Genomic DNA, 57671 nt, shown 5'->3' with positions numbered 1-57671 from the left:
CGATCGTTGCCCGGGTGTTCGAGATCACGGGTGCGGACGCCGTGTTTACCGTGCATGAGTCGCTTGACGCCGCCCTTGTCGAGTGACGTAGATCACTCCTGTTTCCGGCGTGTCATCGATGGGTCATCGGTGCGTTGCCCGCGTCACATCGGTGGGGCGGAAGTAGTGGGTGTTCTCACGCTTTGGCCGGGCAGGAGACAGGCTGAAACTGTTGAAGAGATCAGGTATCCCTTGTCCCTGAATCGGTGAATCGGTGAGGTGAAGCGCTGATGAGCACCACCCGGCCGTACCCGCCGGGCGACCGCGGCCCGGACCCGGACGGCCCCGCCGCTTCGGCCTCCCCACCGGCCCCCCCGACCGCCGGCCCCATCCGTCAGATCCGCAGGCTCCATCTGATCGGTGCCAGCGGCGCCGTGCCGCGCGCCCGCGATTTCACACGCGAGGCGCTGCGCGACTGGGGGTGGCTTCCGGCCGCGACCGCCGACCACCGGGCCGCCGCCGAGGATGTGCTGCTCGTCGTCTCCGAACTGGTCACCAACGCCTGTCTGCACGCCGACGGCCCCGAGGAACTGCGCGTCAGCTGCAACGCCAAAGTGCTCCGGCTCGAGGTCGTGGACCTCGGCACCGGTACGCCCGCGCCGCGCACCCCGCACCGCGCCGGACGGCCCGGCGGCCACGGCATGTTCATCGTCCAGCGGCTGTGCCTGGACTGGGGGGTCGTGCGGAACGTGGAGGGCACCGGCAAGACGGTCTGGGCCGAACTCGCCGCACCGGGCTGAAGAGCACGGCTCCGGCCCCACGATCCCGCTCTCGCGCACCCCTTCCCCCGTCACACGCCGATCCGGCGTGCTCTTTGTCTTCCCTTGACAAGGTCCCCGGCGTACCGTCAGCGCCCAATCTGATGTGCCGTCAGTTACATCACGGCTGCGGCGCTTGACGAGAGGGGAACTCGTGGTGTCCCACAACCAACGCCGTCCGGCCGGCCGTGGCGGCGCCTTTACGCTCGCGGCGGCCCTGGCCGGCTCCGTGGTACTCCTGACCGCCCCGGCCGCGCACGCCGACACCGTGGACGTCGACTACCAGTGCAAGACGCCGATCGGCGACAAGAGCGCCGTATCGCCCATCGACATCAAGAGCGTCGCGAGCGGCGGCTCCTACAAGCTCACGATGTCCTTCCAGAAGGGCGTCTCCTCCAGCCCCGTCGAGCTCGGCAAGGGCGCCATGCACCCCAGCGCGCTCATCAAACTGGGCGGAGCGGAGAGCGGCACGCTGTCGGTGTCGGGCCCCACCAACGACAAGGCCATCCCCGCCAACACCCCGATCAAGATCAGTGACCTGTCGGGCACCTACACCCCCAAGAAGAGCGGAAAGGTCACCTTCACCGCCTCCACGCTCACCATCAAGGCGCTGGGCACGACCACGACCTGCACCCCCGGCAACAACCCCAAGCCCTCGCTGACGCTGGACGTCAAGGCCGCGGGCGGCGGCGGAGACTCCGGCACCACCGGCGGTACGGGCGGTACGGGTGGCAGCAGTACGGGCGGCTACGGCGGTGCGCAGGGCGGCTCCGGCAACGACCAGCTGCCGCAGACCGGACCGACGGACTCCGCCGTCGCGCTCGGCACCCTCGGCGGCACGGTGCTGCTCGCCGGAGTGGCCGGGGCGCTCTGGCTGACGCGCCGTCAGCGTCCCACTCCCTGACACGCGCGGCAGCCGAGGAGCCGCCGATGCCGTCGCGTATCCGTGCAGCGATCCATGCCGCCATCCGCCCGGCCGTGCGGGCAGCCGTACGCCGGGCCGTGCGGGCAGTCGTCCGCCCGGCTGTCCGGGCAGCCGTGGGCCCGGCCGTCCGTGCGGCCGTCCGCCCAGTCGTGCGGGCAACCGTGAGCCCGGTCGCCCGCGCGGCCGTCCGCGCCTGTGCCGTGACCCTGCTGGCCGCCCCCCTGGTGAGCCCCGTGTCGTGGGCCTCCACGGCGGCCGCCGCCGGGCCCGACTGGTCGGCGGCCCCCGCCGCCGGGGGCGGCGGCGCACCGGGCGCCGGCGACCGGCCGTACATCTACCTCGAAGGCGGGCCCGGCGCCGTCCTCGAGGACAAGCTCTCGGTCACCAACCGGAGCGAGCACCCCCGCACCGTCCGGCTGCGCGGCGGCGACGGCGCCCGGATCGCGCTCGCCGAACGGCGGGTGACGGTGCCGCCCCGCACCCGCGCCGACATCCCCTTCACCGTCACCGTGCCCTCCGACGCGGTGCCCGGTGAGCGCCCCGGCGCGGTCATGGTCTCCTCCGGCGGCCGGGAGGTCGCGGTCCGGCTGCGGCTGCGGATCAGCGGCGCGACGCTGTCCGCCCTGACCGTCGAGGATGTGACGGTCCAGGAGCGCGGCGGCGGGGCGGCCATCCGCTACGCCCTCGTCAACCGCGGCAACACCGTGCTCACTCCACGGCTGGCCGTACGCGCCGACGGGCTCTTCGGCCAGGTGCTGCGCCGCGGCCTCCGCACCCTGCCGGTCGAACTGCCGCCGGGCAAACGGGTCCGGCTCACCGAGAGCTGGCCGGACCCGCCCGCCCTCGACTCGGTGGACGTGACGCTCACCGTCACCGCGGGCGGGGGCGCGCACGCCACGGCGACCGCCGGCTACACGGCCGTCCCCTGGTGGCTGCTCGCACCGGTGGCCACCGCCTTGGTGGGCGCCGGGGGAGGCGTCTGGCTGCTGCGCAGACGACGGCGCCGACCCGGCACACCGCGACCGCAGCCGCAGCCGGAACCGCAGCCGCAACCGCAGCGCACAGGGGCAGGAGCGACCACGTGAACGTACGCCGACACCCAGGCACCCCGGTCCGGCCCTCCGCCGTGGTCACCGTGCTCGCCCTGGTTCTCATCAGCCTCGGTGCGCCCCTTACGGGTGGCGCCGCGGCGGCCGATGGCCCGACCGCGAAGGTCTCCAAGACCGAGGCGGGCACGGGCGGCACGGTCACCGTGACCGGCGCCCGCTGGCGGCCGCGTGCCCTGCTCACCCTGCTCATCTGCGGGCAGAACATGATCGGCGGCACCAACTCCTGCGCCAACGGCGACGGCAGGGCGGTCACCGTCGGCAAGGACGGCACCTTCACCAAGAAGCTGCCGGTGTCCGAGCCGCCCAAACCCTGCCCCTGTGTCATCCATATAGCGACCGTCACCGGCGAGGCCGCCGCCGCGGACGTGCCGTTCAAGGTCGCCGGGCACCCGGTCGCGCCGCTGCCGAAGGAGCAGACCGGGGGCGAGCGGCTGAGCGTGCTCTCGGCCCGGCTCGACGGCTCCAGCGGGCTGCTGACCTGGTTCGGCGCACCACCCAGGCGAAAGCTCGTGGTCACCGTCGGCAACCTCGGCTCGACCCCGGCCCGCGACCCGGTCTTCGAGGTGGGCACCTCGCACGGCGTCTTCGCCCCCTCCTGGGAGGAGCAGCGCTGGCGGGGGACGATCCAGCCGGGGAAGAAGGCACAGGTCAAGCTGGACGTCGAATTGTCCGCCGGGGCCCATGGCGACTATATGGTCTCCCTGCGCTACGGCCACAAGCTGCTCGTCGAACAGCCGTGGGCGGTGGGTCGGCCCTGGGGCGTGACGCTCTTCTGGGTCCTGCTGTGCGTGGTGGTCTCGGCGACGCTCTTCCGGATCGGCATGGCCGTCGTGGACAAGGTACGGCCCCGTACGGCACGGACCGCGCCTCCACCGCCCCTGCCCCCGCTCCCGCCCTCGTCGCCGCCGTCCGGACCGGCCGCGGCGGACGGCGCACCGCCGGCGCTGCCCTGGTTCACCCCGGACACCGCGCCGGAGGCACGGCCGCACCACCAGATTTCCGCACCGACCGAGGAGATCCGACCGACCCCGAAAGGAACCACGTGAGATGCGACCAAGAGTGAGTGCGGCCGCCGTCGCGCTGCTGCTCGGCGGTGCGGGCGTGCTGCTCGGCGCGGGCAGCGCGGAGGGCGCCGAGGTCTCGTACCAGACCGAGTGCTTACCGCCCCCCATCTCCGGTCTGCCCCCGGTGGAGGGCACCACGACCGTGGCCGTGACGGCACCGGAGACGGCGAAGGTCGGGGACGAGGTCGAGGTGGTGTGGAAGACGGTGCAGGCCGCCTCCAAGAACCCGCCCATCCTCGACCTGGAGGCCGACACCGTGCTGCCGACCGGCACCATCACGGTGGGCGGCGCCCAGACCGGCGAACTGGCCATGGAGGGGCCGCGGGAGAACCCGGCGATCCCCAAGGGCGGTGAGATGAAGCTCTCCGACATGAAGGGGAAGCTGAAGCTCACCAAGGCGGGAGAGGTGACGCTGACGCCCGGCGGCTACAACATCAACGTCAGCAAGCCGCTGTCCACGGACACCAAGTGCTCGGCGAAGGAGGCCGTCAAGGCCGCCGCGACCATCAAGGTGACGGACGGCGGCAGCGGTCCGGGCGGCACGACGAGCGGCACGACGAGCGGGACGACGAGCGGCACGACGAGCGGGACGACGAGTGGCACCACGAGCGGGACGACCAGCGGTACCACGAGCGGCACCACCAGTGGAACGACGAGCGGGACGACCGGCGGCACCACAAGTGGCACCACGGGCGGCACGACCAGCGGCACCACCGGTGGCGGGGGCGGCGGAGGCGATTCCTACACCGGTAAGGAGGTTCAGGTCGCCTACGCCTGCAAGACCCCCATCGGCGACAAGAACGCGACCTCCCCGGTGCGGATCAACGCCACCAAGAGCGGCGGGAACTTCGAGCTGACCGTGAAGTTCGGCAAGTCCGTGATGGACAGCCCGGCCGACATCCCCGCCGGTTCGGTCAAGCCGTCGATGGCCGTCAAGGTCGGCGGCGCGGACAAGGGCACCGTCGCCGTGGCGGGGCCGACCAACAAGGGGCCCATCAAGTCCGGCGACCCGATCGAGATCCCCGACCTCACCGGCACCTACAAGCCGGGTGCGAGCGGCAAGTCGACGCTCACCCCCGGCGTGCTGACGGTCAAGGCGCTCGGTACGACCACCACCTGCACCCCGTCCAAGGACCCCGGCGCCTCGCTGGAACTGGACACCACCGGCCAGCCCGGCGGCACCACCGGCGGTGACTCGACCGGCGGCGGCACCTCGGGTGGCGGCACCTCCGGTGGCGGCGGTTCGGGCAGCGGCGGCGGTTCGGCCGCCAGCGGCGGGCTCGCCGAGACCGGTGCCAGTGACCACGGCGGGCTGAAGGCGCTCGCCCTGATCGCCGGTACCACCGTGCTGCTCGGCGGCGCCATCTTCACCCTCACCCCGTGGCGCAAGCTGCGCGGCACCACCCGCTGAACCGGCCGTAAGGAAGCCCACTCAAAGGACGAGGGGCCCGACGCGGATCTCCCCGCGCCGGGCCCCTCGTGAGCCTCTTAGGGCCTGTCTGGGGTTGTTCAGATCACAACCCCAGACAGGCCCTAAGGGCGTCCTCTCGGACCTCAGTGGACGTCGGCCATCAACGCCACGACCTTCTTCCGGTACATGAAGACCGCGAAGCCCGCGAGCGCCGCCATCGTCGCCTCCAGCGCGATCACCCCGACCCCGCTCAGGTCGACCCCGGCGATGGACAGCAGGCCCGTCACGCAGTCGCCCGCGGTCACGGCCAGGAACCACACGCCCATCATCTGGCTGGCGTACTTCGCCGGTGCCATCTTGGTGGTCACCGACAGGCCGACCGGCGACAGGCACAGCTCACCCATCGTCTGGATCATGTAGATCGACACCAGCCACAGCGGGCTGACCTTGGTCCCGTCCCCGGCCATCCCCATGGGCACGACGAAGACGAAGAACGAGGCGCCGACCAGGACCAGGGCCATCGCGAACTTCAGCGTGGTGTTCGGCTCCCGGTCACGGCGCGCCAGCCACAGCCACAGCCAGGCGAAGACCGGCGCCAGCGCCATGATCAGCAGCGGGTTCACCGACTGGAACCACGAGGACGGGAAGTGCAGCCCGAAGATCGTGTCCGCGGTCTTGGAGTCGGCGAAGGCCGACATCGTCGAACCGCCCTGGTCGTAGATCATCCAGAACACGGCGGCGGCCACGAAGAACCAGATGTAGCCGCTCACCTTGGTCTGCTCGACCGCCGAGAGCTCCCGGTCGCGCTTGATCCGGATCAGCACCCCGGTCGGGATGATCAGGCCGAGGACGGTGATCGGGATCAGCACCCAGTTGAGGGTCCAGCTGCCGCTGAGCACCACGCCGGTGTAGAAGACCGCGGCCACGATCAGCCAGATCATCGCCTTGCGCAGCCAGGAGCGGCGCTCCTCGGCCGCCAGCGGCGTCGGGACGACACTGCTCTCCGCGCTCAGGTGGCGGGTGCCGATCAGGAACTGGACCAGGCCCAGCGCCATGCCGAGGGCGGCGAGCGCGAAGCCCAGGTGCCAGTTGTACGACTGGCCGACGGTGCCGATCACCAGCGGAGCGGCGAAGGCGCCGAGGTTGATGCCGATGTAGAAGATGGTGAAGCCGCCGTCCCGGCGCGGGTCCTGCGGACCGTCGTAGAGCTGGCCCACCATCGTCGAGATATTGGCCTTGATCAGACCGGAGCCGAGCGCCACCAGGCCGAGGCCGGCGAAGAAGGTCGCCTGGCCGGGGACGGAGAGCGCCAGATGCCCGGCCATGACGACGCCGGACGCGATCACCACCGTCTTGCGAGGACCCCAGACCCGGTCGCCGAACCAGCCGCCCGGCATGGCCAGCAGATAGACCATGGCCAGGTACACCGAGTAGATGGCCACCGCGTTGCCCTCGGTCATCCCGAGTCCGCCGCCCTGCCCGCCGTCCTTGGCGTCGGGGCCACCGGAGATCAGATAGACCACGAGGAGGGCCCGCATGCCGTAGAAGCTGAACCGCTCCCACATCTCGATCATGAAGAGAGTGGCCAGGCCGCGGGGGTGGCCGAAGAAGGTTTTGCCGCCGGCAGGGGTCCCCTGCGCGGTGGCGCCCTTCGTCAGGCTGGACGCCATGGTGGTTTCCTTGCGTGCTCAGGGAGCGCTGCCGTCGGGCCAGCGCCCTGTGGGGGGTGGCTGAGCGACTGAGCGGCCGGGCGTGGCCGGGCCGGTTGTGGTGCCGACCTCGTCCCGCTCCGGACATGACAGAGACCTTTGGGTGCGTCGTCGCCACCAAAGGTCCCGGAGGAGTGCTGCAGACGTTGTTTCACCATACGACACGTTCTTGACACCTTTGGGGACGGTGAGAGATAGCTCACGGCGAGGCGTGCAACCGTCCGTGCTCCGTCCGTCACGCCCTACGCGCCCCGTGCCCCGACCTCAGCGGACTACCATCACCCCCATGACCCGAGTACTGCTCGCCGAGGATGACGCATCCATCTCGGAGCCGCTCGCCCGCGCCCTGCGCCGCGAGGGGTACGAGGTCGAGGTGCGTGAGGACGGACCCACCGCGCTCGACGCCGGTCTGCAAGGGGGCGTCGATCTGATCGTCCTCGACCTCGGCCTGCCCGGGATGGACGGGCTGGAGGTCTGCCGTCGGCTCCGTACGGAGGGCCATGGCTTTCCGGTGCTGGTGCTCACGGCCCGCGCGGACGAGGTGGACACGGTGGTCGGCCTGGACGCCGGCGCCGACGACTACGTGACCAAGCCGTTCCGGCTCGCCGAGCTGCTCGCCCGGGTCCGGGCGCTGCTGCGGCGCGGTGCCGTCGAGACGCAGCAACAGCAGCCGGCCACCCACGGGGTGCGGATCGACGTCGAGTCGCACCGCGCCTGGATGGGCGACGAGGAGCTGCAGCTGACCGCCAAGGAGTTCGATCTGCTGCGGGTCCTGGTGCGGGACGCCGGGCGGGTGGTCACCCGCGACCAGCTGATGCGCGAGGTGTGGGACACCACCTGGTGGTCCTCCACCAAGACTCTCGACATGCACATCTCCTGGCTGCGCAAGAAGCTCGGTGACGATGCGGCCAACCCCCGCTATATCGCCACCGTCCGCGGTGTCGGCTTCAGATTCGAGAAAAGCTGACCAGGGCTGACACGGTAGGGCCATGCGCCGTCGCTTGATCAACTCCACTCTGGCCGTGGTGCTCGTCGTCATCGCGGTCTTCGGCCTGTCGCTGGTCATCGTCGAGACGCGGACCATCGAGAACAGCGCCCAGGAGAGCGTGAGCTCCGACGCCGTGCGCCTGGTCAGCATCGTCGACAGCAGGCTGCTGGGCGGCGAGGGGGTCACCCCCCGGGTGCTGCGCGAGCAGATCGAGCCCGGGCGCTACGCGGTGATCAGGATGCCCGACCACCGCACGGTGGAGATCGGCAAGCGCCCCACGGGCAGTGTCATCTCCGCCGACGAGCCGGGGGAGCAGGGCGAGGTCGTCCGGGTCGAGGCGTCCCGCTCCACGGTGAGCCGCGAGATCGGCCGCACCATGCTGATCATCCTCGCGGTGGCGCTGCTCGCCGTGCTCGCCGCGGTGGCCCTCGCCGTACGCCAGGCGCACCGGCTCTCCGCCCCGCTCACCGATCTCGCGGAGACCGCCGAGCGGCTGGGCTCCGGAGACCCCAGGCCGCGCCACCGGCGCTACGGGGTGCCGGAGCTGGACCGGGTCGCCGACGTCCTGGACGCGAGCGCCGAGCGCATCGCCCGGATGCTCACCGCCGAGCGGCGGCTGGCCGCCGACGCCTCCCACCAGCTCCGTACGCCGCTGACCGCGCTGTCGATGCGGCTGGAGGAGATCACGCTCACCGACGACCCGGAGACGGTCAAGGAGGAGGCGACGATCGCGCTGGGCCAGGTGGAGCGGCTCACCGATGTCGTCCAGCGGCTGCTGACCAATTCGCGCGATCCGCGCAGCGGCTCCGCGGTCGCCTTCGACCTGGACGAGGTCGTCAAGCAGCAGATCGAGGAGTGGCGCCCGGCCTCGCGCAGCGAGGGCCGCGCCATCGTGCGCTCGGGTAAGAAGGGGCTGCGCGCGGTGGGCACCCCGGGCGCGGTCGCCCAGGTGCTGGCCACGCTGATCGAGAACTCGCTGATGCACGGTGACGGTACGGTCGCGCTGCGTACCCGCGTCACCGGCAACCAGGCCGTGGTGGAGGTCTCCGACGAGGGGCCCGGGGTGTCGCCGGACCTGGGGGCGCGTGTCTTCGAGCGCACGGTCAGCGGACGCAACTCCACGGGTCTCGGGCTCGCCGTGGCGCGGGACCTGGCGGAGGCGGACGGCGGCCGGCTGGAGCTGCTCCAGCAGCATCCGCCGGTGTTCGCGCTCTTCCTCAGCCGGGAGGCCGAGGACTCCTCGGACTCCTGAGCGGCCCTGCCCTGCCGCTGGGCGCTACTTCCTGACCGGCTGCTTCCGGGTGGCCTGGGCGGGCGGCGCCTCGGACAGGAAGGCCTCCGCGCGCTCGACGGCCTCCCGCGCGGGCAGCGTACGGAACACCCAGGTCCGGTAGGACCAGAAGCGGAAGAGGGTGCCCAGGCCGATGCCGAGGAACTTGAACACATTGCTCTGGAGTGAGCTGTCCCACCCGAAGCCGTACGTGGCGGTGTAGAGCACCCCGTTCTCGATGATCAGGCCGATGGCGCTGAACAGCAGAAAGAGGCTGAGCTCCTTGGTGCGGCCCTGCTTGTCGCGGTCCCGGTAGGTGAAGTACCGGTATCCCAGGTAGTTGAAGCCGGTGGCGACCACCGTGGCCACGATGCTGGCCCGCACCACGGGCAGTTCGGTGACCCCGCGCACCAGGTTGAACACCGCGAGATTGACGAAGACGCCGGCACCGCCGACCACCCCGAACTTCGCGATCTCGCGGGTCAGTTGCCCCATCCGGGCACGCAGCCCACCGAGTGTGCTCCGTTCACTCATGGTGATCGTTCAGCCCCGTCCCGTCGGCGTCATCAATCCCCCCATGCTAACCAGCGGCCGCGTCTCGCGCCCTTCAGGCCGAGAGGCTGGGCCCGGCGGAATGTCTGGAGGTTTCTCAGGCGCAGGTCAGGGCCGGTCGAAGGGGGAAGTTACCCTGGGAGGGTGACATTCCCGGTAGTCGGCATGGTCGGCGGCGGCCAGCTCGCCCGTATGACCCATGAGGCGGGCATCCCCCTCGGCATCAGGTTCAAGCTGCTCAGTGACACCCCCCAGGACTCGGCGGCCCAGGTGGTCAGCGATGTCGTCATCGGCGACTACCGCGACCTGGACACCCTTCGTGCTTTCGCACAGGGCTGTGATGTGGTCACCTTCGACCACGAGCATGTCCCGGCCGAGCATCTGCGCGCCCTGGAAGCGGACGGCGTGGTCATCCGCCCCGGAGTCGAGGCACTGCTGCACGCCCAGGACAAGGGTGTGATGCGCGAGCGGCTGCGCACGGCCGGTGTGCCGTGCCCCCGCCACCGCATCGTGGCCGACCCCGAGGACGTCGCGCGCTTCGCGGACGAGGGCGACGGCTTCCCGGTCGTCCTCAAGACGGTGCGCGGCGGCTACGACGGCAAGGGCGTCTGGGTCGTCCACGGCGTGGCGGAGGCGGCCGAGCCGTTCCGCGCGGGCGTGCCCGTCCTCGCCGAGGAGATGGTCGACTTCGCCCGCGAGCTCGCCGCCAATGTCGTGCGGTCCCCGCACGGCCAGGCCGTCGCGTACCCCGTCGTGGAGTCGATCCAGGTCAACGGGGTCTGCGACACCGTGATCGCCCCCGCCCCCGGTCTCTCCGAGGAGCTGTCCGGCCAGGCACAGGAGATGGCGCTGAAGATCGCGTCGGAACTCGGGGTGGTCGGCCATCTCGCGGTCGAGCTCTTCGAGACCCGCGACGGCCGGCTGCTGGTCAACGAGCTGGCGATGCGCCCCCACAACTCCGGCCACTGGACCCAGGACGGCGCCGTCACCTCCCAGTTCGCCAACCACGTACGGGCCGTGCTCGACCTCCCGCTGGGCGACCCGCGCCCGCGTGCCCAGTGGACCGTGATGACCAATGTGCTCGGCGGCGACTACCCCGACATGTACGCGGCGTACCTGCACTGCATGGCGCGCGACCCGGCGCTCAAGATCCATATGTACGGCAAGGACGTGAAGCCCGGGCGCAAGGTCGGCCACGTCAACACCTACGGCGACGACCTGGCCGATGTCCGCGAGCGCGGGCGCCACGCCGCCGACTACCTCCGAGGGACCATCACCGAATGAGCGCTCCTGTGATCGGCATCGTCATGGGCTCCGACTCCGACTGGCCCGTCATGGAAGAAGCGGCCAAGGCCCTCGACGAGTTCGAGGTCCCGTACGAGGTGGATGTCGTCTCGGCACACCGCATGCCGCGCGAGATGGTCGCCTACGGCGAGAACGCGGCGGACCGCGGCCTCAAGGCGATCATCGCCGGCGCGGGCGGCGCCGCCCACCTCCCGGGCATGCTCGCGTCCGTCACCCCCCTGCCGGTCATCGGGGTGCCCGTACCGCTGAAGTACCTCGACGGCATGGACTCCCTGCTGTCGATCGTCCAGATGCCCGCCGGGGTCCCGGTGGCCACGGTCTCCGTGGCCGGCGCCCGCAACGCGGGGCTGCTCGCCGCCCGGATCCTGGCCGCGCACGACGCCGGACTCCAGTCCCGGATGCGCGAGTTCCAGAACGAACTCAACGCCCAGGCCACGGAGAAGGGCAAGCGCCTGCGCGCGAAGGTGGACGGGGCGGGCTCGTTCGGCTTCGGCCACTGAGCCGCGTTTAAGCCCCTCCANCGTTCGGCTTCGGCCACTGAGCCGCGTTTAAGCCCCTCCAGGGGGGCACCTCCCAGCGGTAGCTGGGGGAGTTTGAGGAGCGGGGTCCGGGGCGGAGCCCCGGCGGGGGTCTGGGGGCGGAGCCCCCAGTTTCGGGAAGGGGCGGGGTGGGGAAAGCCCGCCGCAGGCGCCCCACCGCACGCGCCCCCACCCCCCCCACGCCCCCACAACACGTGACTTCCACCGCACCGCATACGAAACTACAAAGCATGACCGATCACCTCGCGCAAGCCCACGACCTGCTGGCCACCCACCCCATCGTGGACGGCCACAACGACTTCCCCTGGGCCCTGCGCGAGCAGGTCCGCTACGACCTCGACCAGCGCGACATGGCCGCCGACCTCACCGCGTACACCCACACCGACCTCCCCCGCCTCCGCGCCGGCGGCGTAGGCGCCCAGTTCTGGTCGGTGTTCGTCCGCTCCGACTTCCAGGGCGACACGGCGGTCAGCGCCACCCTCGAACAGATCGACGTCGTCCGCCGGTTCACCGACCGGTACGCGACCGACCTGCGCCCAGCGTTCACCGCCGACGACATGGAGGCGGCCCGGGCCGAGGGCCGGATCGCCTCCCTCATGGGCGCCGAGGGCGGCCACAGCATCAACTGCTCCCTGGCCACCCTGCGCACTCTCTACGACCTGGGCGTGCGCTACATGACGCTCACCCACAACGACAACGTCCCCTGGGCCGACTCGGCGACCGACGAGCCGAAGGCACACGGCCTCACCCGCTTCGGCGAGGAGGTGGTGCGCGAGATGAACCGCCTGGGCATGCTCGTCGACCTCTCCCATGTCTCGGCGGACACCATGCGGGACGCGCTCCGCGTGACCGAGGCGCCCGTGGTCTTCTCGCACTCCTCCGCACGCGCCGTCTGCGACCATCCGCGCAACATCCCGGACGATGTGCTGGAGTTGCTGCCCGCCAACGGGGGCGTGGCGATGGCCACCTTCGTGCCCAAGTTCGTGCTGCCCGAGGCGGTCGCCTGGACCCGGGAGGCGGACGAGAACATGCGCGCCCACGGGCTGCACCCCCTCGAGATGACGCCCGCCGCGATGAAGGTGCAGCGCGCCTTCGAGGAGGCCAACCCGCGCCCCATGGCCACCGTGTCGACCGTCGCCGACCACCTCGACCACATGCGCGAGGTGGCGGGCATCGACCACATCGGCATCGGCGGCGACTTCGATGGCACCGCCTTCACCCCGGAGGGCCTGGGCGATGTCGCGGGCTATCCGAACCTGGTGGCCGAACTCCTCGACCGCCGCTGGTCACCGGCCGACCTGGCCAAGCTGACCTGGCAGAACGCGGTCCGTACGCTGCGCGGCGCGGAAGACGCGGCCCGCGCGGCGCAGACCACACGCGGCCCGTCCATCGCGACGATCGACCAACTGGACGCGGCCGAGTAATGCGGATGGGTCAGGGATGGATCAGGCAGAAGGGGTGCCCCGCCGGGTCGGCGAAGACGCGGAAGTCCCGCTTGCCGCCGTCGTCGTCGAGGTCCAGCGCCCGGGCCCCCAGCGCCAGCACCCGCTCCTGCGCCTCCGCCATATCGGTCACCCGCAGATCGAAGTGCAGCTGCTGCGACTCCTTCGCCGACGGCCAGCTCGGCGCGACGAAGCCGGGCGCCTCCTGGAAGGCCAGTCGTGCCCCGTCGGGCAGGTGGAGATCGACCCAGGGCTTCCCCTCGTTCTCGATCTCACCGCCCAGCACCTGCTGGTAGAAGCGGGCGAGCGCGGTGGGGTCGGGGCAGTCGACGGCGGTGACGATCAGCTTGGCGATGGCCATGGCTCCTCCTCGGGTCCCGTCCCGGGTTGACCGAACGGGCCCCGTCAAACGGCGAGCCTCACACCGGACCGTCAAACGGCGAGCCTCACACCGGACCGTAAAACGGGGAGCGTCACACTGGCCCCGTCAAACGGCGAGCCTCACACCGCCCCGCCGAACGACGAGCCTTACACCAGACCCGCCGAACGGCGAGCCTCACACCCGCCCCGCCGAACGAAGAGCCTCGCAGCCTCACGCCATAGGGCGCCCAAGCGCCCGGTACGTCCACCCCGCGTCGCGCCAGACGTCGGGGTCCAGCGCGTTGCGCCCGTCGAGGATGCGGCGCTCGGCGACGACCGCGCCGAGGCTCGCCGGGTCCAGCTCCCGGAACTCGCGCCACTCGGTGAGGTGCAGCACCGCATGCGCGCCCTCCGCCGCCTCGGCCGCGGTCGCCGCGTAGGCGAGGGTCGGGAAGAGCGCCCGGGCGTTCTCCATGCCCTTGGGGTCGAAGACGGTCACCTGGGCGCCCTGAAGCTGTATCTGACCGGCCACATTGAGGGCGGGGGAGTCGCGGACGTCGTCGGAGTCCGGCTTGAAGGTCGCGCCCAGCACCGCGACCCGCTTGCCCAGGAAGGCGCCGCCGACGGCCTCGCGGGCCAGCTCGACCATATGGCCGCGGCGCCGCATGTTGATCGAGTCGACCTCGCGGAGGAAGGTCAGCGCCTGGTCGGCGCCGAGCTCACCGGCGCGCGCCATGAAGGCCCGGATGTCCTTCGGCAGGCAGCCGCCGCCGAAGCCGATCCCGGCCCGCAGGAACTTCTTGCCGATGCGCTCGTCGTAGCCGATGGCCTCGGCGAGCTTGACCACATCGCCGCCCGCGGCCTCGCAGACCTCGGCCATCGCGTTGATGAAGGAGATCTTGGTCGCCAGGAAGGAGTTGGCCGCGACCTTCACCAGCTCGGCGGTCGGGAAGTCGGTCACCACGAAGGGCGAGCCCTCGCCGATGGGCGTCTGGTACACCTCGCGGAGCAGCTTCTCGGCCCGGTCGCCCGCGACGCCGACCACGATCCGGTCCGGGTGCAGGGTGTCCTGGACGGCGAACCCCTCGCGCAGGAACTCGGGGTTCCAGGCGAGCTCCGCGTCCGCCCCCACCGGGGCCAGCTCGGCCAGCCGGGCCGCGAGCAGGTCGGCGCTGCCGACCGGCACCGTGGACTTGCCCACGACCAGGGCGGGGCGGTGCAGATGCGGGGCCAGCGACTCCACCGCGGAGTTCACATAGCTCATGTCACAGGCGTACTCGCCGTGCTTCTGCGGGGTGTTCACACAGATGAAGTGGATGTCGCCGAACTCCCCGGCCTCCTCGTAGGAGGTGGTGAAGCGCAGCCGCCCGCTGGCCCCCTCGATCCCCGCGGTGTGCCGCCGCAGCAGCTCCTCGAGCCCGGGCTCGTACATCGGCACCCGGCCCTCGGTGAGCATCGCGATCTTCTCGGGCACGACGTCGAGGCCCAGCACCTCGAAGCCCAGCTCCGCCATGGCCGCTGCGTGGGTGGCGCCGAGGTAGCCGGTGCCGATCACGGTGATCTTGAGGGCCATGCAGTGCTCCAGAACGGTCGATCGCAGATGCGGTGCCTGAGCATAGTCGGGACCGCGGTACGGGCTCAGCCGACTCTGTCAGGTAACTCACGTATACCTACCGAGGCGTCGCCCCTAGAATTCAGTTACTTAACGGTAGTTAGCGCTCTATGGGGAGTGAGAGGCTTGGCGTCCTCGGTGAACGACTTCGACCTGTACCGGCCGTCCGAAGAGCACGACATGCTCCGGGACGCCGTCCGCTCTCTCGCCGAAGCGAAGATAGCCCCTTATGCCGCCGAGGTTGACGAGGAGGCCCGCTTCCCCCAGGAGGCGCTGGACGCCCTGGTCGCGAACGATCTCCACGCGGTGCACGTCCCCGAGTCCTACGGCGGCTCGGGCGCGGACGCGCTGGCCACCGTGATCGTCATCGAGGAGGTCGCCCGGGTCTGCGCCTCCTCCTCCCTGATCCCCGCGGTCAACAAGCTGGGCTCGCTGCCGGTCATCCTCTCCGGCTCCGAGGAGCTGAAGAAGAAGTACCTGGCCCCGCTCGCCAAGGGCGACGCGATGTTCTCGTACTGCCTCTCCGAGCCGGACGCGGGCTCGGACGCGGCCGGGATGAAGACCAAGGCGGTCCGCGACGGCGACTTCTACGTGCTCAACGGCGTCAAGCGCTGGATCACCAACGCCGGGGTCTCCGAGTACTACACGGTGATGGCCGTCACCGACCCCGAGAAGCGCTCCAAGGGCATCTCCGCCTTCGTCGTGGAGAAGTCCGACCCGGGCGTCTCCTTCGGCGCCCCGGAGAAGAAGCTCGGCATCAAGGGCTCGCCGACCCGCGAGGTCTACCTCGACAACGTCCGCATCCCCGCCGACCGGATCATCGGCGCCGAGGGCACCGGCTTCGCCACCGCCATGAAGACCCTCGACCACACCCGGATCACCATCGCAGCCCAGGCCCTCGGCATCGCCCAGGGCGCGCTGGACTACGCCAAGGGGTACGTCCAGGAGCGCAAGCAGTTCGGCAAGCCGATCGGTGACTTCCAGGGCGTCCAGTTCATGCTCGCCGACATGGCGATGAAGCTGGAGGCCGCCCGGCAGCTCACGTACGCGGCGGCGGCCCGGTCCGAGCGGGTGGCCCTCGGCGGCGGCAAGGAGGACCTGACCTTCTTCGGCGCCGCGGCCAAGTGCTACGCCTCCGACGCCGCGATGGAGATCACCACGGACGCCGTCCAGCTGCTCGGCGGCTACGGCTACACCCGCGACTACCCGCTCGAGCGGATGATGCGTGACGCCAAGATCACGCAGATTTACGAGGGCACGAACCAGGTCCAGCGGATCGTGATGGCGCGCAACCTTCCGTAGTCCTCCCTTCCGTAGCCGTCGAAAGACCAAAGACCGCTGCCGGGCCCGTCGGGCCCGGCAGCGGTCTTCTGCGGTCCGGATCAGTTGCTGGAGACGGTGACCTTGTCGTCGTTCTTCAGCTCGCTCATCAGCTGCTTGACCTTCGCCATGTCCCACTGCACCGCGCTGCCCTTGGAGGTGGCCAGGCCGGGGTTGGAGATCGGCATGTTCATCTGCTTGCCGTCGCCGCCGGAGACGCTCTTCATCGCGAAGAACATGTCCTTCACGTCCCACAGGCTCATGTCCTTGTCGACGACCAGGTTGTCCAGGCCGGCGCCCATCGTCGGGTAGAGCTTGAACGGGTTCATGATCGTGCTCGGCGAGGCCGCCTTGTTGGCCAGCGCGGACAGGAACTTCTGCTGGTTCTTGGTGCGGTCCAGGTCGCCGCCCGCGAGGCCGTAGCGCTGCCGGACGAAGGCGAGCGCCTGCTGGCCGTTCAGCGTCTGCTTGCCCTTCTTCAGGTCATTGCCGGACTTCTTGTCCTTCATGTCCTGAGGGATGTCGATGTCGACGCCGCCGACGCCGTCCACCAGATTGGCGAAGCCGTCGAAGCCGATCTCCGCGTAGTGGTCGATCTTCAGACCGGTGTTGTACTCGATCGTGCGGACCAGCAGTCCGGGGCCCTCGGAGGAGTACGAGGCGTTCAGCTTGTTCTGGCTCTGCGGGATCCGATTGCCGCTCGTCGAGCCGGTGAAGGCCGGGATGGTGACCCAGGAGTCACGCGGGAGGCTGATCATGGTGTTGCCGTTCTCACCGACATGGAGAAGGATCATGGAGTCGGTGCGCCGACCGTCCGCCGAGCCGGTGTGCAGCTTCTTCTTGTCCGCGTCGGACATGCCCTCGCGGCTGTCCGAACCGACGATCAGGTAGTTGGTGCCCTTGCCGCCGCTCGGCCGGTCCTCGACCTTGCTGAGGTCGACCTCGCGGCGGAGCTTGGAGTCGGCCCAGAAGTAGGTGCCGATGCCGACGGCGAGCAGCAGGACGATCAGGGTGACCAGGCCGATGGTTATCCGGCGCTTCCAGTTCTTCGGCCTCACCGGACGCGGGCCGCGGCCGCCGGGGCCACCGGGGCCGTGGTCGCCGCCGCCCGGTCCGCCGTTGCCGCGGCCGTAGACCTGACCGGTGTTGTAACCGTCGTCGTAGTCGTCATAGCCCTGGGACGCCTGCTGCCGCGGAACGGTGCCGCGGGGCGAGAGGTCGGGCGGCAGCGGGGGCTCGTCATACGGCGGCGGACCGCCCGCTCCGGGCGTGTTGCGCCTCACCTGCGGCATGGCGCGAGCCCCTTCCGGCTCGGCGCTGCCGCTACCACGTCCGTACCGGCCGCTACCGTCGCCGGACCATCCCTGGGGCCATTCGCTCATGCAAGGCAGTGTGCCTGGTCGGGTGGGTCGCATTACAGGCCGGGGGCAGGATCGCGGCATGGCTGTTGCAGACCTGATAAGAATCTGGTCCGCATAAGGTGGACGACATGACCAAACAGGCCCAGGGTGCGGAACCGGAGCTTCCGGGTAAGCCCACCTCCGCCTCTCGTACCACGCTGTCACACATCATGACCGGCAGTGACACCAATCTCCTCGGTACCGTCCACGGCGGCGTGATCATGAAGCTGGTGGACGACGCCGCCGGAGCGGTCGCCGGACGCCACTCCGAGGGGCCCGCGGTCACCGCGTCGATGGACGAGATGGCCTTCCTCGAACCGGTCAGAGTCGGCGACCTCGTCCATGTGAAGGCCCAGGTCAACTGGACCGGCCGGTCCTCCATGGAGATCGGGGTGCGGGTGCTGGCCGAGCGGTGGAACGAGTCCACGCCCGCCACCCAGGTCGGCAGCGCCTATCTGGTCTTCGCCGCCGTCGACGCCGACGGCAAGCCCCGGCCCGTGCCTCCGGTCATCCCGGAGACCGAGCGGGACAAGCGGCGCTACCAGGAGGCCGAGATCCGCCGGACCCACCGGCTGGCCCGCCGCCGGGCGATCAAGGAACTCCGCGCCCAGCGAAACACCGCCGGGCGCGCCGACGACACCACTGAGGGCGCCGACCGGCCGTGACCGGCCGTGGCCAGCGGTGACCGGCCGTGGCTTCCGGGGTCAGAGGGAGCGGGTGGCGCCGCCCTCGGGGCAGGCGACCTCGTCGCCGGTGACGGCCCCGAACCCGGCGGTGTCGGTCTTCGGCGCCTCGACCCGCACCGGCCGTACGCCCTTGTAGTCCGCGCCGACCGTGACCTGCATCACCGCGCCCTGCCCGGCCACCGGCCTCAGCCGGGCCCCGGGCAGCGCGGCCGCCAGCGAGCGCACCGAGCGGTCCCAGACGGGGTCGTACGCGATCTCCGTGTGCCGGACGTCGGGCGTCGCGGCGTCGGCGGGGGAGCCGGTGGTGGCGAAGCCGGTGGCGTGCAGCGCGCGGTCCGCGCGGCGGGCGAGCCCCGTCGTATTGGTGCCGTTGAGCACATGGACCCGGACCTGGGCCGGGTCCACGTCCACCGGGGTGGCCCGGGCACGCTTCGGGCGGTGGGCGACGAGCGGCCGGTCCTCGCGGAGGGTGGTGAAGAGCCGCTCGGCCTTGGCCCGGTCCCAGCGGAGCGTGGAACCGGCCCCCTTCACCGGCACACCGGGCAGGATGACCGGGACCGAGGCGAACTCCGAGGACGCGGGGGTGATGCCGCTCATCGCCCGCCCCAGGGCGACCATGTCCACAGCGCTGAAGCCGTGGTCGGCGCGGACCGAGCCCAGCAGGGCCCCGGCCACCCGGTTGAACCGCACCGGGTTGAGCAGGATGCCCCCGGCCGTGGCCTGGTGGACCACGGCGGCCAGGAAGCGCTGCTGCCGCTGGATCCGGCCCAGGTCGGAGGTGCCGTCCACATGCCGGGAGCGGACGTACTGCAGCGCCTGGCCGCCGCCCAGGACATGGGTGCCGGCCGGCAGGTCGAGACCGGTGTGGTCGTCCTTGAGCGGGCGCGCGGTGCAGATCTTCACCCCGCCGAGCACATCGACCGTCTTCATGAAGCTGGTGAAGTCCACCTCGAGGTAGTGGTCGACGTGGACGCCGGTGAGATGCTCCACGGTGCGCACGGTCAGGTTCGGCCCGCCCTCGGCGTACGCGGCGTTGAGCTTCCGCGGATGGCTCGGATGGCGCTTGCCGGCGGCGTCGGTGTACGCGGGGATCTCGGCGTAGGAGTCGCGGGGCAGGCTGACCGCGCTGACCCGGCGGTGGTCGCCCGACAGATGCATCAGCATGATCGTGTCGGTGCAGCGGCAGGGGGCTCCGCCCAGCCGGTACAGCGCCTTCTCCCGAGGCGTGATCTTCTCCCGTCCGTCCGTGCCGACCACGAGGAAGTTGACGCCTCCGCCGGTGCTCTTCGGCCGGTTGTCCAGGCCGCCGAAGGCATCCACCCGGTGGATCCCGGATTCCAGCTCCCTGACCAGCAGATGCCCGATGCCGCTGACCGCCAGCACCAGACAGGCGCCGCCCGTGGCCAGCCGCAGCCCCCAGCGGGGGCGGCGGGCGCGGGGGCGCGACGGGCGCGGCGATCGGGCCGGTGCACTCACTGAAGGGGACCTCCGCGAACGTCGGCGGGCTGGGCGGAACCGCCTCACCGTAGGCCCATACGACGATCGCCTTGATGGCCCCACGCCGCCCGTACGGGGCGCTGCCACCCGGGCGGCGCGTTCCGGTGTCCCCCGTTCGCGGTAACGTGGCCCGGAAACCGCAGTCTTTTGGGGCCCCCGCCCCCAGTCTCCTGGGGCCCGGCCCCCGAACCCCGAGGTGCCATGCCCCCGCATCAGCTCCCGGCCGTCTCCGTGATCATGCCGGTGCTCAATGAGGAACGCCATCTGCGCAATGCCGTGCGGCACATCCTGGAGCAGGAGTACGACGGTGAGATGGAGGTGGTGATCGCGCTCGGCCCGTCCACGGACCGCACCGACGAGATCGCCGCCGAACTGGTGGCGGAGGACCCCCGGGTGCATACGGTCCCCAACCCCACGGGCCGCACCCCCGCCGCGCTGAACGCGGCGATCAAGGCGTCCCGCCATCCGGTGGTGGTCCGGGTCGACGGCCACGGCATGCTCTCGCCCGACTACATCGCGACCGCCGTACGGCTCCTGGAGGAGACCGGTGCGCAGAACGTCGGCGGGCTGATGCACGCCGAGGGCGAGAACGACTGGGAGAAGGCCGTCGCCGCCGCCATGACCTCCAAGATCGGTGTGGGCAACGCGGCCTTCCACACGGGCGGTGAGGCGGCCCCGGCCGAGACCGTCTATCTGGGCGTCTTCCGGCGCGAGGCGCTGGAGCAGCAGGGCGGGTACAATGAGGAGTTCATCCGCGCCCAGGACTGGGAGCTGAACTTCCGGATCCGCGAGGCCGGCGGGCTGATCTGGTTCTCGCCCGAGCTGAAGGTCTCCTACCGGCCGCGGCCGAGCGTGCGGGCCCTGGCCAAGCAGTACAAGGACTACGGCCGCTGGCGCCATGTCGTGGCCCGCTTCCACCAGGGCTCGATCAATCTGCGCTATCTCGCGCCGCCGACCGCCGTCGTCGCCATCGCGGCGGGCATCGTGGTGGGCGCGGCCGTCACCCCGTGGGGCTTCGTGATCCCCGGCGGCTATCTGGCCGCGATCGTCGCGGGCTCGCTCCCCGCGGGCAAGGGGCTGCCGGTGAAGGCCCGGCTGCGGATTCCGGTGGCGCTGGCGACCATGCACATGTCGTGGGGCTGGGGCTTTCTGACCAGCCCGCGGTCGCTCGCCAAGAAGGTCATCGCCAGCCGCCGCCCGGCGGTCATGGCGCGGTAGCCGCGCCCGTACGCCACGTACGCCGCGCTCGTACGCCACGTACGCCGGAGGGGCCGGACCCGCATCGGGTCCGGCCCCTCCGCATGCCGTGCCGGGGGCGTCAGAAGGCGTAGCTCGGGTTGACCTTCATACAGCCCTTCTCCTCGCCGTTGAGCGCGTCCGCGCTCTTGGGCGTCTTGTCGCCGTCGTCCGCCGCCGCCTTCGGATAGGCGGTGCCCTCGCGCCAGTCGTTGCCGACCACCAGGGTGACCTCCTGCACCGACTTCGACGACTTCACCGCGGACTTCGGCAGCTTCAGCGCCTTGGCCACGGCCAGGGCGTCGCCCTGCCGGGGCTCGTCCGGGTAGAGGACGGTGGTGTCGGCCTGCGAGATGAGCACCGTGTTCGCGGTGGCCCTGGCGTAGCCCAGCCGCACCAGTTCGGAGGTGATGACCGCGGCCCGGCCGGAGACCGGCCCCAGGACGGTGCTGGCGGTGCCGTTCTGCACCACCACCGGGATCTGCTCCTTGGGCGCGGTGGGCGCCGGGGTGGCGTCCGGCTTCTTCTTGTCCTTGCCGTCCAGGCTTATGTCGTTGCGCAGCAGCGAGAAGGTCTGCTCGGCGTCGCCCGGCTTGGGCAGTACGTACTCCCCGCCGCCGCCGTACTCCCAGGGCATGGTGATCATGGTGGTGCGCTTGGTCGGCACCCGCTTGAGGTCATTGCCCAGGTCGTACAGCTTCTTGACGGTGCCGAGGCCGTGGTCGACGGTCAGCGCGTCGGTGGCGGCCTCCGCGAGGTCCATCAGCTTGCCCGGGTCGCTGAGCTTGGTGCCCGACTTCAGCTGGCGGATCATCGACGTCATATACATGTGCTGGGCCTTGGCCCGGCCGATGTCGCTGTTGTCCTCGAAGCCGTAGCGGGTGCGCAGCCACTGGAGGGCCTGGACGCCCTTGACGTTGTGGGTGCCCTTGGTCAGCTTCAGACCGGAGCCATGGCCCTTGCTGTCATGGGAGTAGACGTTGCCGTCCACGCACACCGGGACGCCGCCGATGGCGTCCGCCATGGAGACCACCCCGGAGAAGTCGATCATCATGAAGTGATCGATGTAGACGCCGGTGAGCTCCTTCCAGGTGGCGACCGTGCAGCCCGGGCCGCCGTGCTGGAGCGACTGGTTGATGGCCCCCTCGGTCTTCGGATACACCGTGCCGTCGTGCGGGTCGGTGCACTGGGGGATGGTCACCCGGGTGTCGCGCGGGATGCTGACCACCGACATGTTGCTGCGGTCGGCCGAGACGTGCACCAGCATCTGCACATCGCCCAGCGGCTTGCGGTCCGCGTCCTGCTTGGCGCCGCCCAGCTTGACGTTCTCCGCGCTGTTCCGGCTGTCGGAGCCGATGAGCAGGATGTTGAGGGGGGTCTGTCCGGCGGCGTTGGGCTCGGGCTTGCCGATCTTGCTGTCGCCGAGGTCCAGATCCTCCTTCTTCAGATTGCCGTTCAGGTGTTCGTAGTAGAAATATCCGGCGCCGGCCGCGCCGAGCACCAGCACGGCCAGCGTCAGGGCGGTCCAGCGCAGGATCCGCACCCCGCGGCTCCGCTTCGGCCGCCCCTGACCATCCGGCCGTCCCTGACCACCCGGCCCGCGCCCCGCGCCGTGCGGCGCGGGGCCCTTCCCTTTCGGCGGGCTGTCGTCCTCACCGTGCTCACGGGGTTCGGGAACGGTGGCCCGCCGCCCTCTTTCCCCCCGCACACCGCTCTGCCGCATCGGGCCCTCCCCGCAGTCTCTCGGTCGTCCGGCCCGATGGACGAGGGTGGATCCGCTGGCCGGCGACGGTCACTTGGCGCAGACGTCCTTGTCGTCGGCCTCAACCCTCTGAATGTCCTTCGGTGCCTTCGACGGGGCGGAGATCGGTGTGCCGGCGCCCTTGAAGTCCGCGCCCAGCGTCAGGGTCATCTCCGCCATCGGCTCGGCGTCCTTCGTGCCTTCCTTCATGGCGGAGGCGGGCAGCCCCATGCTGTCGGCCAGCCGACGCGCCTGGTCGGCCTGGTTGGGAGCGTACTCCAGCGTCGACTTCTTCAGCTCTGACGGAGCGTTTCCGCCGTTGCTGGTGCGGAGCATCCCCTCGGTGTTCTGCATCCAGTCGACGGTCTCCTGGGCGGCGCCGAACTGCCCGCTGCCGTTGAGCACCTTGACCCGGACGTCGGCGGGGTCGGCCTTCGGCCCCTTCAGCCGCTGCGCCTGCTCGTCCTTGGCCGCCTTCTCCTTCTTCTTGACTTCGGTCAGCGAGACGTCCTGCCGGACCATGGAGAACAGCGGCTCGGCCTTGGTCTTGTCGAGCAGCACGGTCGCACCGTCGGTGTTGTCGACGACCGGAACCGTCGCGAAGGTGACGTTCTTGAGATCGACCTTGCTCAGGTTCTTCCCCAGCGAGGCCAGCTTGGAGACGGTGCCGATACCGGTGTCCACGGTGAGCGCCTTGGTGGCGGTCTGGGCCAGGTCCCACATCTTCCCCGGGCTGGTGAGCGTCCCGCTGGCCTTCATCTTGCGCATCAGCGAGCTCAGGAACTGCTGCTGGAGCTTGATCCGGTCCAGGTCGCCGCCGAAGCCGACGGCGTGCCGGGTCCGGACGAACGCCAGGGCCTGCTCGCCCTTGACCGTGTGCCGCCCCTTCTTCAGGTTCAGGTGCGACTTGGGGTCGTTGATGTCCTTGCCGAGGCAGATGTCCACCCCGCCGACCGCCGTGGACATCTCCTTGACCGCGTTGAAGTCGGCCATCATGAAGTGGTTGATGTTCAGACCGGTGATCTTCTCCACCGTCTGCCAGGTGCAGCCGGGGTTGCGGCCCTCCTGCCCCAGACTGGTGTTGAACCGCACCTCCTCCTCACCCGGGATCGTCTTCTCCTTGCCGTCTTCCTTCACGGTGCAGTCCGGGATGTCGGTGATCATGTCGCGCGGGAAGCTCAGCACCGTCGCGTTCGACCGGTCCGCGGAGACGTGGAACAGCAGGGTGGTGTCGGCGTGGCCGACGCTGCCCGCGTCGCCGTAGCCCTCGTTCCCCTTGCCGTCCCGGCGGTCGGTGCCGATCAGCAGGATGTTCATCGGGCCGTCGGTGACCGCGGCGTTGTTCTCGCCGACGTCCACCTTGCTGATGTTGTTGTTCAGGTGCTGATAGACGAAGTACGCCGCGGCCGAACCGCCCACCAGCAGGAAGGCCAGGGTGCCGCTGCCCCAGTAGAGCGCCTTCTTCGTCTTCGACTTCTTCGGCTTCGGCTTGCGGCGGCTGACCGGGCCGGCCGCCTTCTCCTGCTCCGCCTCCCGTTTGGCCGCGCGGCGGCGCCCTCTGGGCTCGGAGCCGGTGGCGTCGTCATCGCTCGATGATCTGGAGACCCGTCGCAGCTCCGTGGTGTCGTCCGCCGATGTCTCGGCGGGATTCAGCCGCAGCTCGTAGTTGCCCGTATTCGGGTCGAACACCCACTGATCGGCTGGGTCGAAGTCACCCGCCCCGCCAGGGCCTTGCGCGTCCACGGTCGCCTGTGTCCTCCGTCGGTGCCACGCGGCGCCTCCCCCTCAAGGCGCTCCATCCGTCTTCATGCAGTGCGCGGCCACCTCGTAGAGCGCACCGGATCGCTCACACTATCCGTCCAGATCAGCGTCAAGCGACGTCGGTGACAAATTCCACTTCCCTACAACTGGGCAATCTGCCCAATCCTTATCTGATCCTTCACGAATCATGGGCCGCCCTTATGGTCCTTTTACTCGCAGATGCCGCGTGCGGCGGTCGTCCCCTGGTACCCGCTGAGGTCGGCGGCCTTGGGGACGCCGCCCGTCGACGCCGTGACGGTGTGGGACACCGGCACCGGCCGATCCAGCCGCAACTGCCGGAACAGGCGGTCGGCATCGGGTTGGACGAGCTCATCGCGGTTCTTGTTGTACGTGTAGGGCTGCCGCGGAATCGTGAGGAAGCGGATCTTGTCCCGGGGGATGTCCCGCACCCCGCGCACCAGAGCGTACAGATCTTTGAGCGAATCCAGGCCCGGATCCGTGGTCAGCGCGGACGTCGCGGCATTGAGCACCGGATACAGCTTCGCGGGATTGAGCAGCACACCATTGCTCTGCACTTTCTTCACAAGCGAGCTCATGAACTCCTGCTGCCGCCCGATGCGCTCCGTGTCGCTGCCGTCGCCGATGCTGTACCGGGCGCGCACATAGCCCAGGGCCTGCTCGCCGTGGAGGACCTGACGGCCCGCGGGCAGCTTCAGATGCGCCTCGGCGTCGTCCACGGGCTCCTTCAGGCACATCTCGACCCCGCCGACCGCGTTCACCAGCCGCTTGAAGCCGCTGAAGTCCACGATCATGTGGTGGTCGACGCGGATGCCGGTCAGCTTCTCCACGGTGCGGATCGAACAGGCCGCGCCACCGGCTTCGAACGCCCAGTTGAACTGGGCGAATCGGGCCTGGACGCGCTTTCCGTCCGGCCCCTCGCAGGCCGGGATGTCCACCATCAGATCGCGCGGGATGGAGACGGCGGTGGCGCCTTTCCCGCCCGCCTGGAGATGCAGCAGGATCGTGGTGTCCGAGCGCTGGGTGCCGGTGTCCTTGCCGTATTTGCCGTTGCCCCTGCCGCCCCGGTTGTCGGAGCCGATCAGCAGGATGTTCTGCGCGTCCCGCACCGCCGACACCGGCCGTTCGGCCTCGTACTTCTTCAGCTCGTGCGCGGTCCGGGTATCGGTGCGGATATTGCCGTCGAGGCGCTCGTAGAACCACCACCCCACCCCGGCCACCGACAGCACCAGCACGGCCACGCCCAGCGCGAGGACGCGCGGCCAGCGGCGCCTGCGTCTCGGCGCAGGCTCAGAGCTGTCGGTCGTCACGTCCGCGTCCTCCCACCCGTCTTCCGCCCGGGGGCGGAGCGGCATCGCATGCCGGATACCGATTAACGGAACAGACATGCGAAGCCCGCACATGGTTGTACGTATCCGTAGATCATCGCGCGGGGTGGGCGGCGCGGCCCGTGGGCTCGGCCCTCGGTCCGCCGGACGGGTCAGGGGAGAGGTGGTCGGGCTTTTGGGGCGGGTCGGGGTGTGGGTGCGGCGGTGGCTGTGGGCGTGGGCGTGGTGGCGGCGTGGCCTCAGGGCGTGGTGGGTGTGGGTGTGGGCGTGGCCTCAGGGTGCGGTGGCGGCCGTGGTTTCAGGGCGTGGTGGCGGTGACGCGCTCGCTCTCCTTGCGCCCGGCCAGCGCCTTCTCGTCCAGCCGGTCCAGATGGCGGCAGAGCACCACCGAACCGCCACTGGCCAGCGGCGCGTACAGCCCGTACGACAGCCCCTCCCAGGTGCCGTACGAAAGACCCGACAGGATCCGCGAACCGGGCCCGAGCCCCCGCCCGGCGGCGTCGGCGCGCGCCCGCTCCACCACCTCGGCGCTCGTCAGCTCCACACCGCCGACGGCCAGCGCGGGCGTGTCCGGGTCCACGGGGGAGTACGGGGCGAAGCGGTCGCCCTGGCTGGGCACCTCCACGGCGTAGTCCGCGAACCCCTCCGGTAGCTGGGGGAAGCGGCCGCCCAGCGGCTGAAGCGACAGCGCCACCCGCTCCCCGGAGCACTCCCGCGCCTCCTTGAGGCTGTCCGGGCCGCTGACGACGAGGTCGGCGGAGGCCGGGTCGCCCCCGATGTCCACGAGGACCCCGACCGAGGAACAGGCCACCAGCCACACGGCGGTCTGCCAGTGGGCGGGGAGCAGCAGTGCGCATCTGTCGCCGGGCGCGGCGGCGAGATCGTCCTGGAGGAGATTGGCGGTCTTCGCCACCCAATTGGCGAAGGTGGCCACGGAGAGTTCGACGCGTTCGCCCGTGGCGTCGTCGTAGAAGGTCACGAGCGGGCGGGAGGGATCCGCGTCGAGCGCGGATCCCAGCAGGTCGGCGGGGGTGCGATCGGTGGCGTTCACGCGCGCAAGACTACGCGCCGAAATTGCGGCGCGGACGGGGTCGGTGGGGTCCGGGTCACCGGACCGTCCGCGACGTGTCCGCTCTTCCGAATGGACAGGTTTGTCCCCTTATGGGGACGATTCCAATCATGCGTGCATACCTGGCATCCTCGATCGGCGTCGCGTGCACCGCCGCCCTCGCCCTTCCCCTCGCCCTGTACCCCGGACCCGCCCACGCCCGGGCCGAGCGGACCGTCGCCGCCGGCTCCACGCAGTCGCTGCCACTGCGCCCGCTGGGCTCGCGGGGCTCGCCCGTAGGTGGCGGGCTGGACCGGGGCGTGGCCGCCGGGCGCGGAGACGCCGCGGTCGAGCGGGGCGTCACCGCGTCGGGCGTGCGGCCGTTCTCGCTCGTCGGCGTCGTCTGGGACCGGCCCGCCGCGGAGCTCCGCGGCCGGGCGCAGGTGCGTACTCGCGCGGTCGGCGGCGCGTGGTCGCCGTGGCGCGAGCTGCTGCCGTACGGGGACGAGGCCCCCGACCCGGACTCGCCCGAACTGCGCGGCGCACGGGCCCACGGCGGCACCGCGCCGCTGTGGGTCGGCCCCTCGGACGCCGTCCAGGCGCGGGTGCGGCCGGAACGGTCGGCGACGGCGGACGCGGACGCGGCTAAGGCGGGCGCGGACGCGGCTAAGGCGGACGTGGACGAGGACGCGGCTAAGGCGGACGTGGGGTCGGCGACGGACGCGGATGCGGGGTCGGCGGATGCGGGCTCGGCGACGGCGGACGCGGGGTCGGCGACGGCGGACGCGGGGGCGGGGGACGCGGGGGCGGGGGATGCGGGGGCGGCGGACACGGGGACGGCTGCCCTGCCGTCCGGGCTGCGGCTGGAGCTGATCGACCCGGGTGAGCCCCCGGCGCGGCCGGGGTCGGAGCGGGCCGCGCTCCGCGCGCTTCCGGAGCATCCGGTGCCGACGGCGGGGGGTGAGGTGTCTGCGGCAGGGGGCGGCGCGCCGGGCGCGAAGCCGACGGCGGTGGGTTCGCCGGGAAGGCCGTCCTGGGGAGCCTCCGAACCGTCGGGGCCGTCCGCCCAACCGGCCTTGCCCCCCGCGCCGTCCGCGAAGCCGACCCCCAGACCCTCCGCGTCGTCCACCGAGCCGCTGCCGTACCCCCACCCCCACACCTCCACCCAGCAGCCCAACCCCACCAGCCCCACCAACCCCACCACCGCGCCGCCCAGCGCGCTCGACGCCGACGCCAACGCCGATGCCAACGCGGATGCCGACGCCGAGGCGGCCAAGGTGGCCGCCGCCCGCTACCGCGCGCCCCGGCCCAGGATCGTCACGCGCGCGGGCTGGGGCGCCGACGAGAAGATCCGCGAAGCGGGCCACGTCTACAGCAAGACCGTGAAGGTCGCCTTCATCCACCACACCGTGACGGGCAACAACTACCGCTGCTCACAGGCGCCCTCCGTTATCCGCAGTATCTACCGCTATCACGTGAAGAGCCTTGGATGGCGTGACTACGGCTACAACTTCACCATCGACAAGTGCGGAATAATCTACGAAGGCCGCTCCGGCGGTGTGACCAAAGCCGTACGCGGGGCCCACACGCTGGGCTTCAACACCAACAGCATGGGCGTCGCCGTCCTCGGCACTTTCACCTCCAAGAAGCCCTCGGCCAAGGCCGTGAAGGCCGTCGCCAAGCTCACCGCGTGGAAACTGGGCCTCTTCAAGCGGAATCCGCGCGGTACGACGCATCTGGTGTCGGGCGGCGGCAACAAGTACAAAAAAGGCGCCAAGGTCAAGCTCCATGTGATCGCAGGTCACCGCGATGGCTTTGCCACCGAGTGCCCCGGCAAGCGTCTCTACATGAAGCTCGGTTCGGTACGGAAGACCGCCGCCCGCCTCCAGGGGCGCTGATCAGGCGCGGTCCGGGGATCTGCATACACTGGCCGCCGACCGGCGAGCCCCAGCAGGAAGCAGAGACGATACGTGACCAATGCGCCAGCAACGCCATCGCCAGAGGCGATCCTCCTGGTCGGCGGCAAGGGAACCCGGTTGCGCCCGATGACGGTGCACACTCCCAAGCCGATGGTCCCGGCGGCCGGCGTTCCGTTTCTGACCCACCAACTCGCCCGCGCCCGCGCCGCCGGGGTCGAGCACATCGTGCTCGCCACGTCCTATCTGGCGGAGGTCTTCGAGCCGTACTTCGGTGACGGCTCCTCGCTCGGCCTGCACCTGGAGTACGTCACGGAGGAGGAACCGCTCGGCACCGGCGGCGCCATCCGCAACGTCGCCTCCCGGCTGCGCTCGGGCCCCGACGACCCGGTGCTCATCTTCAACGGCGACATCCTCACCGGCCTCGACATCCGCGCCCTCGTCGACAACCACCGCACGACGGGCGCCGATGTCTCCCTGCACCTCACCCGGGTCCCGGACCCGCGCGCGTACGGGCTGGTGCCCACGGACGAACGGGGCAGGGTCACCGCCTTCCTGGAGAAGCCGCAGACCCCCGAGGAGATCGTCACCGACCAGATCAACGCGGGCGCGTACGTCTTCAACCGTTCGGTGATCGACACCATCCCCGCCGACCGCCCCGTCTCCGTGGAACGCGAGACCTTCCCCGGTCTGCTCGCGGAGGGCGCTCACCTCCAGGGCATGGTCGACTCCACGTACTGGCTCGACCTGGGCACCCCCCAGGCGTTCGTCCGCGGCTCCGCGGACCTGGTGCTGGGCCGGGCCCCCTCCCCGGCCGTGCCGGGCCGCTGCGGCGACCGCCTCGTCCTGGACAGCGCCTCGGTCGCGGTCGACGCCAAACTGACCGGCGGCACGGTGATCGGCCCCCAGGCCCGCGTGGGCGCGGGCGCGCGCATCGACGGCAGCACGGTGCTTGAGGGCGCCATCGTGGAGGAGGGCGCCCAGGTCCACGACTCCCTCGTCGGCGCCGGCGCCCGCATCGGCGCCCGCACGGTCCTCCAGGGCGCGGTAGTCGGCGACGGCGCATTGGTCGGCCCCGACAACGAGCTACGAGACGGCGTCCGCGTGTGGTGCGGAGCCGACATCCCGGCTGGCGCGGTCCGCTTCTCCTCCGACCAGTAACGGCCCCGCCGCCCCAGCCTCCCCGGCACCCCTCAGCCGCCTACGACGGAATCCCAGCCCTCCGGCGAAACCCCGACCCGCACGGCCGAAAACCCACCCCTCCGGCGTCAGAGGCCCCGCCGAACCCGGCTGCGCAACCAACGCCTCCGGCGTTTGAGGGGCGGCTGGGCCCGGGGTGGAGCCGGGTAGGGGTGGAGTTCCGTCGCTGTGCGACCCAGCCCCTCCGGCGTTTGAGGGACCGCCGGGCCTGGGGCGGGGCCGGGCAGGGGCGGAGCCCCGTTGCTGCGCGACCCAGCCCCTCCGGCGTTTGAGGAGCGGGGTCCGGGGCGGAGCCCCGGCGGGGGCCGAGGGGGCGGAGCCCCATCGTTTCGGGAAGGGGCGGGGTGGGGGCTCACCGCCGGAGGCACCCACGCCCCGCACTCAGCAACGGCACCCCCGCCCCTACATCCCCCGAAAGTCCCGCACCGCCAAGCGAGGCGCCCGCCGAGGCGGCGTACGCCCGGACAACAAAATCAGCCGAGCCGCGCGATACCGCTGCCCCGCATATGGCGCCAAAAGCTCAAGCATCGCCTCATCATCCGCCCCCCGCACCCCCGCAAGCGCATACCCGACAATCCCGGGCAAATGCAGATCGCCAACCGTAACCGCATCCGGCGTCCCATTGCTCCGCTGCAACGTCTCCGCCGCCGTCCAAGGCCCAATACCCGGAATCAACCGCAGCCGAGCCGAGGCAGCGGCAAGGTCCATGGACGCGGCCTCCTCCAGCCGCCGGGCAACCCGGACCGCCCGCAGAATCGTCGAGGAGCGCTTGGCGTCCACGCCCGCCCGATGCCACTCCCACGACGGGATCAGCGCCCAGCCCCGCGGATCGGGCATGACCCGCATCCGCATCCCCTCCGCAGGACCGGGCGCGGGCTCGCCATGGCGCTGGAGCAGCAGCCGCCAGGCGCGGTACGCCTCGATGCCGGTGACCTTCTGCTCAAGGATCGAGGGGATCAGGGACTCGAGGACCAGCCCGGTCCGGATGAGCCGGAGGCCAGGATGGCGCCGGTGCGCCTCGTGAACGAGCCGATGGCGGGGCACGAACGCCGACGGGTCGTCGTCCGCCCCGAGGAGGGCGGGCAGACCGTCCAGCAGCCACTCCGCCCCCGGCCCCCAGGCCCGCCCCTCGATCTCGGCACCCTTGCGCGCGATCCGTAGGGTCCCGGGCCCGGCCGGCGTCCGGCTCGCCCGCCAGAACGCGCCGTCCGCGCCGACCTGGAACGCGGGATCCCCGGGCCCTCGCTGCAGCACGCCGAGGTTACGCGCGAGGTCACAGGGGCCCGGGGGACTCCAGGTACGTCTCACACACACGCGGCCACCCTACGACCCACCGCCGCCCCACCGGGCCGGCACCCACCACACCACCGACCGCGCACCCCGCCCCACGGCGCCCGACACACCCGGCCACCCCCAAGGCGCACCCCAGCAACCACCCCCGCACCCGCGCTCCCACTCCGCACAACGCGCGCCCCCAACCCCCGCGCACGCGACCTCACCGCGCAACCGGTCCGCACAACCCCGGCACCAGACAACCCAGCCCCAAAGCCCCGACCGCACACACCTACCGCACCACCACGAACCCCTCGACCCCCCGCTCCGGCCGTGCCGCCGGCGGCACCGCGGCCTGGCCGACCGCGACCGTGCCCATCGGGTCCCAGTCGTCCGGCAGACCCAGGACCTCGCGCACCACCGGGCGGCAGAACATCGTGGACGACACCCACGCCGAGCCCAGCCCCTCACCCGCCAGCGCGACCAGCAGGTTCTGCACCCCGGCCCCCGCCGCGACCACGAACATCTCGCGCTCCGCCGTGTTCCGCCGCGGGTCGGGATAGGTGTGGGCGCCGTCGGCGACCAGGCACGGGACGACCAGGTACGGCGCCTTGCGCAGCACATCCCCGCGCCGCACCCGCTTGGCGATGCTCTCCTCCGAGAAGCCGTCCCCGCGCAGATCGGCGATCCAGGCGTCCCGCATCGCGTCCAGCAGCCGCGTCCGCGAGTCCTCCGACTCCAGCAGGACGAACCGCCACGGCGTCGTATGGTGCGGCGCCGGTGCGGTGACGGCGGCGGCGACCGCGCGCCGCACCGCCGCGCCGTCCACCGGCTCGTCGGTGAACTCCCGCACCGTACGACGTAGCGTCACCGCCTCCCGTACGGCCTCGGAGGTGCCCAGCCGGAACATGTCGTCCGCGGCCCCGCGCACCAACGCACGCGCGCCCGCATCCTCAGCACCGCCTTGCCCGTCAGCTCCCTCCGCTCCCTCAGCCCCCTCCACGCCCTCCGCGCCCTCAGCCCCCTCCGCTCCCTCAGCCCCGCCCAGCCCCTCGAACGCCACCACCTGCGGAAGCCCCCGCAACACGGCCACCGGCAGCCCCTCGGCCTTGCCCTTGACCAGGTCACCCGCGGCGGCCAACTCGTCAGCGGTGGCGACGATGGTCGCGCTCAGCGCGTTCCCGTACGCATCGACTCCGCCGCGCAGATCGTCCAGCACCCGCACCCCGGCCGCGCCGATGGCGACATCGGTGACCCCGGTCCGCCACGGCCGCCCGAACGTGTCGGTGACGATGACGCCGACCTCCACGCCGAGCACCTCCCGCAGCCCGGCCCGGATCGCCCGCGCCGAGGCGTCGGGGTCCTCGGGGAGCAACAGGACCGTCCCGGAAGGGGTGTTGGAGGCATCGACCCCGGCGGCGGCCATGACCAGGCCGTGGCGGGTCTCGACGATCCGCGTACGGCCGCGCCGCGCCACGACCCGCACCGTCTCGGCGTCTATGGCCGCCTCGCGGTCGGTCGCCTCGACGACGCGCCCCTCCGCCTTGCTGACGATCTTGGAGGTGACCAGCAGCACATCGCCGTGCGCGAGCCCCGGCAGACCACCCGAGGTCGCGGCGTCGGCGATCAGCTTGGCGAGGTCGTCACCGGGCCGCACCTCCGGCATCCCGGGCAGGGCCCACACCTGATACGACGGCAGCTCCCCCGACGATCCCCCCGATGCGCGCCTCGACGCGTTCCCCGGCGATCCCCCCGACGCGTCCCCCGGCCCGCCCCGCACCGCGCTCATCCCCGCACCTCTTCCGCCAGCGCCAGCGCCTCGGCCGCCATCGCCGCCGTGGCCTTCAGGTCCGCCATCATCAGCGGGATCGCCCGGCAGCGGATCCCGGCGGCCTCGACCTCCTCGACCGCGCTCGCGTCGACGGTGTCGACGAGCCAGCCGTCCAGCAGCCCGGAGCCGTAGTGCTTGGCGACGGCGGCGGCGGTGGACTCGACGCCGACGGCGGCGAGCACCTTGTCGGCCATGCCGCGCACGGGCGCGTCGCCCACGATGGGGGACAGGCCCACGACCGGGACCCCGGCGTCGGCGATGGCCTCGCGCACCCCGGGCACGGCGAGGATCGTGCCGACGCTGACCACCGGGTTGGACGGCGGGAAGAGGACGACATCGGCGTCGGCGATGGCCTCCAGGACGCCGGGCGCCGGTTTGGCCTGGTCGGCGCCGACGGGAACGACGGCGTGAGCGGGCACGGAGGCGCGCAGCCGCACCCAGTACTCCTGGAAGTGGACGGCCTTACGGCCTTCACCATCGGGGTCGTCGATCAGGACGTGGGTCTCCACGCGGTCGTCCGTCATGGGCAGCAGCCGCACCCCCGGCTGCCACCGGGCGCACAGCGCCTCGGTGACGGCGCTCAGCGGATAGCCCGCGCTGATCATCTGCGTACGGACTATGTGCGTGGCGAAGTCGCGGTCGCCGAGGCCGAACCACTCGGGCCCCACTCCGTACGCCGCCAGCTCCTCCTTGACGGTGAAGGTCTCGTCGGCCCGGCCCCAGCCCTGCTCCTCGTGGATGCCACCGCCGAGGGTGTACATCACGGTGTCGAGGTCGGGGCAGACCTTGAGGCCGAAGAGGTGGATGTCGTCGCCGGTGTTCCCGATGACGGTGATGTCGGCGTCCGGAGCCGCCGACATCAGACCGCGAAGGAAACGGGCGCCGCCGATACCGCCTGCCAGAACCACAATGCGCATGGAGCACAGTGTTGCAGCAGCCTCGGACATCGGGGGCGTTCGGGGCGGCTCATCCGCCGAGGGCGCCCAGCGCGTCCGCCCCGGCCCCGGCGGGCAACTCGGCGCTCTGGGTGGGGTGCAGCGGCATCTCGGTCAGCCCGGGGAAGTAGATGTGCAGACTGACGGCCGGTTCGAGGGCGTCGTTGACGACGTCGTGCGCATAACCGGGCGCGAAGACGCGCTGTGCGCCGGCGCGCAGAGTGTGCCGCGCGCCGCGCGTCCCCACCCGCTCGGTGAGCTCGCCCTGGAGCAGGGTCAGCACCCCGGAGGACCGGCCGTGGTCATGGGCGCCGCTGCCCTGTCCGGGCACCCAGCTGAGCAGCCACACCTCATAGCCGGGGCCGGTGCGCAGCCGGTGGTACCAGCGGCTGGTGGCGTCGTACTGGACGAGGTGCGCCCAGCCGTCGCGGTCGGCCGCGATGGTGCGGGCCAGGCCCGCGAAGGCGGAGACGGTGGAGGGGTGCGCGGGTACGGGCGGCAGCAGATGCGGGATGGCGAGCGGGTCACCGGCGATCTGGACGTCGCTGTTCATGCGGTGGTGTTCCTCGGCGGGAAGGGCGCGGAGAGAGCGCCGTAAGGACGCGGTGGGGCGGTAGGGGCGCGGTAAGGGCGCGAGGTGCGATCTGACGCGGGGTGCGGTCTCAGTACGAGACGCCGCGTGCGGAACGCGGAGAAAGCTGGAGCTCAGGAGGCATCAACAGCTCGAACAGCGACAGCGAGCCCGCACAGCGCAGCGGAACCCGTGGTCACGGGTCGGCAGGGGCGCGTGGGTCACTGACATGCGACCAAGGAGACCCGGATCGCCGCGCCGCTGTCAACTTCGTCTCACGTTTCAGGTCAAGGTTCACCTCATCCGGTCGCTGTGGAGGCAGAAAGGTTTGTGTGCGCGTTGTACGGGTGACACGGCGCATCAACGCGCACCACTCCCGCACCACCCCGCCCACTCCGCACCATCTCCCGCGTGATGCAACGGGACCGGCGCCGATGGCGTCCTCCTCAGTGAGTGAGAGGAGGGACCCAGGCAACGGATGGGGAAGGTGCCGCGTTTAGGCCGATTTGAACACTTTCCGCGCAGCCTTGGTTCCCCAGAGTGAATAAGAGGCCCAATAGCAGATCTCGGCTTGACTGGCCCGGATCGGCACACTTGTAATTTCACTCGTGTCGTTCTGCCGCTTCACCGACGGCATCAGGCACGGGGACGCAAAGACAGACGAGGGGCGCACATGACCGAGTTGTTCCAGCAACTGCTGGTCGAAGAGGCGGACGAGGAGCTCGGTTGGCAGGAGCGCGCACTGTGCGCCCAGACCGATCCCGAGTCGTTCTTCCCGGAAAAGGGCGGATCCACCCGTGAGGCGAAGAAGGTCTGCCTCGCCTGCGAGGTCCGTTCCGAGTGCCTCGAGTACGCCCTCGCCAACGACGAGCGCTTCGGCATCTGGGGCGGTCTCTCCGAGCGCGAGCGCCGCCGCCTGAAGAAGGCCGCCGTCTGACCCACGGCGTCCAAGGCCCGCCGTCTGACCCACGGCGTCTGACCCACGGCGTCCGAGATCCGCCAGATCCGCCGGACCCCTCTCAGGGCCGCCGGACCCGCCGGACCTGGCAGAACCGCATGACCCGCGCTGACATATCCGCACAGTTCACGGCGGAGTGAGCCACCGCGACCGGTCCGCCCCCGAGCCCATGGCGACGGGAGGCGGACCGGTCGCTTACACAGCCGTTAGTGTGGGGCCCCGTCCGAGACGCTCCAACGCCCTCATGGGGCGCACGCGTCCACCGCAGTCCAGCGAACCGGGGCCCGTACCTCGATGTCCGTGCACAGCCACCCGGCGGCCCAACACCCGGCCGCCACCGCCGCGTTTGCGCCCGCTCACGAACCGGTTCAGACACCGGCCTATCCGCGTCATGTCGTCACCGCCGTACTGGTCGCCCACGACGGCGCCCGCTGGCTGCCCGACGCGCTGTCCGGTCTGCTCGGCCAGGAGCGCCCGGTCCAGAGCGTCATCGCGGCCGACACCGGCAGCGCCGACGACTCCGCCCGGCTGCTCACCGAGACCCTCGGCGAGGAGCGGGTGCTGCACATGGCGCGCCGCAGCGGCTTCGGCACGGCCGTCGCCGAAGCGGTCCGTACGGCCCCGGTGCTGGGCCCCGAGGAGCTCACGTACCTCAAGCGCCCCAGCGGCTGGGACCCCGTCAACCGTGCCTGGCGCGACGACGCCTACGACATGCCGGAGCTGCCGCACGGCGAGCCCGTCCAGTGGCTGTGGCTGCTGCACGACGACTGCGCGCCCGAGCCCGACGCGCTGGCCGAGCTGCTGCGGGTGGTCGACGCCGAGTTCACCGCCAACCGCGAGCCCGCGATCGTCGGACCCAAGCTGCGCGGCTGGTACGACCGCCGGCAGCTGCTCGAGGTCGGCGTCAGCATCGCCCGCAGCGGCCGCCGCTGGACCGGCCTGGAGCGGCGCGAGCAGGACCAGGGCCAGCACGACCAGGTGCGCCCGGTGCTGTCGGTGTCCAGCGCGGGCATGCTGGTGCGCCGCGATGTGTGGGAGCAGCTGGGCGGTTTCGACTCGCGGCTGCCCCTGATGCGCGACGACGTCGACCTGTGCTGGCGCGCCCAGGCGGCCGGGCACCAGGTGCTGGTGGCCCCGGACGCCGTGCTGCGGCACGCGGAGGCGTCCGCGCGCGAGCGGCGGCCCATCGACTGCGTGGGGCGCTCGGTAGCGAACCCCCATCGCGTGGACAAGGCGGGCGCCGTCTACACCCTGCTGGTCAACACCCGGGGCGCGCTGCTGCCCTATGTGATGCTGCGGCTCCTGTTCGGCACGCTGCTGCGCACCCTGGCCTATCTCGTGGGCAAGGTGCCGGGGCAGGCCCTGGACGAGGTCGCCGGTCTCTTCGGCGTGCTGCTGCGGCCGGGGCGGATCCTCGCCGCCCGTAAGCGCAGAGGGCGCCCCGCGACGGAGCCGAGCGAGCTGCGGCCGCTCTTCCCGCCGCCCGGCGCAACCGTAAGGGCGACGGTCGAGCAAGTCGCCAGCAATATTGGCGGCCGTTCCGAGCCCGAGCTGTCCTCCGGGGGGCGGCACGGCGCGGTCGAGTCCGGGCCCGGCGGCGACGACGCCGACTTCCTGGAGATCGAGCAGTTCGCCCGGCTCAAGCGGATCGCGCGCAAGCCCGGCCCGATGCTCTTCCTCGTGCTGCTGGTGGTCTCACTGGTCGCCTGCCGGGATCTGCTGGGCGCCGGCGCGCTCGCGGGTGGCGCCCTGCTGCCCGCGCCCGCCCATGTCTCCGAGCTGTGGTCGAGCTATGTGGACGGCTGGCATCCGGTCGGCACCGGCGGAACGCAGTCCGCGCCGCCGTACCTGGCCGCCCTCGCCTCGCTGGCCACGGTCTTCCTGGGCTCCACGGGCTTCACGCTGACCCTGTTGCTGGTGTGTTCGGTGCCGCTGGCCGGGTTCACCGCGTACTTCGCCTCCCGGCCGCTGGTGGAGTCCCGGCTGCTGCGCGCCTGGGGAAGCGTCGCGTACGCCTTCCTCCCGGCCGCGACCGGGGCGCTCGCGGGCGGGCGGCTCGGCACCGCCGTGCTCGCCGTACTGCTGCCACTGATGGCCCGGGCGGCGGCCGCCGCGACCGGCTTCACCGGCAACGGGACGCGGCTGCCGAGCTGGCGGGCGACGTGGGCGTACGCGCTGCTGCTGACGTTCACCATGGCCTTCACCCCGGTCGTCTGGCCGATGGCGCTCCTCCTGGGCGCCGGTGTGCTCGTGCTGCGCCACCGGCAGAGCGGCACCGAGCAGCTCATGGGGTACGGGCTGCGGTTCCTGAGCCTCGTCGTCACCCCGCTCGTCGTGCTCGCCCCCTGGTCGCTGGAGCTCGTCACCGACCCGGCCCGCTTCCTGAAGGAGGCCGGGCTGGACCGCGGCGCCGACTCCGCCTCCGCCCTGGACCTGCTCGCGCTCAGCCCCGGCGGCCCCAACGGCGGCGGCACGCTGCTGCTGCTCGGCTTCGTCCTGGCCGCGCTCGCCGCACTGATGCGCCGGGAGCGGCAGACGGTGGTGCGCGCCGCGTGGGCCGTGGCGCTCACCGGCTTCCTCTTCGCGGCGCTCACGAGCGGCTCCGGCTGGGCCGGGCCCGCGACCCTCGTCTACGGCCTGGCGCTGCTGACCGCCGCCGTGGTCGGCGCCGAGGACGCGCGGGAGCGGGTGGCGGCGCAGAGCTTCGGCTGGCGCCAGCCGGTGGCGCTGCTGATCGCGGTCGCCACGGTCGCCGCGCCGCTGTACGCCGCCGTCACCTGGATGACGGGCGGCGCGGACGGCCCGGTGGGGCGGCGCGACCCCTCGCAGGTCCCGGCGTTCGTGGCGGCCGAGAGCGCCACCGAGGACCAGGCCCGCACCCTGGTGCTCGGCGGCGACAGCAGCGCCGCCCGCGCCGACTACGCCCTGGTGCGCGGCTCCGGCGCCCGGCTCGGCGACGGCGAACTCGCGGCGGCGGGAGGCTCCGACACCCGGCTCGACGGCGTCGTGGCCAATCTGATCGCGGGCTCCGGCGCCGACCAGACCCGTCAGCTCGGCGGCTACGCGGTGCGCTATGTGTACGTCCAGAAGGGCGCGCCGCCGGAGATGGAGCGGGTGCTGAACGCGACCCCGGGCCTCACCCAGCTCAGCCGGGAGCACGGCGGGGTGCTGTGGCGGGTCGACCAGCGGGTCTCGCGGGTCTCCATCGTCCCGGCCGAGTCCTCGGGCCGCCCGGCGGGCGGGGCGGCGGCCAAGCCGGTGCACGTGGCGTCCGGCCCCGTCGAGGCACACACCACGGTCCCGGACGGCACGGCCGGGCGGGTGCTGCGGATCGCCGACCGGTCCGCGCCCGACTGGCAGGCCACGCTCGACGGCAAGCCGCTGAAGCCGACGACGGTCGACGGCTGGGCGCAGGGCTTCGAACTCCCGGCGAGCGGCGGCCGGTTGGACCTCACCTACGACACGCCCATCACGCACACCGCATGGGTGTGGGCGCAGGGGCTGCTCGCGGTCGTGCTGCTGGTGCTCGCACTGCCGGGCCGCCGCCGGAACGTCGACGACGACCTGCCGGACGCGGAGGGCGCGGCCGCCGCCGTCACCGCCGAGGACCTGGCGGGCGACGGCCGCCGGGCGCGGCGGCTGCGGGCCGCCGCGGAGGCGCAGGCGGCGCAGGCCGCGCAGGACGGGGGCGCCAAGGGGCGGCCGGAGACGGACCCGGCCGCCGCGGACGCGATGGCCGGGCAGCCGGGCGAGATTCCCCCGCCGGGCCGGATTCCCCCGCAGCCGGGTGAGCCGCCGATGCCGGGTGAGCCGCCCATGCCGGGTGAGCCGCCGCTGCGGCCGGCCGCCGAGCCGGCCGCCATGGGCGACCCTTACGGCGACAACGCGATGGCGAACGCCCCTTACGGCGACCAGACGGCCGCCGGTGACCCGTACGCGGCGGTGCCGCACCAGCAGCAGTACGGGCAGCAGTGGGACGCGCAGACGTACGCCGACGCCGGATACGGCCAGTACCCGGCCGGTCAGTACCAGGGCGAGCAGTACGCGGGGGATCAGCACCAGGGCGAGCAGTACCAGGGCGAGGGCTACGCGGGCCAGTACTCCGGCGGCCAGTACCCGGCCGGTGCCTACCAGGGCGGCTATCAGGACACCGGCTACCCGGCCGGCTACCAGGAGGGCCAGTACCCGGCGGACCCGTCGTACGCGGGCGGCCAGTACGCCGACCCTTACGGCTACGACCAGCAGCAGCCCTATGCCGACGGCGGCTACCCCCAGCAGGGCGACACGACGTACGGCGGCGCCGACCCCGAGGACCGCCGCGACGGGAGCGATCAGCAGCGATGAACCGCACCACCCTGTCCCTGATCGGCGCCGCCACGGCGCTGGCCGCCGTCACCGGCGTCGCGGCCCTCACGGGGGGCTCCTCCGACGACGCGGACGCTTCCGCGAAGGCCGCCACCCGGCTGCCCGTGCAGCGCTCGACGCTGCTGTGCCCGACGCCCTCCTCCTCGGATGTGAGCAGCACCACCTACACGGCGTACACGCCCAAGCGGGACGGCGTGGACGCCAAGGACGGCACCGCCGGACTGCTGCCCGCCCAGAACCCCTCTGACGACACGACGGACCCCGGCGGCGACGGCGGTAAGGACGACGGCAAGAACGGTAAGGACGGTAAGGACGGCGGGAAGGGCGGCCAGGCGGCCCCGGGCGGCGACAAGCCCGTGCTGCCCCTGAAGGAGCCCGGCAAGCCCGTCACCACCGAGGAGAGCAGCGCGGACGCGCCCGCGCTCATCGGCACCGCCGACGGCCGCTTCGCGCCCGGCTGGACCGTCCAGCAGACCACCACGATCGACGCGGGCAGCGGGCGCGGCCTCCTGGGCACCGCGTGCACCGCGCCCGACACGGACTTCTGGTTCCCCGGCGTCAGCACCGACCGGAACCGCCAGGACTTCGTCCATCTGACGAACCCGGACGACGCCGCGGCCGAGGTGGACCTGAAGCTCTACGGCCCGAGCGGCAGGCTGAAGCCCTCCACCGACGAAGCGATCACCGTCCCGCCCCGCTCCACGGTCCCGATCCTGCTCTCGACCCTCACCGACCAGCGGGCGGCCGGGGCCTCGCTCCATGTGACGACCCGCACCGGCCGGATCGGGGCAGCCGTGCAGGCCGTGGACCAGAAGGCGGGCAGCGACTGGCTCCCGGCCTCCGCCGTGCCCTCGACGAGCGTCGCGATCCCCGGCATCCCCAAGGACGCCACCTCGGCCCGCCTGATCGTCTTCGCGCCCGGGTCCGACGACGCGGACCTCAAGGTGCGGCTGGCCGGGCCGAACAACGCGATCACCCCGGCCGGACATGAGTCGCTGCACGTCAAGAGCGGGATGACGACCGCGATCGACCTCGGCGACGTGACCAAGGGCGAGCCCGGCTCGCTGCTGCTCACCCCCGAGGGCGGCGAGGGCCCGGCCACACCGGTCGTGGCCGCGCTCCAGGTGACCCGGGGCAAGGGGAGCGACCAGGAGACGGCTTTCATCCCCGCGACCGCCGCGATCGAGCGCAGCGCCACCGCGGCCGACAACCGCTCCAAGGGCTCCACGCTCTCCCTGGTGGCGCCGCGCGCGTCCGCCAAGGTGCGCATCACGGCCTCGGCGGGCGCGGAGGGCGGCAGCCCGGTCAGCAAGACCTACGAGATCAAGGGCGGCACCACCAAGGCCCTGGAGCCACCCCGCCCGGCCTCGGGCAAGGGCCCGTACGCGGTCACGGTCGAGCGGCTCTCCGGCGGCCCGGTGCACGCCTCACGGATGCTGGCGCTGGCGGAGGGCGGCGTGCCGATGTTCACGATCCAGTCGCTGCCGGACGACCGGGGCACGGTCGCGGTGCCGGAGGCGGGCCAGGACCTGTCCCTGCTCAACGACGACTAGGGCGGGGCTGGAGCCCCGGCCGCCCACCGCTCCCGCCCGTAGGGCTCGTCCGCTGGAGGGTGTCCGGCGCGTGACAGTGGCCTCGCCCTCCGGACCTCGGGGTCTGGGGCGGAGCCCCAGTTGTGGGAAGGGGCGGGGAGGGGAGCAGCCCGCCGCAGGCGTACGCGTACCGCCGGACGCCTCCTGCCCCTGCCCGTACGGCGTGCCCGCCGCTCCCACCCGTACTGCGGCTACTCCTGCCCGTACCGCGGGTCCACGGACTCCGGGGCCAGCCCCAGCAGCTCCGCCACCTGCTCGACCACGACCTCATGCACCAGCAGCGCCCGCTCGTCGCGGTTCTTCGCCCGGATCTCGACCGGGCGGCGGTAGATCACGATCCGGTCCGGCGCGTCCCCGCGGGCCGCGATGAAGCGCCCGAGCGGCACGGACTCGCCGTCCCAGCCGTCCGTCCCGCCGTGCCCGTCCGGGCCACCGCCCGACCCCGGGCCGCCCAGCCCCGACGTGGGCACCTCGAGCACCGTGAAGTCGACCCCGGACAGCTGTGGCCAGCGCCTCTCCAGCCGCTCCGCCGAGTCCTGCACAAGATCGACGAAGGACTCCGCGCGGCTGACCGAGAGCGGCACCTGGGGAGGCGCGATGGGGCCGCGCATACCTCGTCCGTGGCGATCGCGACGACGGGGGCGCGGCTCGGACTGATGGGGGTGTACGGGCCTGGTCATCACTCCGAGGGTAGCCGTCGCCGACCCGCCGTCATGCGCTTACCGGACAGCCGTGCCGGATGTCGCCAAATGAGCATTCCAGCCATGCTTGGGTCCAAAAACGGACGTCTCTTGAGCCGCTTCCCCGACCCAGGATGATCTCTCTCGGTTCGAGTGCTGACCGGATTCGTTGTGGGCGGTTCTGGCCGCGTCGAAGGTCCACGCTGGTCAGCCAGTAAGTTCACGTTTCGGGTACACGGTGCGAACCAGGACGACACGGCGGAGTGAGCTGGTGGAGAGTCGTCGCGGCCCGCTCAAGAGTGCGGTACCGTCCAACGTCGTGAGCCCTGTACGTCGCTGTTCGCGCACCGCCTGCGGCCGCCCCGCCGTCGCGACGCTGACGTACGTCTACGCGGATTCGACCGCCGTTCTCGGGCCGCTCGCCACCTACGCCGAGCCGCACTGCTACGACCTCTGCTCGGAGCACTCCGAGCGGCTGACCGCGCCGCGCGGCTGGGAGGTCGTCCGGCTCGCCGTCGACAGCGGTCCGCCCCGGCCCAGCGGTGACGATCTGGAGGCACTGGCCAACGCGGTCCGCGAGGCCGCCCGCCCGCATGAGCGCGCGGCGGGGGCGGCGGCCGGTTCCGGGGGCTCCGGGGGCGGGCACGGCGGCCGGGAGGGCGACCCGCGTGAGGTCGCGCGCCGCGGCCATCTGCGCGTGCTGCGGTCGCCCGAGCCCTGATCGGCTTTCAACGGCCCGCCGCGGGCCTCACCGGCCTTCGCGCGTACCCTGACCCGCTTTCTCCGCGATCTCCCCGCGTTCCGCGATCTCCCCGCGTTCCGCGGCATTCGGCGGCATCGGCGGCGATCCCCGGGATCACTTCCCGACGGAGCATTGACTGTGACTTGGCGCGGACACGACCATGCCTGCACCCCAGGGTCCTCCGTTTCCGCATCACGGATGTGACCTTCCAGGGATGGCCCACGCCGGGAGGCCCGTGTGTTCGTGCAGCAGTTGGACCCCGTCGCCGATTCACTCTCCCTGTCCGCCCTCGTCGCCACCCTCCCCCTCGTCACCGTCCTCGTCCTGCTCGGCGGGGTGCGGATGCGTGCCCACTACGCGGGCCCCATAGGGCTCGTCGTCGCCGCCCTCGTCGCCTGGCTCCCGTACGGCATGCCCGTCGGCCAGACCGTCTCCAGCGCCGCCCAAGGGGCGCTCTTCGGCCTCTTCCCCATCCTGTGGATCGTCGTCAACGCCCTGTGGGTGTACCGGATGACCGTCCGCACCGACCACTTCGACGTGCTGCGCCGCTCCTTCGGCCGGCTCTCGGACGACCCCCGCGTCCAGGCCCTCGTCATCGCCTTCTGCTTCGGTGCGCTCCTGGAGGCGCTCGCCGGGTTCGGCGCACCGGTGGCGATCTGCTCGGTCATGCTCGTGGCGCTCGGCTTCGACCCGGTGCGCGCCGCCGTCGTCGCGCTCGTCGCCAACACCGCGCCGGTCGCCTTCGGCGCCATGGCCACCCCGGTGGTGACGCTCGCTCAGGTCACCGGGCTGCCGCTGGACTCCGTGGCCGCCGTCGTGGGCCGGCAGACCCCGCTGCTCGCCCTCGTGGTGCCGCTGCTGCTGGTCGCGCTCGTCGACGGGCGGCGCGGGCTGCGCGAGACCTGGGCGCCCGCGCTCGCCTGTGGGGTCGCCTTCGCCATCGCCCAGTTCGCCGTCTCCAACTACCTCTCCGTCCAGCTCGCCGACATCGCGGCGGCGCTGCTCGGCGCGGCCGTGCTGGTGGCCGTGCCCGCCGCCCGGCGCCCCGCCGAGGAGCCGGTGCGCGCCGCCGTGCTCACCGGCGTACGCAGCGATGACCTGGACCGCGACGACCCGCGCCGGGAGGTGGTGCGCGCCTACGCCCCGTACGCGCTCATCGTCGCGATCTTCTCCATCGCCCAGATCGGCCCGGTCAAGGACCTCCTGGCCAAGACCACCCGCACCTTCGACTGGCCCTTCCTGGACGTCGCCGACCCCGACGGAAAGGCGGTGGGCGCCAACGTCTTCTCGATGCCGCTGATCGCCACCGGCGGCACCCTGGTGCTGGTGGCCGGGGTGGCCACCGCCGCCGTGCTGAAGGTGACCGCGGGCGACGCCCTGCGGGAGTGGGCGGCCACGGTGCGCGAGCTGCGTCATGCGATCCTTACGGTCACCTCGGTGCTCGCGCTCGCCTATGTCATGAATCTCTCGGGGCAGGCCGCCACCATCGGCCACTTCGTCGCGGCCGCCGGGGCCGGGCTGGCCTTCCTCTCCCCGGTGCTCGGCTGGTTCGGCGTCGCCGTCTCCGGCTCGGACACCTCCGCGAACGCCCTCTTCGGCGCCCTCCAGGTGACCGCCGCCCGCGAGTCCGGGCTCTCCCCGGACCTGCTGGCCGCCGCCAACAGCTCGGGCGGGGTGCTGGGCAAGATGATCTCCCCGCAGAACCTCACCATCGCGTGCGCGGCGGTCGGGCTGAAGGGGCGTGAGGGTGACTTGCTCCGTAAGGTGCTGCCGTGGAGCCTCGCGCTGCTGCTGGTGATGTGCCTGATCGTCGTCGCGCAGTCGTCGTTCCTGCTGGGCTGGATGCTGCCGTGATCCGGCCGGGGACGGTCCGCGGCGGGCCGCCCGGGTTGGCCGACAGCACGCCGCGCGACGGGGCTCACAGTTCCGGCCCAGGTCCTGCGGGTAGGTTTTGAGGTCCGCAGGGACGTACGCGGAGACGTCCGCAGGGACGTACGCGAGACGTCCGTAGAGACATCTCCACCAGGACCTCCAGAAGGGGTTGGCTGTGCCCGACTTGTCGCAGATCGTGAAGGCGTACGACGTGCGCGGTGTGGTCCCGGACCAGTGGGACGAGTCGCTCGCCGAACTCTTCGGCGCCGCTTTCGCCCGGGTGACCGACGCGGACGCGATCGTCGTCGGCCATGACATGCGCCCCTCCTCGCCCGGTCTGGCGCGGGCCTTCGCGCGCGGCGCCGCCTCGCTCGGGGTGGATGTGACCGAGATCGGACTGTGCTCGACCGATCAGCTCTACTTCGCGAGCGGATATCTCAACCTGCCCGGCGCGATGTTCACCGCCAGCCACAACCCCGCGCGGTACAACGGCATCAAGATGTGCCGCGCGGGCGCCGCCCCCATCGGCCAGGACAGCGGGCTCGCCGAGATCCGCGCCCTGGTGGAGGGGTGGGCGGACAGCGGCGCGCCCGAGCTCGCCGCCCAGCCCGGCACCCTCACCCAGCGGGACGTCCTCGCCGACTACGCCGCCCACCTGCGCTCGCTGGTGGACCTGACCGCCATCCGGCCGCTGAAGGTCGTCGTGGACGCGGGCAACGGCATGGGCGGCCACACCGTCCCGACCGTCTTCGAGGGGCTCCCGCTCGAGCTCGACGCCCTCTACTTCGAGCTGGACGGCACCTTCCCCCACCACGAGGCCAACCCGCTCGACCCGAAGAACATCGTCGACCTCCAGGCGCGGGTCCGGGAGACCGGTGCCGACATCGGGCTCGCCTTCGACGGCGACGCCGACCGCTGCTTCGTCGTGGACGGGCGCGGCGAGCCGGTGTCCCCCTCCGCCATCACCGCCCTGGTCGCCTCCCGCGAGCTGGCCAAGCACCCGGGCGGGACGGTCATCCACAACTGCATCACCTCCTGGTCGGTCCCCGAGGTCGTCAAGGAGAACGGCGGCACCCCCGTCCGCACCCGCGTGGGCCACTCCTTCATCAAGGCCGAGATGGCCCGCACCGGCGCGATCTTCGGCGGCGAGCACTCGGCGCACTACTACTTCCGCGACTTCTGGAACGCCGACACCGGCATGCTGGCCGCCCTGCACGTCCTGGCCGCGCTCGGCGGCCAGAAGGGCCCGCTGTCGGACCTGGTCGCCCAGTACGACCGGTACGCGGCCTCCGGCGAGATCAACAGCACCGTCGACGACCAGGCCGGGCGCATGGAGGCCGTCAAGGCGGCGTACGAGCGCCGCGAGGGCGCCGAACTCGACGAACTCGACGGCCTTACGGTCACCACCGCCAACTGGTGGTTCAACCTGCGCCCCTCCAACACCGAGCCGCTCCTCCGCCTGAACGTCGAGGCCCGAGACCAGGAGACGGCGGCCGAGGTCCGCGACGAGGTCCTCTCCATCGTCCGCGCCTAGCCCTTACGGCGGCCGACGCGGGGCCCGTCCGCCTCCTCGGGGAGCCGGACGGGCCCCGAAGGAAGCGCACCATGGGGGGCGTGGTGCCGCGTGCCCGTCAGGCGCCGAAGCGGTCGCGCGCGTCCTCGATGTGACCGAGGTACTGGTGGGTCCAGCCGCAGATGGCGTCGACCGTGGTGCGCAGGGCCCGCCCCGGCTCGGTGAGGGTGTACTCGACCCGTGGCGGCACGGTGGGGTGCACCCTCCGGTCGACCAGGCCGTTGCGCTCCAGCATGCGCAGGTTCTGGGTGAGCATCTTGTGGCTGACGCCCTCGACCTCGTTCCGCAGCTCGCTGAAGCGCAGGGTGCGATCACCGAGCGCCTCGATGATCAGGAGCGCCCACTTGTTGGCGACGTCCGAGAAGATCTCCCGCGCCAGCGAGTCCGCGCGCCTGAGGTCCGCGTCCTCGGGCAGGCCCTTGAGCTGCTGCTTGGTCACCATAGGGTTCCCCAGTCACGGAAAGGTGCGTTCTTCCAGGTCGGCTGTCACTCTCCTACGGTTTCCGAGTAACCGCAAGAGAGCGAACCGCGGCCCGGCTTGGCCGACCTCCGGAGGGGGAAGGCCCCCGGGCGAGCGCCGCGACGTCCTTACGAGGCCCGCGGCGCCCCATCGACGTCACTACGGGCGCCGCAGGAGGTTCGCGGCGCCCTTACGGTCGTCAGCGCGCGGCCCCCCGCAGCCGCGCGCGGCCTCACGGATACGGGCGTCCGCGGCGCCTTACGGAAGCCCTCGCGCCCCTTGCGGAAGCCCTCGTGTCCTTACGGAGGCCCGCGCGCGGTACCCACAGCGTTTCCGGAGACCGGGGGAGCCCCGGGCTCCGGGTACACCGGCCGCGCCCCGCGCCCGCCCGGCGGTACGCTGACCTCGCCGGACCGATATCCGGCTGGACCCATACCCGAAGGGACGACCCCATGCCGCTCGAAGCCGGTCTTCTGGAGATCCTCGCCTGTCCGGCGTGCCACGCCCCGCTGCGCGAGGAGCAGTCCCCGGAGACCCTCGAGCTGGTGTGCACGGGCGAGGGGTGCGGTCTCGCGTACCCCGTGCGGGACGGCATCCCCGTGCTGCTCGTCGACGAGGCGCGCCGCCCGGGCTGACCCGGCGGCCCGCCCGGGGCCCCAGCCCCGCGCGGTCCCACGCGTAAGCCCCGCGCGATCCCACGCGTACCGCCCGCCACGGCGATCGGAGGCCGAAGCACGATGCTCGACGAATCCCTCCTCGACGCCCCAGAGGCCCTCGCCCGCGCCGATACCCGCGGGCTGCTGCGCGGAGCCGCCGAGGCCGGAGCCCGCGTCCGCACCGCCGCCCGGCACGCCGCCGAGGCCGGGATAGGCGACCTCAAGCCGGACGGGCGCCCGCGCGCCGTCATGGTCGCGGGCCCGGGGGCGGCCGGAAGCTGCACCGCCGACCTCCTCGGCGCGCTCAGCGGAGGCAACTGCCCGGTCAGCCTGATCATGCCCACTGGCGTGGCCCCCGCGCCGGGCGCCCTGCGCTGGACGCTGCCCGGCTGGGCGGGCCCGCTCGACCTGCTGGTCATCGCGACCCCGGACGGCACGGAACCGGGCCTTCCGCGCCTGGTCGAGCAGGCGTACCGCCGCGGCTGCGCCATCGTCTCGGTCGCCCCGGGCCAGTCCCCGCTGGCCGACGCGGTCATCCAGGCCCGCGGCCTGATGGTGCCGCTGGCCACGGCGTCGTACGGCTCGGCCCCGTACGCCACCGGCGGGTACGGCACCGACCCGTACCGTGGGGAATCGCACGCGCCCGGCGCGCCCGGCGCCGAGGACGCCGCCCTCGCCGAGGGCGCCCTCGGCGGCGCCCCCGCCATGTACGGGACGCCCTCCGCCCCGCAGCCCGTCGAGCCGCCCGGCACCGCCCCCGACGAGATGACCGGCCCCGCGCTGCCGGGCACGCTGTGGGCCCTGCTCACCCCGCTGCTCCTGCTGGTCGACCGGATCGGCCTGGTGTCCGCGCCGCCCACCGCGCTGCAGCAGGTGGCCGACCGGCTCGACCAGGTCGCCGAGCGCTGCGGCCCGGCCATCGCCACCTACACCAACCCCGCCAAGACGCTCGCGGCCGAGCTCGCCGGGGCGCTTCCGCTGCTGTGGACCGAGGGCCCGGTCGCCGCCGCGACCGGACGGCGCTTCTCGGGGCTGCTCGCGGCGCTCGCCGGGCACCCCGCGCTCGTCGCCGAGCTCCCCGGGGCGCTCGCCGCGCACGGCGCGCTGCTGACCGGGGCGTTCGCGGGCGGTGCCGACCCGGACGACTTCTTCCGCGACCGGGTGGAGGAGCCCGAGGCGCTCCGCGCCCGGATCGTGCTGCTCCACGACGAGCCGGTGGGCCCCATCTCGGCCGTGCCGACCGCCCGGGAGCTCGCGCTGGCGCACGAGACCGCGTTCAGCGAGCTGGAACCGGCCGAGGGCACCCCACTGGAGAGCGCCGCGGAACTTCTCGCCATCACCGATTTCGCCGCCGTTTACCTCACGCTCGCTTCGCCGGATAGAACTTGAGGCCGTCATAGGCCTTGAGCACGACCGTAAGGCCGTACTCAAGGCCGTGTAAGGCACGCACCACCCGCCATACCGCCCCTCACTGCACAGTCAGGAACCGCACCGCATGGACCGCCTCGTCAACACCGTGCGCCCCTACGCCTGGGGCTCCACCACCGCCATCCCGGAGCTGCTGGGCGTCCGGCCGACCGGGGAGCCGCAGGCCGAGATGTGGATGGGTGCGCACCCAGGGGCGCCGTCCCGGATCGACCGGGGCGCGGGCTCCGTCGCGCTCTCCGAGGTGATCGCCGCGGATCCGGAGGGCGAGCTCGGCGCGGACGCCGTAAGGCTCTTCGGGCCCCGGCTGCCGTACCTGCTGAAGGTGCTGGCCGCCGCCTCGCCGCTGTCGCTCCAGGTCCACCCCGACCTCGCGCAGGCCAAGGAGGGCTTCGCGGACGAGGAGGAGCGCGGCGTCCCGGCCGACGCCCCGCACCGCAACTACAAGGACGCCAACCACAAGCCCGAGCTGATATGCGCGCTCACGCCGTTCAACGGGCTGTGCGGCTTCCGCGACCCGAACGAGGCGGCCGAGCTGCTGGCCGCCCTCGAGGTCGACTCGCTCAAGCCGTACGTCGACATCCTGCACGCCCACCCGGAGTCGCACGCCCTGCGCGAGGTGCTGACCGCCGTCCTTACGGCCGACCCCGAGGCGATGGCGGAGACCGTAAGGCAGGCCGCTGCCGCCGCCGAGCGGCTCGGCGCGCGGAACGGACCGCACGCCCCGGCGTACGCGGCGTACGCCTCCATCGCCCGGCACTTCCCGGGCGACCCCGGCGTGATCGCCGCGATGCTGCTCAACTTCGTGACCCTCCAGCCCGGCGAGGCCCTCTTCCTCGGCGCCGGCGTACCGCACGCCTATCTCGACGGCCTCGGCGTCGAGATCATGGCCAACTCCGACAATGTGCTGCGCTGCGGACTCACGCCCAAGCACGTGGACGTCCCCGAGCTGCTGCGCGTCGTCCGCTTCGAGAGCGCCGCCCCCGCCGTGCTGCGGCCCGAGGCGGACCCCTCCGGCGAGGAGCTCTACACCACCCCGATCGAGGAGTTCCGGCTCTCCCGCCACGTCCTGGCCGACGGCGCCGCTCCCCGCCCGCTGCCGGCGACCGGCCCGCAGATCCTGCTGTGCGCCTCGGGCGAGGTCTCCCTGCGCGGCGCGGACGGCGAACTCCCGCTGAAGCGCGGGGAGTCCGCCTTCGTACCGGCCGGCGAGGAAGCCGCCCTGAGCGGCGACGGCACTGTGTTCAGGGCCACAGTGGCCGCCTGAGGTACGGCCCGTTCGAGGGGCTGGAACAATGGCCCGCCGTGAGGCGGTAAAGCACTGGCAAAGCCGCCATGAGCTGCCATGTAAGCGGAAGGGAAATTCGGCACATATGAGTGCATCAGGCGGAACCAAGGCGATTGTTGCCGCGCTCGGCGCGAACCTGGCCATCGCCGCAGCCAAGTTCGTGGCGTTCGCTTTCAGCGGCTCGTCGTCGATGCTCGCCGAAGGCGTGCACTCGATCGCCGACTCGGGCAACCAGGGGCTGCTGCTCCTCGGCGGGAAGAAGGCCAAGCGCGAGGCCACCCCCGAGCACCCCTTCGGCTACGGCCGCGAGCGCTACATCTATGGCTTCCTCGTCTCCATCGTGCTGTTCACCATCGGCGGTGTCTTCGCGCTGTACGAGGGCTACGAGAAGATCCAGCACCCCCATGAGCTGGAGCACTGGTACTGGCCGGTCGGGGTGCTCCTCTTCGCGATCATCGCCGAGGGCTTCTCCTTCCGTACGGCCATAAAGGAGTCCAACGAAATCCGCGGCAAGCTGAGCTGGTCCCAGTTCGTCCGCCGCGCCAAGGCCCCCGAGCTCCCCGTCGTCCTCCTGGAGGACTTCGGCGCCCTCGTCGGCCTGATCCTCGCCCTCGGCGGCGTCGGCCTCACCCTGCTGACCGGCGACGGCGTCTGGGACGGCATCGGCACCCTCTGCATCGGCATCCTGCTGGTGCTGATCGCCCTGGTGCTCGCGGCCGAGACCAAGTCGCTGCTGCTGGGCGAGGCGGCCGACGCCACGGAGGTCGCCAAGATCCGCGAAGCCGTCGTGGACGGCGACACCGTCACCAGCGTGATCCACATGCGCACCCTCCACCTCGGCCCCGAGGAACTGCTGGTCGCCGCCAAGATCGCGGTCCAGCACGACGACACGGCCGCGGAAGTCGCCCGCGCGATCGACGCCGCGGAAGCCCGCATCCGGGAAGCAGTCCCCATCGCCCGCGTCATCTACCTGGAACCCGACATCCTCCGAACCTCAACCTCCGCCTGAGCGAGCCACGGCCAGCCGGAGCCCCTGGGTGGGCTGGGGAGAGGAGTCCCCTGCCTGGCCCCGGAGCGGCCGCCAGGCAGGGGCGGAGCCTCGCATCGGGGCCAGGGCCAGAGCGTCTAAGTGGAGCCCGGGAGCGGAACCCCGAGGCCGGGCCCAGGCGTGCTCCCTGAGCCCCAGGAGCCGGGGCGGAGCACTCGGGCTGGGGCCCGGGCACAGGCCCGAGCTGGGGTCCGGTGCGGAGCACTCGGGCTGGGATACAGGGGGAGCCCCGAACCGGGGTCTGGGGCGGAATGCCCGGGCCGGGGTCCGGGCGGAGCCCCGAACCGGGGTCTGGGGCGGAGCACTCGGGCTGGGGCCCGGGCGGAGCCCCGAACCGGGGTCCGGTGCGGAGCACTCGGGCTGGTGGGGTCCAGGCGGAGCCCCGAACCGGGGTCCGGTGCGGAGCACTCGGGCTGGTGGGGTCCAGGCGGAGCCCCGAACCGGGGTCCGGTGCGGAGCACTCGGGCTGGGCCCGGGCACAGGCCCGAACCGGGGCCCGGTACGGAGTGCCTGAGCTGGGGTCCGGGGCGGAGCCCCGGTGGGGGTCCGGGGGCTTGCCCCCGGTTTCGGGAAGGGGCGGGGTGGGGGAGAAACCCACCCCCAACCCCCCGCCCTACCCAATCTCCCCAAGCACCCCCAATATCGCCCCCACATCCCCCGCCCCCAACAACCGCTCCCGAAACTCCACACCCATCAACTTCCGCGACAGCAACGCCAAAATCCGCAGATGCTCATCCCCCGCATCCGCCTCCGGCACCGCGATCATGAAGACCAACCGAGCCTTCGTCCCATCCGGCGCACCCCACTCGATCCCCTCGGGGGACCGCGCGAAACCGACGACCGGAGCGGTCACCGCGTCCGTCTTGGCGTGCGGAATAGCAATCTCCTCGCCGAGCCCGGTCGTGCCCTGGTCCTCCCGGGCAAACGCGGCCCGCACCAGCTCCGCCGTATCCGCGACCTTGCCGGTCACGGCCAGCAGCTCAGCCATCTCACGGATCGCGGCGTCCTTACCGTCAGCCGCCAACCGCTCCTTCACGGTCTGCTCAGTGAGATACCCGGACAGCACCTGACCCGCAGGAACGGCCTCGACCTCGCCGGTCTCGGCCGCCACCCCCTGAGGAGCGACCGCCTTACGGGCACCCGCGGCCCCACCCGCGGCCCCACCCGCAGCCTCACCCGCGGCCCCACTCGCCTCCCCGGCACGGCCACCGCCGCCCACCTCGGCAAGGACGGGCTCACCCACGACCGACGGCGCCCCGGAGTCACCACCCTCAGCACCCACAACACCGGCGCCACCCACAACCCCGGCGCCACCCGCGGTCGCGGCCCCACCCGCGGTCGCGCTGGCACCCACAGCACCCCCACCCACCGACATCAACGCAATCGTCACCAACGCCGTCACCGCCGTACCCACCACCACCGCGACAAAGAACATCGGCACCCCACCAACCGCACCGAGCACCGCCACAATCGGCCCCCCATGCGGCACGTTGTCCTCGACCGACGCCACCCCGGCTATCGCCCCGGCGACCGCACCGCCCACCATGTTCGCCGGAATGACCCGCGCGGGACGCGCCGCCGCGAACGGAATCGCGCCCTCCGTGATGCCGAAGAAGCCCATGAAGAGCGCCGCGAGCCCGGTCTCCCGCTCCTGGTCGTCGAACATCCGGCGACGCAGCAGCGTGGCCAGCCCCTGGCCCAGCGGCGGCACCGGAATGGCCGCCGCACACGCCCCCATGACCTCGGGGTTCTTGGACACCAGCCCGGCACCGAAAAGGAACGCCGTCTTATTGACGGGCCCACCCATGTCGAACGCGATCATCAGCCCGAGAATGATGCCGAGCACCGCCGCACTCGTGCCGGTCAGCCCGCCGAGCCAGTCGGTGAGCTGCTCGAAGACCCAGGAGATCGGCTCGCCGAGGACATAGATGAAGAAGAGGCCGAGCGCCGAGGTCGCCACGATCGGGATCACAATGATCGGCATGATCGGCTGGACGAACTTCGGGACCTTGACCCGCTTGATCCACAGCACCAGATAACCGGCCAGGAAGCCGGTGACGATCGCCCCGATGAAGCCGGCGCCCGCCTCGCTGTCGTACAGCTCGCCGTGCGCCGCGATCCAGCCGCCCACCATGCCGGGCACCAACGCGGGCCGGTCCGCGATGGCGTAGGCGATATAGCCGGACAGGGCCGGGATCATCAGCTCGAAGCCGACGCTCCCGATGTCGTTGACCGTCTTCCAGAAGGAGTCGTCGGGGATGACGATGCCCTTGGAGGTCGTATCACCGCCCAGGGCGAGCGAGACGGCGATCAGCAGTCCGCCGACCACCACGAACGGGATCATGTACGAGACACCGTTCATGAGCGCCTTATAGGTGACGCTGCGCCCCTTACTGCCGCCACCGCCACCACCCCCGGAAGCCGCCGCCCCCGAGGCACCACCGCGCCCGGCACCAGAGCCGTCGCCCTCGTACACCGGCGCGTCCAGCACCTGCTCGATCAGCCGCTGCGGCCGGTGAATGCCATCGGCGACCCCGACGACAAGCACTCTCTTACCGACGAAACGACTGCGGTCGACGTCTTTGTCGGCGGCGATGATGATGCCGTCAGCCTGACTGACATCGTTGTCAGACAGTACGTTCTCGGCCCCGATCGAGCCTTGGGTCTCCACCTTCATGCTGTGGCCGAGCGACTCCGCCGCCTGGGCCAGCTTCTCAGCAGCCATATAGGTATGGGCGATACCCGTGGGACATGCTGTCACCGCGAGCAGCTTGAGCCCTGGTCCGCTGGCCCCCGCACCGTTGGGGGGATCGGCTGGACTGGTCACGTGGTTCTCCTTAACGCGTTGAGCGGGCGCGGGAAGCTGCCAGCGTCCCCGCGCTCGCGGCATCGTGCAATACATCCGGCCGGGATCTAAGCGACGGGCTGAACCCCCGACTCCGGAAACGACGCGACCACCGGCCCCCGAGCGACGCGACCGCCGACCCCGAAGCGACATGCCCGCGCGCCCTCGAACGACGCGACCACCGGCCCCGAAGCAGCGCGGCCGACGCCCTCGGAGAAGCACACCCGTCGCCCCCGGAGCTGCGCACCCGTCGCCCCTGGTCATAGCCGTACGGCCGAAGATGACCGATGGGGGCTGGGGTTCGCTCCGCCGATCGGTGTAGATTCGTGACCGAGCCAGACGTCGCTGCTGATGGCGGTCGGGCGGTCCGCACCCCGGACCGGCCGAGGGAGAGAGGGCCTCCGACGGACTGCGCACTGTGAGGTAGAAGGGGACAGGTGTGTCCGCTCTCGCGGGGGCCTGCCCAACGCCTCGCATGCCCAGCCGAACCACTCTCGCTCGCAACACGATCGAGGAGGAGCAGCACTCATGACGACAGCCGTCTCCGGTCAGGACTTCAAGGTCGCGGACCTCTCCCTGGCTGCCTTCGGCCGTAAGGAGATCACCCTCGCCGAGCATGAGATGCCCGGCCTGATGGCGATCCGTAAGGAGTACGCCGAGCAGCAGCCGCTGGCCGGCGCCCGTATCACCGGCTCCCTGCACATGACGGTGCAGACCGCCGTGCTGATCGAGACCCTGGCCGCCCTCGGCGCCCAGGTCCGGTGGGCCTCCTGCAACATCTTCTCCACTCAGGACCACGCCGCGGCCGCGGTCGCAGTCGGCCCCGAGGGCACCCCGGAGAACCCGCAGGGCATCCCGGTCTTCGCCTGGAAGGGCGAGACCCTGGAGGAGTACTGGTGGTGCACGGAGCAGGCCCTGACCTGGCCCGGCACCCCCACCGGCGGGCCCAACATGATCCTGGACGACGGTGGCGACGCCACCCTCCTCGTCCACAAGGGCGTCGAGTACGAGAAGGCCGGTGCCGCCCCTGACGTCGCCACCGCCGAGAACGACGAGCACCGCGTCATCCTCGAGCTGCTGAACCGCACCATCGCGGAGAGCCCGCAGAAGTGGACGCAGCTGGCCTCCGAGATCCGCGGGGTCACCGAGGAGACCACCACCGGCGTTCACCGCCTCTACGAGATGCAGCGGGACGGCACGCTGCTCTTCCCGGCGATCAACGTGAACGACGCGGTCACCAAGTCCAAGTTCGACAACAAGTACGGCTGCCGCCACTCCCTGGTCGACGGCATCAACCGCGCCACCGACGTGCTGATCGGCGGCAAGGTCGCGGTCGTCTGCGGCTACGGCGACGTCGGTAAGGGCTGCGCCGAGTCGCTGCGCGGCCAGGGCGCCCGGGTGATCATCACCGAGATCGACCCGATCTGCGCGCTCCAGGCCGCGATGGACGGCTACCAGGTCGCCACCCTGGAGGACGTGGTGGAGACCGCCGACATCTTCATCACCACGACCGGCAACAAGGACATCATCCTGGCCTCGGACATGGCCAAGATGAAGCACCAGGCGATCGTCGGAAACATCGGCCACTTCGACAACGAGATCGACATGGCCGGGCTCGCCGCCCTCCCGGGCATCGTGAAGGACGAGGTCAAGCCGCAGGTCCACACCTGGACCTTCCCCGACGGCAAGAAGATCATCGTGCTCTCCGAGGGCCGCCTGCTGAACCTCGGCAACGCGACCGGTCACCCGTCGTTCGTGATGTCCAACTCCTTCGCGAACCAGACCATCGCCCAGATCGAGCTCTTCACCAAGCCCGAGTCGTACCCGACCGACGTCTATGTGCTCCCCAAGCACCTGGACGAGAAGGTCGCCCGCCTCCACCTGGACGCGCTCGGGGCGAAGCTGACCACGCTCCGGCCCGAGCAGGCCGCCTACATCGGCGTCCCGGTCGAGGGCCCGTACAAGCCCGACCACTACCGCTACTGATCGCATCCGCTGATCGCACCGGCGCCGTCGACTCACACCGTCGGCGGCCGCTGACCCGGCCCCGCCCCGGCGGGGTCCCAGGGCCCGTCCGCGCCATCCGGCCGGGCGGGCCCGACGCTCGTCAAGGACCTCACATGCCCCGCGGCCGCTACTCCCTCCACGACCCGCACGATCACACGCCCCTGGGCGAGGAGCACTTCCAGTGCGCTCCCGGTCCCAGCGGTTGGCGCTACGTCGCCCAGCGGACCTCACCCTCCGGCGATCACACCGGGTCCGTGGACCTCACCCTCGACGAGCTCGGCCGCCCGCTGAGGGTGGAGCTGCACGCGTCGAGCTGGCAGGTCAGGGGCGCCGCCCTGGAGGGGGTCACCTGGGTCCGCACGGACCCCACGGGGGAGCACGCGACCGAGGGCAATGTCCGCGCCCACTCCTTCACCGGCGCCTCCCCGGCCTTCCTGGTCGCCGTCTCCCGGCTACTGCGCCTGGAACCGGGCGCCGGAGCCGTCCGCGTCCGCCTTGTGGCCTTCACCGATCCGGTCCTCGCGCCCCTCACCCTCGATCAGTCCTGGGCACTTCTCGGCAGAACCGGTCACGCGACCGACACCGAGCCACTCGTTGTGGACGAGTACCAGGTCAGCGAGCTGGACACCGGAGAGGTCCGGACGGTCCATATCGCCGGCGACGTGGTGCTCGCCGCCCCCGGCATCGAGCTGGAGCACCTGGAGAGTCCACCGTCGTCCTTCGCGGCCTGACGAGCACACCACCCCCTGACCTGCGGCGTTGTGAAACTTCCGGGAACCTGTTGACCCAAGGAGCCCCGGTGCGTACGTTTGAAGGTCGCGGCGAACGGAGTACACAGGCGCTCCGGCCGGACCGTACAAAGAATCTTGCCCGGAGTCCTTGACCAGGGTCGCCCGGGGAGGTAGGTTTAAACGGTTGTGGTGAGCAGAGTCTGCCCACCCCCAAGCGCATCTGAACCGCTCCGCAGACGGATGGAAATCCAAAACGGAGCACCTTTTGACACCCGCAGGCATCACGCGAAGCCGATTAGGTTCGGCGGATGATCGTCTGCTAAAGTCGAAAACACGCCGAAAGGCAAGGCCCCTCCAACGGCCACCGGAAACGGAATTCGGATCGGAAACGACCGGAAATCGGATCTGGTAAGGTTGGAAACACCGAAGGGAAGCGCCCGGAGAAACCGGTGAAACGGTTTCGAAGGAAGCGTCCGTTCCTTGAGAACTCAACAGCGTGCCAAAAGTCAACGCCAGATATGTTGATACCCCGTCCATGGTATTGGACGAGGTTCCTTTGAAGAAACACAACAGCGAGGACGCTGTG

45 protein-coding genes (1 of these 45 running past the window's edge) are annotated in these 57671 nt (G+C 71.6%); 28 read left to right on the top strand and 17 right to left on the bottom strand.

The window, feature by feature from the left end; all coding sequences use genetic code 11:
- The 6 genes from IEJ02_RS36135 to IEJ02_RS36110 all read left to right on the top strand — a co-directional run.
- Positions 1-86, top strand: partial view of an STAS domain-containing protein gene (locus tag IEJ02_RS36135; RefSeq protein WP_137978272.1) — the final stretch only. Its footprint begins 283 nt before the window's first position; only the last 86 of its 369 coding nucleotides appear in the window; its start codon lies off the left edge, out of view; the stop codon is at positions 84-86.
- A 183-nt stretch (positions 87-269) separates the two neighbouring features.
- Positions 270-779, top strand: a complete 510-nt coding sequence (locus tag IEJ02_RS36130; RefSeq protein WP_191068668.1) for an ATP-binding protein — start codon at positions 270-272, stop codon at positions 777-779.
- A 172-nt stretch (positions 780-951) separates the two neighbouring features.
- Positions 952-1701, top strand: a complete 750-nt coding sequence (locus IEJ02_RS36125) for an LPXTG cell wall anchor domain-containing protein (protein ID WP_191068667.1) — start codon at positions 952-954, stop codon at positions 1699-1701.
- A 26-nt stretch (positions 1702-1727) separates the two neighbouring features.
- Complete coding sequence (locus IEJ02_RS36120) at positions 1728-2807, top strand: COG1470 family protein (protein WP_191068666.1); 1080 nt, start codon at positions 1728-1730, stop codon at positions 2805-2807.
- On the top strand, positions 2804-3877 hold the full coding sequence (locus IEJ02_RS36115; protein WP_191068665.1) for a hypothetical protein: 1074 nt from the start codon (positions 2804-2806) through the stop codon (positions 3875-3877). The genes IEJ02_RS36120 and IEJ02_RS36115 overlap by 4 nt, the downstream gene beginning before the upstream one ends.
- 1 nt (position 3878) lies before the next feature.
- Complete coding sequence (locus IEJ02_RS36110; RefSeq protein WP_191068664.1) at positions 3879-5306, top strand: hypothetical protein; 1428 nt, start codon at positions 3879-3881, stop codon at positions 5304-5306.
- 143 nt (positions 5307-5449) lie between these two features.
- Here the strand turns inward: IEJ02_RS36110 and IEJ02_RS36105 are convergent, their stop codons facing one another.
- Complete coding sequence (locus IEJ02_RS36105; protein ID WP_191068663.1) at positions 5450-6976, bottom strand: peptide MFS transporter; 1527 nt, start codon at positions 6974-6976, stop codon at positions 5450-5452.
- A 325-nt stretch (positions 6977-7301) separates the two neighbouring features.
- Here IEJ02_RS36105 and IEJ02_RS36100 point away from each other — a divergent pair, with 325 nt between their 5' ends.
- Together IEJ02_RS36100 and IEJ02_RS36095 are read left to right on the top strand one after the other, a co-directional pair.
- Positions 7302-7982 carry a response regulator transcription factor gene (locus IEJ02_RS36100; RefSeq protein WP_020870789.1) on the top strand — a complete coding sequence of 227 codons (681 nt, stop codon included), beginning with the start codon at positions 7302-7304 and terminating at the stop codon, positions 7980-7982.
- 22 nt (positions 7983-8004) lie between these two features.
- Complete coding sequence (locus IEJ02_RS36095) at positions 8005-9255, top strand: sensor histidine kinase (protein ID WP_191068662.1); 1251 nt, start codon at positions 8005-8007, stop codon at positions 9253-9255.
- A 24-nt stretch (positions 9256-9279) separates the two neighbouring features.
- On the opposite strand, the gene IEJ02_RS36090 is transcribed toward IEJ02_RS36095, so the two are convergent.
- Complete coding sequence (locus tag IEJ02_RS36090; RefSeq protein WP_164434490.1) at positions 9280-9807, bottom strand: GtrA family protein; 528 nt, start codon at positions 9805-9807, stop codon at positions 9280-9282.
- Between the two features lie 183 nt (positions 9808-9990).
- Between IEJ02_RS36090 and IEJ02_RS36085 the strand changes: the two genes are divergently transcribed.
- From IEJ02_RS36085 to IEJ02_RS36075, 3 genes are all read left to right on the top strand, one after another.
- Positions 9991-11109, top strand: a complete 1119-nt coding sequence (locus IEJ02_RS36085) for a 5-(carboxyamino)imidazole ribonucleotide synthase (protein ID WP_370467178.1) — start codon at positions 9991-9993, stop codon at positions 11107-11109.
- Positions 11106-11630 (top strand): 5-(carboxyamino)imidazole ribonucleotide mutase, encoded by a 525-nt coding sequence (gene purE / locus IEJ02_RS36080; protein WP_137978262.1) that lies wholly within the window; start codon positions 11106-11108, stop codon positions 11628-11630. Before IEJ02_RS36085 ends, purE begins: the two co-directional genes overlap by 4 nt.
- 269 nt (positions 11631-11899) lie before the next feature.
- Entirely contained in the window at positions 11900-13093 is a 1194-nt protein-coding gene (locus tag IEJ02_RS36075; RefSeq protein WP_191068660.1) for a dipeptidase, read from the top strand.
- A 10-nt stretch (positions 13094-13103) separates the two neighbouring features.
- On the opposite strand, the gene IEJ02_RS36070 is transcribed toward IEJ02_RS36075, so the two are convergent.
- Both IEJ02_RS36070 and IEJ02_RS36065 read right to left on the bottom strand, forming a co-directional pair.
- A complete protein-coding gene (locus IEJ02_RS36070; RefSeq protein ID WP_191068659.1) occupies positions 13104-13472 on the bottom strand; it encodes a VOC family protein in 369 nt (122 codons plus the stop codon).
- Positions 13473-13703: 231 nt separating this feature from the next.
- Entirely contained in the window at positions 13704-15044 is a 1341-nt protein-coding gene (locus IEJ02_RS36065; RefSeq protein WP_191068658.1) for a UDP-glucose dehydrogenase family protein, read from the bottom strand.
- Positions 15045-15209: 165 nt separating this feature from the next.
- Here IEJ02_RS36065 and IEJ02_RS36060 point away from each other — a divergent pair, with 165 nt between their 5' ends.
- The gene (locus IEJ02_RS36060) at positions 15210-16385 is read left to right on the top strand and encodes an acyl-CoA dehydrogenase family protein (protein WP_137978258.1); all 1176 of its coding nucleotides are present in this window, start codon (positions 15210-15212) and stop codon (positions 16383-16385) included.
- 80 nt (positions 16386-16465) lie between these two features.
- Here IEJ02_RS36060 and IEJ02_RS36055 read toward each other — a convergent pair whose 3' ends face one another.
- A complete protein-coding gene (locus tag IEJ02_RS36055) occupies positions 16466-17785 on the bottom strand; it encodes an LCP family protein (RefSeq protein ID WP_191068657.1) in 1320 nt (439 codons plus the stop codon).
- Positions 17786-17892: 107 nt separating this feature from the next.
- Here IEJ02_RS36055 and IEJ02_RS36050 point away from each other — a divergent pair, with 107 nt between their 5' ends.
- A complete protein-coding gene (locus IEJ02_RS36050) occupies positions 17893-18468 on the top strand; it encodes an acyl-CoA thioesterase (protein ID WP_191068656.1) in 576 nt (191 codons plus the stop codon).
- 39 nt (positions 18469-18507) lie between these two features.
- Here the strand turns inward: IEJ02_RS36050 and IEJ02_RS36045 are convergent, their stop codons facing one another.
- Positions 18508-19965, bottom strand: coding sequence for an LCP family protein (locus tag IEJ02_RS36045; RefSeq protein ID WP_191068655.1), 1458 nt, complete (start codon positions 19963-19965; stop codon positions 18508-18510).
- Positions 19966-20187: 222 nt separating this feature from the next.
- Between IEJ02_RS36045 and IEJ02_RS36040 the strand changes: the two genes are divergently transcribed.
- Positions 20188-21204 (top strand): glycosyltransferase family 2 protein, encoded by a 1017-nt coding sequence (locus tag IEJ02_RS36040; protein ID WP_137978251.1) that lies wholly within the window; start codon positions 20188-20190, stop codon positions 21202-21204.
- A gap of 100 nt (positions 21205-21304) precedes the next feature.
- Here IEJ02_RS36040 and IEJ02_RS36035 read toward each other — a convergent pair whose 3' ends face one another.
- From IEJ02_RS36035 to IEJ02_RS36020, 4 genes are all read right to left on the bottom strand, one after another.
- Positions 21305-22945 (bottom strand): LCP family protein, encoded by a 1641-nt coding sequence (locus IEJ02_RS36035; RefSeq protein WP_191068654.1) that lies wholly within the window; start codon positions 22943-22945, stop codon positions 21305-21307.
- Between the two features lie 69 nt (positions 22946-23014).
- Positions 23015-24706, bottom strand: coding sequence for an LCP family protein (locus tag IEJ02_RS36030; RefSeq protein ID WP_191068653.1), 1692 nt, complete (start codon positions 24704-24706; stop codon positions 23015-23017).
- Between the two features lie 227 nt (positions 24707-24933).
- Complete coding sequence (locus IEJ02_RS36025; protein WP_191068652.1) at positions 24934-26052, bottom strand: LCP family protein; 1119 nt, start codon at positions 26050-26052, stop codon at positions 24934-24936.
- A gap of 316 nt (positions 26053-26368) precedes the next feature.
- The gene (locus tag IEJ02_RS36020) at positions 26369-27121 is read right to left on the bottom strand and encodes a TIGR03089 family protein (protein WP_191068651.1); all 753 of its coding nucleotides are present in this window, start codon (positions 27119-27121) and stop codon (positions 26369-26371) included.
- A gap of 128 nt (positions 27122-27249) precedes the next feature.
- On the opposite strand from IEJ02_RS36020, the gene IEJ02_RS36015 reads away from it, so the two are divergent.
- Both IEJ02_RS36015 and manB read left to right on the top strand, forming a co-directional pair.
- The gene (locus tag IEJ02_RS36015) at positions 27250-29016 is read left to right on the top strand and encodes a peptidoglycan recognition protein family protein (protein WP_191068650.1); all 1767 of its coding nucleotides are present in this window, start codon (positions 27250-27252) and stop codon (positions 29014-29016) included.
- A 72-nt stretch (positions 29017-29088) separates the two neighbouring features.
- On the top strand, positions 29089-30195 hold the full coding sequence (gene manB / locus IEJ02_RS36010) for a mannose-1-phosphate guanylyltransferase (protein ID WP_191068649.1): 1107 nt from the start codon (positions 29089-29091) through the stop codon (positions 30193-30195).
- Between the two features lie 441 nt (positions 30196-30636).
- Here manB and IEJ02_RS36005 read toward each other — a convergent pair whose 3' ends face one another.
- The 4 genes from IEJ02_RS36005 to IEJ02_RS35990 form a co-directional block, all read right to left on the bottom strand.
- Positions 30637-31548, bottom strand: a complete 912-nt coding sequence (locus tag IEJ02_RS36005) for a DNA-3-methyladenine glycosylase family protein (protein WP_191068648.1) — start codon at positions 31546-31548, stop codon at positions 30637-30639.
- A gap of 250 nt (positions 31549-31798) precedes the next feature.
- A complete protein-coding gene (locus IEJ02_RS36000) occupies positions 31799-33172 on the bottom strand; it encodes a coenzyme F420-0:L-glutamate ligase (RefSeq protein ID WP_370467177.1) in 1374 nt (457 codons plus the stop codon).
- 119 nt (positions 33173-33291) lie between these two features.
- On the bottom strand, positions 33292-34254 hold the full coding sequence (gene cofD, locus IEJ02_RS35995; protein WP_191068646.1) for a 2-phospho-L-lactate transferase: 963 nt from the start codon (positions 34252-34254) through the stop codon (positions 33292-33294).
- A gap of 49 nt (positions 34255-34303) precedes the next feature.
- Positions 34304-34825 (bottom strand): cysteine dioxygenase, encoded by a 522-nt coding sequence (locus tag IEJ02_RS35990; protein ID WP_191068645.1) that lies wholly within the window; start codon positions 34823-34825, stop codon positions 34304-34306.
- A 691-nt stretch (positions 34826-35516) separates the two neighbouring features.
- On the opposite strand from IEJ02_RS35990, the gene IEJ02_RS35985 reads away from it, so the two are divergent.
- The 3 genes from IEJ02_RS35985 to IEJ02_RS35975 all read left to right on the top strand — a co-directional run bounded on the left by IEJ02_RS35985 (position 35517) and on the right by IEJ02_RS35975 (position 41719).
- Positions 35517-35780 (top strand): WhiB family transcriptional regulator, encoded by a 264-nt coding sequence (locus IEJ02_RS35985; protein ID WP_004952403.1) that lies wholly within the window; start codon positions 35517-35519, stop codon positions 35778-35780.
- A gap of 315 nt (positions 35781-36095) precedes the next feature.
- Positions 36096-40145, top strand: a complete 4050-nt coding sequence (locus tag IEJ02_RS35980) for a glycosyltransferase family 2 protein (RefSeq protein WP_191068644.1) — start codon at positions 36096-36098, stop codon at positions 40143-40145.
- The gene (locus IEJ02_RS35975) at positions 40142-41719 is read left to right on the top strand and encodes a DUF5719 family protein (protein ID WP_191068643.1); all 1578 of its coding nucleotides are present in this window, start codon (positions 40142-40144) and stop codon (positions 41717-41719) included. Before IEJ02_RS35980 ends, IEJ02_RS35975 begins: the two co-directional genes overlap by 4 nt.
- A gap of 230 nt (positions 41720-41949) precedes the next feature.
- Here the strand turns inward: IEJ02_RS35975 and IEJ02_RS35970 are convergent, their stop codons facing one another.
- Entirely contained in the window at positions 41950-42369 is a 420-nt protein-coding gene (locus tag IEJ02_RS35970; RefSeq protein WP_137978242.1) for a metallopeptidase family protein, read from the bottom strand.
- Between the two features lie 340 nt (positions 42370-42709).
- On the opposite strand from IEJ02_RS35970, the gene IEJ02_RS35965 reads away from it, so the two are divergent.
- The 3 genes from IEJ02_RS35965 to IEJ02_RS35955 all read left to right on the top strand — a co-directional run bounded on the left by IEJ02_RS35965 (position 42710) and on the right by IEJ02_RS35955 (position 46586).
- Positions 42710-43159: a DUF3499 domain-containing protein gene (locus IEJ02_RS35965; RefSeq protein ID WP_020870815.1), complete on the top strand. Its 450-nt coding sequence runs from the start codon at positions 42710-42712 to the stop codon at positions 43157-43159.
- A gap of 258 nt (positions 43160-43417) precedes the next feature.
- The gene (locus tag IEJ02_RS35960) at positions 43418-45034 is read left to right on the top strand and encodes an L-lactate permease (RefSeq protein WP_191068642.1); all 1617 of its coding nucleotides are present in this window, start codon (positions 43418-43420) and stop codon (positions 45032-45034) included.
- 193 nt (positions 45035-45227) lie between these two features.
- The gene (locus IEJ02_RS35955; RefSeq protein WP_191068641.1) at positions 45228-46586 is read left to right on the top strand and encodes a phosphomannomutase/phosphoglucomutase; all 1359 of its coding nucleotides are present in this window, start codon (positions 45228-45230) and stop codon (positions 46584-46586) included.
- A 97-nt stretch (positions 46587-46683) separates the two neighbouring features.
- Here IEJ02_RS35955 and IEJ02_RS35950 read toward each other — a convergent pair whose 3' ends face one another.
- Complete coding sequence (locus IEJ02_RS35950) at positions 46684-47067, bottom strand: winged helix-turn-helix transcriptional regulator (protein WP_191068640.1); 384 nt, start codon at positions 47065-47067, stop codon at positions 46684-46686.
- Between the two features lie 470 nt (positions 47068-47537).
- Here IEJ02_RS35950 and IEJ02_RS35945 point away from each other — a divergent pair, with 470 nt between their 5' ends.
- The 4 genes from IEJ02_RS35945 (at position 47538) to IEJ02_RS35930 (ending at position 51463) form a co-directional block, all read left to right on the top strand.
- Positions 47538-47720, top strand: a complete 183-nt coding sequence (locus tag IEJ02_RS35945; protein WP_137978239.1) for a Trm112 family protein — start codon at positions 47538-47540, stop codon at positions 47718-47720.
- A 102-nt stretch (positions 47721-47822) separates the two neighbouring features.
- Positions 47823-49130, top strand: a complete 1308-nt coding sequence (locus tag IEJ02_RS35940) for an SIS domain-containing protein (protein WP_191068639.1) — start codon at positions 47823-47825, stop codon at positions 49128-49130.
- Between the two features lie 106 nt (positions 49131-49236).
- Positions 49237-50433 carry a mannose-6-phosphate isomerase, class I gene (gene manA / locus IEJ02_RS35935; RefSeq protein WP_191068638.1) on the top strand — a complete coding sequence of 399 codons (1197 nt, stop codon included), beginning with the start codon at positions 49237-49239 and terminating at the stop codon, positions 50431-50433.
- Positions 50434-50539: 106 nt separating this feature from the next.
- Positions 50540-51463, top strand: a complete 924-nt coding sequence (locus IEJ02_RS35930; protein ID WP_191068637.1) for a cation diffusion facilitator family transporter — start codon at positions 50540-50542, stop codon at positions 51461-51463.
- A 652-nt stretch (positions 51464-52115) separates the two neighbouring features.
- On the opposite strand, the gene IEJ02_RS35925 is transcribed toward IEJ02_RS35930, so the two are convergent.
- On the bottom strand, positions 52116-54329 hold the full coding sequence (locus IEJ02_RS35925; RefSeq protein ID WP_191068685.1) for a fructose-specific PTS transporter subunit EIIC: 2214 nt from the start codon (positions 54327-54329) through the stop codon (positions 52116-52118).
- 546 nt (positions 54330-54875) lie between these two features.
- Here IEJ02_RS35925 and ahcY point away from each other — a divergent pair.
- Positions 54876-56333, top strand: a complete 1458-nt coding sequence (gene ahcY, locus IEJ02_RS35920) for an adenosylhomocysteinase (protein WP_137978235.1) — start codon at positions 54876-54878, stop codon at positions 56331-56333.
- A 134-nt stretch (positions 56334-56467) separates the two neighbouring features.
- Positions 56468-57085, top strand: a complete 618-nt coding sequence (locus tag IEJ02_RS35915) for a hypothetical protein (RefSeq protein ID WP_191068636.1) — start codon at positions 56468-56470, stop codon at positions 57083-57085.
- Positions 57086-57671 lie beyond the last annotated feature (586 nt).

It is taken from the genome of Streptomyces sp. 5-10 (assembly GCF_014712245.1).
Lineage (GTDB): Bacteria > Actinomycetota > Actinomycetes > Streptomycetales > Streptomycetaceae > Streptomyces > Streptomyces violaceusniger.
This window is presented reverse-complemented; position numbering and strand designations above follow the sequence as displayed.

What these genes read in the sequence shown, in the direction of transcription:
- IEJ02_RS35980 (WP_191068644.1), top strand. Translation starts at nt 36,096, where the DNA reads ATGTCCGTGCACAGCCACCCGGCGGCCCAACACCCGGCCGCCACCGCC.
- IEJ02_RS36065 (WP_191068658.1), bottom strand. Translation starts at nt 15,044, where the DNA reads ATGGCCCTCAAGATCACCGTGATCGGCACCGGCTACCTCGGCGCCACC.
- IEJ02_RS36090 (WP_164434490.1), bottom strand. Translation starts at nt 9,807, where the DNA reads ATGAGTGAACGGAGCACACTCGGTGGGCTGCGTGCCCGGATGGGGCAA.
- ahcY (WP_137978235.1), top strand. Translation starts at nt 54,876, where the DNA reads ATGACGACAGCCGTCTCCGGTCAGGACTTCAAGGTCGCGGACCTCTCC.
- IEJ02_RS36095 (WP_191068662.1), top strand. Translation starts at nt 8,005, where the DNA reads ATGCGCCGTCGCTTGATCAACTCCACTCTGGCCGTGGTGCTCGTCGTC.
- IEJ02_RS36050 (WP_191068656.1), top strand. Translation starts at nt 17,893, where the DNA reads ATGACCAAACAGGCCCAGGGTGCGGAACCGGAGCTTCCGGGTAAGCCC.
- IEJ02_RS35975 (WP_191068643.1), top strand. Translation starts at nt 40,142, where the DNA reads ATGAACCGCACCACCCTGTCCCTGATCGGCGCCGCCACGGCGCTGGCC.
- IEJ02_RS36085 (WP_370467178.1), top strand. Translation starts at nt 9,991, where the DNA reads ATGGTCGGCGGCGGCCAGCTCGCCCGTATGACCCATGAGGCGGGCATC.
- IEJ02_RS36130 (WP_191068668.1), top strand. Translation starts at nt 270, where the DNA reads ATGAGCACCACCCGGCCGTACCCGCCGGGCGACCGCGGCCCGGACCCG.
- IEJ02_RS35940 (WP_191068639.1), top strand. Translation starts at nt 47,823, where the DNA reads ATGCTCGACGAATCCCTCCTCGACGCCCCAGAGGCCCTCGCCCGCGCC.
- IEJ02_RS35970 (WP_137978242.1), bottom strand. Translation starts at nt 42,369, where the DNA reads ATGCGCGGCCCCATCGCGCCTCCCCAGGTGCCGCTCTCGGTCAGCCGC.
- IEJ02_RS36075 (WP_191068660.1), top strand. Translation starts at nt 11,900, where the DNA reads ATGACCGATCACCTCGCGCAAGCCCACGACCTGCTGGCCACCCACCCC.
- IEJ02_RS36035 (WP_191068654.1), bottom strand. Translation starts at nt 22,945, where the DNA reads ATGCGGCAGAGCGGTGTGCGGGGGGAAAGAGGGCGGCGGGCCACCGTT.
- IEJ02_RS35915 (WP_191068636.1), top strand. Translation starts at nt 56,468, where the DNA reads ATGCCCCGCGGCCGCTACTCCCTCCACGACCCGCACGATCACACGCCC.
- IEJ02_RS36015 (WP_191068650.1), top strand. Translation starts at nt 27,250, where the DNA reads ATGCGTGCATACCTGGCATCCTCGATCGGCGTCGCGTGCACCGCCGCC.
- IEJ02_RS36000 (WP_370467177.1), bottom strand. Translation starts at nt 33,172, where the DNA reads ATGCCGGAGGTGCGGCCCGGTGACGACCTCGCCAAGCTGATCGCCGAC.
- manA (WP_191068638.1), top strand. Translation starts at nt 49,237, where the DNA reads ATGGACCGCCTCGTCAACACCGTGCGCCCCTACGCCTGGGGCTCCACC.
- IEJ02_RS35990 (WP_191068645.1), bottom strand. Translation starts at nt 34,825, where the DNA reads ATGAACAGCGACGTCCAGATCGCCGGTGACCCGCTCGCCATCCCGCAT.
- IEJ02_RS35950 (WP_191068640.1), bottom strand. Translation starts at nt 47,067, where the DNA reads ATGGTGACCAAGCAGCAGCTCAAGGGCCTGCCCGAGGACGCGGACCTC.
- IEJ02_RS36040 (WP_137978251.1), top strand. Translation starts at nt 20,188, where the DNA reads ATGCCCCCGCATCAGCTCCCGGCCGTCTCCGTGATCATGCCGGTGCTC.
- IEJ02_RS36055 (WP_191068657.1), bottom strand. Translation starts at nt 17,785, where the DNA reads ATGAGCGAATGGCCCCAGGGATGGTCCGGCGACGGTAGCGGCCGGTAC.
- IEJ02_RS35985 (WP_004952403.1), top strand. Translation starts at nt 35,517, where the DNA reads ATGACCGAGTTGTTCCAGCAACTGCTGGTCGAAGAGGCGGACGAGGAG.
- cofD (WP_191068646.1), bottom strand. Translation starts at nt 34,254, where the DNA reads ATGCGCATTGTGGTTCTGGCAGGCGGTATCGGCGGCGCCCGTTTCCTT.
- IEJ02_RS36120 (WP_191068666.1), top strand. Translation starts at nt 1,728, where the DNA reads ATGCCGTCGCGTATCCGTGCAGCGATCCATGCCGCCATCCGCCCGGCC.
- purE (WP_137978262.1), top strand. Translation starts at nt 11,106, where the DNA reads ATGAGCGCTCCTGTGATCGGCATCGTCATGGGCTCCGACTCCGACTGG.
- IEJ02_RS36100 (WP_020870789.1), top strand. Translation starts at nt 7,302, where the DNA reads ATGACCCGAGTACTGCTCGCCGAGGATGACGCATCCATCTCGGAGCCG.
- IEJ02_RS36105 (WP_191068663.1), bottom strand. Translation starts at nt 6,976, where the DNA reads ATGGCGTCCAGCCTGACGAAGGGCGCCACCGCGCAGGGGACCCCTGCC.
- IEJ02_RS36110 (WP_191068664.1), top strand. Translation starts at nt 3,879, where the DNA reads ATGCGACCAAGAGTGAGTGCGGCCGCCGTCGCGCTGCTGCTCGGCGGT.
- IEJ02_RS35945 (WP_137978239.1), top strand. Translation starts at nt 47,538, where the DNA reads ATGCCGCTCGAAGCCGGTCTTCTGGAGATCCTCGCCTGTCCGGCGTGC.
- IEJ02_RS36070 (WP_191068659.1), bottom strand. Translation starts at nt 13,472, where the DNA reads ATGGCCATCGCCAAGCTGATCGTCACCGCCGTCGACTGCCCCGACCCC.
- IEJ02_RS35930 (WP_191068637.1), top strand. Translation starts at nt 50,540, where the DNA reads ATGAGTGCATCAGGCGGAACCAAGGCGATTGTTGCCGCGCTCGGCGCG.